The sequence below is a fragment of the Thioalkalivibrio thiocyanoxidans ARh2 genome, assembly GCF_000385215.1.
GTDB lineage: Bacteria > Pseudomonadota > Gammaproteobacteria > Ectothiorhodospirales > Ectothiorhodospiraceae > Thioalkalivibrio > Thioalkalivibrio thiocyanoxidans.
Genome location: NZ_ARQK01000045.1, coordinates 1 through 57,335 on the forward strand (window position 1 = coordinate 1; position 57,335 = coordinate 57,335).

The window sequence follows — 57,335 nt, forward strand, 5'->3', positions numbered from 1 at the left end:
CCTTCGAGCCGTGAACCCGGGTTGGGTCGCTCCCCGCCCTGTGGGATACTGCGGCCCCGTATCCGGCTAAGGGAAACACTGATCAATGTACACGTTCGCGCTCGAGTCGCTTTTGCGTGCGAACAAGGCGCGGTGACTGCCGTGCAGTCATTCTGCACAAGGGAGCCGCAACGCCGTTCCCGCGCAAAAGCGGCCGAGCCCCTTCGGGGTTGGTACCCCAGGTTCCCCGATCCTGCGTTGCGCCGCTTGCGGGTAGAACCACTACCCGCTGCACGACGCGCCTTGTCTCGGAAAACCTGGGGTGCCAACGTGAACGTGTACATTGATCAGTGTTTCCCTGGGTAGGGCAACGGGTCGGAAACCATCGCTGCAAGCATCGGGAGGCATACCGTGGACGAGAATCGCAAGAAGGCCCTGACCGCCGCACTGGGGCAGATCGAACGCCAATTCGGCAAGGGCGCGGTGATGCGCATGGGCGATCAGCAGGCGGTCGACGTGCCGGCCGTGTCCACGGGCTCCCTGGCGCTGGATATCGCGCTGGGCATCGGTGGCGTGCCGCGCGGGCGCGTGGTGGAGATCTACGGTCCGGAATCCTCGGGCAAGACGACCCTGACCCTGCAGGTGGTGGCCGAGGCGCAGAAGCTGGGCGGTACCGCCGCGTTTGTGGATGCCGAGCACGCGCTGGACCCGACCTACGCCGAGAAGCTGGGCGTGAACGTGGACGATTTGCTGGTCTCGCAGCCGGATACCGGCGAACAGGCGCTGGAGATCGCCGACATGCTGGTGCGCTCCGGCGCGGTGGACGTGGTGATTGTCGACTCGGTGGCGGCGCTGACGCCCAAGGCGGAGATCGAGGGCGAGATGGGCGACTCCCACGTCGGCCTGCAGGCGCGGCTGATGTCGCAGGCGCTGCGCAAGCTGACCGCCAACATCAAGCGCTCCAACACGCTCGTCATCTTCATCAACCAGATCCGCATGAAGATCGGCGTGATGTTCGGCAGCCCCGAGACCACCACCGGCGGCAACGCGCTCAAGTTCTACTCCTCCGTGCGCATGGACATCCGCCGTATCGGCGCGATCAAGAAGGGCGACGAGGTGATCGGCAACGAGACCCGCGTGAAGGTCGTGAAGAACAAGATGGCGCCCCCGTTCAAGGAGGCGTACTTCGAGATCCTCTATGGCGAGGGCATCTCGCGGGTCGGCGAGATCATCGAGATGGGCGTGAAGGAAGGCCTGATCGACAAGGCCGGCGCCTGGTACAGCTACAACGGCGAGCGGATTGGTCAGGGCAAGGAGAACGCCCGCCAGTACCTGAAGGACAACCCGCACATCGCCGAAGAAGTCGAAAAGACCCTGCGCGAACGCCTGCTGCCGAAGCGCAACAAGGCCCCGGCGGAGGACGCGCCGGTCGATGCCCCGGTCGAGGAGCAAGGCTGACCCGGCCGATCCCGAGGCCGCGCTGGAGGCGGGCCTGCGGTTGCTGGTCCGGCGCGAACACTCCGCGCTGGAACTGGCCCGCAAGCTGGCCGAGCGCGGCTTCGAGCGGGATGCGGTCGATACCGCGCTCGAGCGTGCGCGCGAGCTCGACTACCTGAGCGACAGCCGCTACGCGGACTTCATCGCCCGCCACCGCACGGAGCAGGGCTACGGCGAGCAGCGCATCCGCGCCGAACTCGCCCACAACGGCATTGGCAGCGACACCGTCAATGCCGCCCTCGACGCGCTGGAGGTCGACTGGACCGACCAGGCCCGCGGCCAGCTCGAACGCCACTTCCGCCACCCCCCCGATACCCGCGAGGACGAGGCCCGCTACTTGCGTCACCTCGCCGGCCGCGGATTCCCCGGCGGCGTCGCCCACCAGGCCCTCGCCGCTTGGAAGGAATCATCATCCATGGACTGATGTGGGAGCGGGCTTGCCCGCGAATGCTCCTGCGTTTTTCGCGGGCAAGCCCGCTCCCACAAACATGGCCCGAAGGCGGGGGCGGCAATACGCGGGTTGGGGGCTTGCGTGATAGGATTCCGGTTTTGACCCCATATCCAACCGGAACCGCATGAAAAGCGCCGACATTCGCCGGAGTTTCCTCGAATTCTTCGAAGGGCATGGTCATACGATCGTGCCCTCCAGCCCGCTGGTACCGGGGAACGACCCCACGTTGCTGTTCACCAATGCGGGGATGGTGCAGTTCAAGGATGTGTTCCTCGGCCGCGAGAAGCGCCCGTACAGCCGCGCGGTGTCCAGCCAGCGCTGCGTGCGCGCCGGCGGCAAGCACAACGACCTCGAGAACGTTGGCTATACCGCACGGCATCACACCTTCTTCGAGATGCTGGGCAACTTCAGCTTCGGCGACTACTTCAAGCGCGATGCGATCCACTACGCCTGGCAGTTCCTGACCGAGACCATCGGCCTGCCGCCGGAAAAGCTGTGGGTCACGGTCTACGAGACCGACGACGACGCCTACAACGTCTGGGCGAACGAGATCCAGGTCCCGGCCGAGCGCATCGTGCGCATTGGCGACAAGCCCGACGGCGGTTCCGACAACTTCTGGCAGATGGGCGACACCGGCCCCTGCGGCCCCTGCACCGAGGTCTTCTACGACCACGGCCCGGAGGTCGAGGGCGGCCCGCCCGGCTCCCCGGACGAGGACGGCGACCGCTACATCGAGATCTGGAATCTGGTGTTCATGCAGTACGACCGCGACGCGGACGGCACGCTGAACCCGCTGCCGCGCCCGTCGGTGGATACCGGCATGGGCCTGGAGCGCCTGGCCGCGGTGCTGCAGGGCGTGCACTCCAACTACGAGATCGACCTGTTCCAGGACCTGATCGCGGCCGCCGCGCGCGTGACCGGGGCGAAGGAGCAGGACTCCGCCTCGCTGCGCGTGATCGCCGACCACATCCGCTCCATCGCCTTCCTGATTACCGATGGCGTGCTGCCGTCGAACGAGGGCCGCGGCTATGTGCTGCGCCGCATCATCCGCCGCGCCGCGCGCCATGGCTTCAAGATGGGCGCGCAGGACGCCTTCCTCTACCAGATGGTCGGCGACCTGGTGCGTGTGATGGGCGAGGCCTTCCCGGAGCTGGCCGAGGCGCAGGCCCAGGTCGAGAAGGTGCTGGAGAAGGAGGAACGCAAGTTCCTGGAGACGCTCGACAAGGGCATGAAGATCCTCGAGGACGACCTGCGCGATCTCGAGGGCAAGGTGATCCCGGGCGAGACCATCTTCCTGCTGTATGACACCTATGGCTTCCCGGTGGACCTGACCGGGGACATCGCCCGCGAGCGCGGCCTGGAGCTGGACATGGCGGGCTTCGAGTCCGCGATGGCCGACCAGCGCGCCCGGGCCCGCGCGGCGAGTCACTTTTCCATGGACGATGGCGGCCTGCCGCAGGTCGATGTCGAAACCACATTCTCCGGCTACGAGACGGTCGACGACGAGGGCCGCGTGGTCGCGCTGTACCAGAACGGCGAGCCGGTCGAACGACTCGAGGTCGGCGCCGAGGGCCTGGTGGTGCTGGACCGCACGCCGTTCTACGGCGAGTCCGGTGGCCAGGTCGGCGATGTCGGTACGCTCAGCGGTTCCGGCGTGCGCTTCCAGGTCGCCGATACCCGCAAGCAGGGTGCGGCGCATATCCATGTCGGCCAGGTGCGCGCCGGCACGCTGGAGCTCGGTCAGACGCTGCAGGCCGCGGTGGAAGGTCCGCGCCGCGAGAACATCCGCCGGCACCACTCGGCCACGCACCTGCTGCACAAGGCCCTGCGCGACCAGCTGGGCGATCACGTACAGCAGAAGGGCTCGCTGGTGGATGCCGAGCGCCTGCGTTTTGACTTTACCCATATGGAGCCGCTGACCGACGAGCAGATCCGCTCCATCGAGGCACAGGTCAACGCCGAGATCCTGGCCAACGAGGCCACCGATACCCGCGTGATGGACATCGAGTCGGCGATGGAGTCCGGCGCGGTCGCGCTGTTTGGCGAGAAGTACGGCGACCAGGTGCGGGTGCTGAAGATCGGCACTTCCGTGGAGCTGTGCGGCGGTACGCACGTGGACCGCACCGGCGATATCGGACTGTTCCGCATCACCTCCGAGGGCGGGGTGGCCGCCGGTATCCGCCGCATCGAGGCGGTGGCCGGCGAGGTCGCCCTGCGCTGGGTGGACGAGCAGCTCGGGTATCTGGACGCGATCGCCGACCGCCTGCGCGCCGGGCGCGGCGAGGCGGCCGACAAGGTGGCCCAGCTGCAGGAGCGCTCGCGCGAACTGGAAAAGCAGATCGACCAGCTCAAGGGCAAGCTGGCCAGCCAGGCCGGCAGTGATCTGGCCTCGCAGGCGCAGGAGGTCGGCGGGGTTCAGGTGCTGGCCGCGAAGGTCGAGGGCGTGGAGCCCAAGGCCCTGCGTGACATGGTCGACCAGCTCAAACAGAAGCTGGGGCAGGCCGTGGTGGTGCTGGGCACCGCCACCGGCGAGGGCAAGGTCAGTCTGGTGGCCGGGGTGACCAAGGCCGAGACCGAGCGCTTCAAGGCGGGCGACCTGGTGGGTCACGTCGCGGCGCAGGTGGACGGCAAGGGCGGCGGCCGCCCGGACATGGCGATGGCCGGCGGTCAGAGCCCGGACAAGCTGGAGGCCGCGCTGGCCTCGGTCGCCGACTGGGTGCGCGAACGCGCCTGAAGCGGATTCGTCATCGCAGGGCGCACAGTTCTGCCGCGTCCGGCTTGAGCGTCCCCGGCCCTGGCTTGGTATTGGGGGTGCGTCCGGGGATTGCCACGGCCCCTGCGGGGCCTCGCAATGACGACCCGAATGATGTTTAATGCGCCGCCTTTCCGGGTGGCGGTGAATGGAATCTGTCAATGGCGTTGCTGGTACTGAAATTCGGGGGCACCTCGGTGGGCACCACCGAGCGCATCCAGGCGGTCGCGGAGCGGGCGCTGAAACTGCGCGAGCAGGGGCACCAACTGGTGATCGTCGTCTCCGCGATGAGCGGCGAGACGGATCGCCTGCTGGGGCTCGCCCATGCGCTGAATCCTCGGGCCGATGGCCGCGAGCTGGACGTGCTGCTGTCCACCGGCGAGCAGGTCACGATCGCCCTGCTGTCGATGGCGCTGGAGGCGCAGGGCTGCCCGTCGCGCTCCTATACCGGGGCCCAGGTCACGATTCGTACCGACAGCGCGCACAACAAGGCACGGATCCGCAGTATCGACGATGCCCGTGTGCGAGCGGACCTGGAGGCGGGTCGGGTGGTCGTCGTGGCCGGGTTCCAGGGTGTGGACGAGCACGGCGCAATCACCACGCTGGGTCGCGGCGGTTCGGATACCACGGCGGTGGCGCTGGCCGCCGCGCTGAAGGCCGACGAGTGCCGGATCTACACGGATGTGGACGGCGTCTATACCACCGATCCGCGCCTGGTGCCGAATGCGCGACGCCTGCACAGTGTCACCTTCGAGGAGATGCTGGAGATGGCGAGCCTCGGTTCCAAGGTGCTGCAGATCCGCGCAGTGGAATTTGCTGGCAAGTACAACGTCCCTCTTAGAGTGCTGTCCTCGTTCGAGGAAGGACCGGGGACTCTGATTACCACGGAGGAGGATGCGCAGGTGGAACAGGCGCTGGTTGCGGGTATCGCGTTCAATCAGAACGAGGCCCAGCTGACGGTTCAGGGCGTCCCCGATCAACCGGGGGTCGCGCATCGCATCCTCGGCCCGATCGCGGAGGCCAATATCGAGGTGGACATGATCGTGCAGAACGTGGGCGCGGATCAGACCACCGATTTCACGTTCACGGTCCACCGCAACGACTATGACAAGGCGCTCGCGATCCTGCAGGATGCCTGCAAGGCCCTGAACGCGCGCAAGGTCTCCGGGGATACCCACATCGTGAAGATCTCGGTGGTCGGGGTCGGGATGCGTTCGCATGCCGGGATTGCCAGCAAGATGTTCCAGGCACTCTCGCGCGAGACGATCAACATCCGGATGATTTCCACCTCCGAGATCAAGATCTCGGTGGTCGTGGATGAGAAGTACCTCGAACTTGCAGTACGCGCTCTGCATGATGCCTTTGAACTTGAGCATGAACCTGTCGGTCAACAGGAGGACGGTTAAGGATGACAGACCGTAAAACGGTTACCGGACGACCGACTGCGTCCGACACAGGCACTGCGGAGAAGAGCATGCTCATTTTGACTCGACGTGTGGGCGAGACCCTCATGATCGGCGAGGACGTTTCCGTCACCGTCCTGGGGGTCAAGGGCAATCAGGTTCGTATCGGGATCAACGCGCCTCAGGACGTCGCCGTCCACCGTGAGGAGATATTCCAGCGTATTCAGCGTGAATCCAACGTGGCGGACGATGATCAGGGCTCGTCTGGCGGTGGGTCCGCACCGGGAGGGAGCGTGGCGGCTTCCTCGCGCGACGACTGACGAGGGTTGCCAGGCCCGGCGGTCCCAGCGACCGCCGGGCCTTTTCTTTATGGGCACAAGTCCGTATGCTGTGCCGCGCATTCCGGAGAGTTGGCCGAGTGGTCGAAGGCGCTCCCCTGCTAAGGGAGTATGGGTCAAAAGCCCATCGAGGGTTCGAATCCCTCACTCTCCGCCACCTATTCAGTAAAATCAGTGGGTTATGGGCGTCCTGTCGGGGCGTCCCCCGCTGTATCCCCTAACGATCGGACTGGCTGCTTTCCCTGTTCCCAACCACAGGAGAAAGACCATGACCGAAGAAACACCCATGACCGATAACGACCTGGTGGACCAGGCCGACGATATGATGCGCCACCTTCAATCCATGCAGTCGATCTGTACCAAGATCATCTGCGAGTGCGAGCAGGACAACGCCGATATTCCGCTCTTTGACCTGTTCGGCGAGGCGTTCAAGGATGCCCGCGCGCTCGTTGAGCAGCTCCAGTCCGCCGTGGGCCGCAAGTAGCAGGCACAAAAAAACCCCGCGGACGGAGGACTGGCAAGGTCTCGTCTGCGGGGTTCACCGGGATTGCGGAGCGCGGCTCCCGGCGGGCCGCGTTGGGGGCCTGGCTACGCGCCCGTTAACATCTCGAGGCCGTCTTCGTTCACCCGAACCTGAATGGCCCGCAGGATCTCCCACATGAACGCTTCGAGGTGCGGCTGCAGGCCGTCGCCCTCGATCTTGATGGCGGCATCGCCGCGTTGCATGGCGTCTGTCCGGGCCTGCAGGTTGCGGATATGCTCGTCGAGCATCTTCATCTGGCGCTGGTGCGCTTCCTCGCGGATCTGATTCTCTCGGTCGATCTGGCTCTTGATGTCCAGTCGATCCCAGGCGGACGAATCGCCCAACTGCCCGAACAGGCTGCCGAGCATTTCAGCGGTGCTGTCCATGGTGTTGTTGATGGAGTCGAAGGCCGCCTCGACCTGTGCGGTCTGCGCCTCGAGTTCGGCCACATTCATCTGTGCCTCGAACTCCATGTAACGGATGCGCTCGTTACTGGCGAGCTCCTCCAGGGCGATCTGGAGCTTGTCCGACTGCTTGGCAGCCTCCTCCGTTGAGGTCTTGGCGCGGTCCATCGACTCGCCAACCGCGGGGCCCACCTGCGTGAAGGTGCGCACCCCGTCTTCCATCGTTTCGACCCACCGCCGGTTGCTTTCCTCGGTGCCGTCGATGATTTCCTTGGTCTCGCCGATCTTTCCGGTGGTCGCGTCCCATTGCAGGCCCTGCGCCTCGAACTGCTCGGTCAGCAGCCGCTTTGACTCCCGGGCCATATCATCGGCCGCGGTCATCTCGTTAACGATGCGGTCGTAGTCGCGCCCGGTGTCCTCCAGGGACTCCTTGCTCTTGTCGAGGTCTTCCGAGGCCTTGAGGCTGGTGCGGCCCATGTTCTCGGTCGCGACCGTCAGATCCTCCATCGGGTGGATCAGGTCGTAGATCAAGCCGCCGAGGTTACCGGAGTCCGTGAAGCGGTCGATCAGGGCGTCGATGCCGTCGCCGATCATGTCGCCGACCATCCAGCCGCCAGCCCCAGCGGCACCCACTGCCCCGAGGCGCGACAGGGCGCCGGCCAGGCCGCTGGCACCCAGTGCCGTGGTCAGTTGGCGGGTGGAGTTGATCAGGCCCACACCCTGAGCCGCGACCATCACGAACAGCAGCTTTTCGAACAGCGGGAGGAGCATGTTCACCTGAGTGACAATGCCCGCCATGTTGCCGATGGTGCGGAACAGGCTGTCGTCGAGGGAGGCCGCCCCAGACCCGACGTCGACCAGCAGGTCGAATAGGAACCGGAACGACTCGATCACGCCCGCGGTGAACTGCGACAGGCCGGCGAAGGCGTCGGCAATGGTGGTCATGGCATCGGCGAGGCCCTCGGCGCTGCTCAGGTCCTGGTTCTGGAACAGGTTCTGTACACCCTCGCGCAGGGCCTCGATGCCCCGCTCGAAACCGGACAGGTCCGCCAGCTCCAGGGCCTCGCCCATGTTCTCGGCAATGGTTCGCAGCGTGGCCTCGGTGTCGGACATGATGCCCTCGACCACGCCCACCAGGCCGCCAAGCTGCCCCTGCTGGACGTTCTGCCCCACCGCGTTGAATACCGCCGCCAGCGCGCCGGTGACGCTGCCGTACTGGTCCAGCAGCGGGCCGCCGATCTCGATCGCCATGCCGCGCATGGCGTTGATCACGCGCTGGTTGTTTTGCTCGACCGTGCCAGCCATGTTCTCGAAGGCCTGGCCGGTGGCTCCGGTGTTGTCCTCCATCGCCCGCAGGGTGTCGCCGAACGCGCCCGCGCCCTCGCCGGTCAGCGTGAGGACCGCGCCCAGCGCCTGGACCGAGCCAAACAGCTGCGACATCTGCTCGGTGTTGCCGCCGGTGGCCTGCGCCACATCGTCGAGCACGCCTTCCAGCCCGCGGGACTCCAGCGCCGCCGCCCCGAACTCGATACCGAGATCGGCGGCCATGGTCCGGGCCTGCTGGGTCGGGTTGATGATGTTCGCGATGGCCTGGCGGACCTGCGTCACGGCCTGGCTGGTCGGGGTGCCCGCCGCCGTCAGCGCCGCAACGGCCGACAGCAGTTCCTCGAAGTCGACGCCGGCCGACGCGGCGAGGCCCGTCACCTGCGCCAGCGACGATCCCAGCTCCGGCAGCGTGGTCTGGCCCTGCCGCACGGTGGTGAACAGCGCATCGCTGAACCGCTCGGCCTCGTCCATCTCCATGCCGTAGGCATTCAGGCTGGACACCAGCACCGTGAGGGTGTCGTTCAGATCCGCCTTGCCGGCCACCGCCAGCTGCTCGGCCTGCGCGACCGCCTCGATGGCATCGGTGTAGTCCACACCCGCCGAGATCGCCGAGTAGATCGCGGTGGTGACCTGCTCGAGCGGCTGCGTGGATTCGTTGGCGTAGTCGAGAATGCCCTGGCGGAACTCGTCCAGGGCCCCGATCGGCTCGTCGATCAGCGTGGTGATCTCGCGAAAGGCGCTGTCGAAGTCGCCCGCCGCCTTGATGCTGAACGCGGTGATGGCCGCGCCCGCCGTCAGCAGCGCTGCCTCTACCTGGACCGCACGCTTGGTGAAGTCGGCAATCGGGGCCGTGGCGGACTGCAGGCTGTTGGTGAAGGACTGCGCGTTGCGGAGCGCGGCCTGCGTGGCCTCTCCGGTTCGATCGATCCCCTGAAAGATGAGCTCTACCGTACTCGAGCGGTCAGCCATTGCATTTCTCCGGTGGGGCCAGGCGTTCAAGCTGGTCGGCCAGGCCGGCCATGGTTTCGTGAATGATCGTCTCGACCCCCTCGGCTTGCTCAGGTGTCACCAGGCCGCGGCGTTCAAGATCGTCGGGCAGACTGGCGAGGCGCTGGCGGATTCGACCAAAGGCGGTGGCGACCGCTTCCTCGACTTCTCCAGCCGGGATCAACCCACCGGCGCGCTGGTCGGCTTCCATCTGACGCAGCCGCGCAAGTGCCGCCTCTTTGTCCGCCCTGGCCTTGTTGAATCGCTCGCTGTGATCGCTCACGTTCGAGCCTTTGGGCCGCCCTGCGCCGGGTCGTTTACCGCCGTGTCCGTTCATACGATTGATTCTCAATCAGGTTTTCGGGAGCGAATTTAGTCGAAACCTGCGGTTTTCTGCGTACCCGCCTGCTGGGCCCTCACAGGGTCCCCCTACGCCGCATCCCTCGGCAGCCGGCCCATCGCCTGCAGTTCTTTGCGCACGCCATGTACACGCCGCTCGCTGAGTCCCACCAGCAGGGACACCGTGCGCACCGGGATCTTGTTGCGCAGGGCAATTTCGATACGGTGCGTGGTCTGGTCCCGCAGGGGGGGGAGGCTCACGTTCCCGCCGCCGAATGCCTCGGCAAGCTTCTCGACCGCCTCGTCATCCATCACGGACCGCAGCCAGTGATGGGGGGGAGGGTTGGCCGGGACAAAGAACGTCATCCCGCCGCGGACAATCGCAAGCTGGTGGGCGGCCTGGAATCCGACCGCATCGGCGATCTGTTGGAGTACGTGCTGTGTGCTCATGCTGCCACCCCCAGGCCCGCTGCCCGAGCTTCCCCTCGGAGCGCGTCGGCTTCTTCCTGGAGCTGCTGAATCTTCGCGTCGATCTCGGCCAGCTCGCCCTCGCGCACGTCGCCATCGGGGGCGTCTCCCAGGGAATCGGCAAACGCTTTCACCCGGTCGAGGAGCATGTCGCCACAGGACCACGCCAGCAGTCCCGTGATGGTCTCCGGGTTGATCTTGTAGTTCTCGCCTGCGCCGCTGTCTGCCCCGAACAGCACCGCGAACAGTTGAGCCGCATGGTTGCGGTTCGCTGATTCCCGCAACTGCATATTGGCGGCCCCCTGCAAGTGGTCGGTGCGCGGTGGGCGCAGCAGCTTGGCCGCAGTACTGCCGTTGAGCTTGCCGAGTCCGTTTTCGCGCTGCCGGCGCTCGAAGTCTTCCGCCTCAGCGCGGATCGATTTCTCCGCGACCTTGAGGATTTCGGCCTTCGTGGCGCGGCTCGAGTTGAGCTCCTGGCGCTTCTGTTGCAGGGCTGCGATCTCGTCGCGCTTGCCCGCCAATGCCTGCTCGATCTGCTGTTGCAGTTGCGCACGGCTGCCCTGTAGATCGGCCAGGGCGGTGGAGAAGTTCTTTTTCGCTGGCATGGGATTACCTCGTCGCTTCGTCGATCAGGTGGAGGCACAGGTCATCGAGGCTGCAAAGCAGCTCGGTGTGGCCCTGGTCGTTTCGCCGCATCTCGAACTTCGGCGGTTCGCCCCGGGAATGCCGGGCGGCCACTTCCTGCGCGGATAGCCCCAGCACAGCCCCGACTTCCTCGAGGTTCAGCCAGGATTGCGCGGCGTCGACATCATCCGGCCGGAGGTTGTTGGGCGAGAGCTTGTTGAGAATCGAGCGCCGGACCACCTTGCGAGCTGACCTTGAAACCTTCACGCGCTCCAGCGTCTCCGCCTTGGGGCGTTCGCTCGGGCGGCCGCGATTCTTGGTCAGGTACTGGGCAGCCGGACCGGTCGGGGTCAGATCCCTCGGGTCCGGCTGCGGTTTGAACTGGCGGGTCTTGATCGGCATCACTGGCCTCCAGAAGTTTGGGTGTAAGCCTCGAGCTCGGACAGCATCTTCTTCTCGGACTCGAGCTCGACTTGCATCTTTTGCGCCTGGAGCCGCTTGACCTGTTCATCGCCGGTGAGCTTTTGGAATGCCGCCTGATAACTCCGATCGGCCTCCTCGGCCTTCGCTTCCAGCTTCGCCAGGTCGAATTCATGCCTGCGCAGCTTCTCGTTGTTTATCAAACACTCCGCATCCAGGAGGGCCTGCCGTCTTTTCAACTCAGCGAGGGGGTGTTCCTGCTTTTCCGCGTTCTGTTCGAGAACATCATTGACCGCCTTGTCGATTCCTTCCCGGAGCGCCTTCACCCCCTCCTCGGACAGCTTGTGTTCGGTCGCCGTGATGGACTCCGCAAGACTGGAAAGATCGGCACGTAAATCGTCGATCTCCGCGGCGACGCTGTTTTCAACATCAATCTTTTCCTCGGCGAGCGCGTGGATCGCTTTGTCGCCCAGGCCGCGCCGCAATCCATCTGCCGTGATTTCATGGGTCTGGCGGATCAGGTCCACGCGGGAGAACAGAAATGGTCGTTTCATCGGGCCGCCTCCTGGTGACGGTTTCGCAGTGCGATCGCATACGCGACGGCGAAGTCGATCTGTGCTTTCAGTTCGGGAATATTCATGCGTTGCACCCCCGTTGCTTGAGCAGCTCCATCGCGACCCCGATCCCGCGCTTCAGATTCGAGACGCGCGGGTCGAGGATCGTCCAACGGCTGTCACCGGCGGCCTGGAGTGCTTTCAGGGAAAGGTTGAGGTTCAGCCCCTCGATCCAGGAGGCCAGGGCCTTGTCTCGGGTCGTGAGGCTGGGGTCGTGCGCGGCTTCGTTCAGCCGCTCGCTGAAGTATTTGACGATCTGGTCGTGCTGGCGGCGGTATTCGCTGAAGGATTTGATCGGTTCGATCTGCGGGGTCCTGCGCAGGTAGTACTTCTTGCCCGCTTCCTCGGAAGCGAACATCTCGGCAGTGTGCCGGTGAAGCATGCGCTCGGTCTGATTGGCGTGGTCCATAGAGCCCCCTCTATTGATAGTCATGGTCTATCAGATTGGCTGGTGTGTCAAGATTCAGACCATTGATTCTGCTGGATTTTTGGTCCGGTTAAGGGTCCGGTTTAGGTCCGGTTAGGGTCCGCTTGTCCGGTTAAGGGAGTCCGGTCCGGTCCGGTTTCCTTTAGGAACCGGACGGACCGGACTTCCGGACCCTCGGATAGGCAAACCCGTGGTCAATGAATACCAGGTCGGAATCGAGGCAGGCCCGGCGAACATCGGACCATCGTTGCTTCGGCATACCAGCGTCCCGGCATTGCTGTTGCCACTCGGATACCTCAACCCGTGCGGTGTCTGGATCGAAGCCCCCGCGCTCAAGGGTCGCCCGCCTGGACTCATACAGACGGGCCAGCTCGTCCAACGCCAGCTGCTTCCATTTGCCCTGGCGGCCTGAAGGTTTGGCGGGCGGCTCATACGTCGTGGATACCAAGGCCGCAGACGTGACCTCGCGCCCGTCGTGGTGCTCGATACCCAGGGGCACGCTGCGCAGCTCGAACGCCAGGGGCTGGGGAAAGGGTGCGTCCTTCATCTTGGAGGCCTCCACGCGAACCGTGCCGGCTTCGTCCTTGTCCGCTCTGTACTCGGCGTCCAGGGCACCCCGCAGGGCGGTAGCCCCTCGGGCACGCCCTTTGTCCGCGTGGCCGCTGTGGTGGACGAGGAGAACCGTGCAGGAGTACCGCGTGCGTATGCGATCGGCCGCCTGGACGAATACGCCCATGTCGCTGGTGCTGTTCTCGTCGCCGGGTCCAAAGTTGCGGGCCACGGTGTCGATCACGACCAGGGCGGGCGGCCCGTCAGTCGGCACCGCGTCGACCGCTGCCACGACCGCCTGCGCGGAATCGGGATCGCACAGGGCTGCGGCCGCGCTGGAGACGTAGAGCGGCGCGTCTGCGGTGCTGTGGCCCGTGTGGGTCTCCCATGCCACGAAACGGCGCTTCAGGCCGTTGTGGCCCTCGCCAGCGACGTAGATCACCGGGCCCTGCGTGGTGGGATTGCCGTGAAAGTCCGCACCGGTGGCGATACAGCAGGCCAGGTCGACCGCGAGAAACGATTTCCCGCAGCCGGGGTCGCCGAATACCAGGGCCAGGGACTCGGCTTCCAGGTAGTCGCGCACCAGGAACCGGGGTGGCCTGAATTCGAGTTCCGACACGTGCAACAGCTTGAACCGCGGCTCCGTCCGCTCGACAGGAATCACCACGGTTTCAGGCATGGCGCACCTCCGGCACGAACAGGGTTCCGGATTCGTCCAGCACGCGCTCGACACCATCCCGCAACAGGGCGGCGATCAGCCCGCGCACCTGCGCGCCTTCGGCTGGTCCCGTGCGAACCACAAGCACTGGATCATGGCCTCGGCACGCGCGCCAATCCAACGCGGCGGGATCTTCCTCGGGTGGGGCGACCAGGACTACGTGGCTCGGTCGCTGACGGGCCCATTTCCACGCATGGGGGCCTGTGGCGACCCAAACGGTGCGCGGCGGACGGCTCAGGGCTTCGGCGTAGCGCTTGGCATACGGAGGCGCTTTCCGGGTCATGGGCGCGCCTCCGTTGCCAGTGCAGCCTTTAGGGCTTGCAGGAATCGCAGGATGGCCCGCTTGCGCTCAGGCCCCTTGGGATGGAAGCCGATGATGTGGGCGCGGACCCAGGCGGTGCGAAAAGCGTCTTCGGTGCTATACTCGAAATCGAGCACTTGACCGTGTTGCTCGCCCCCCGCGCCCCGAGCCGTCCCACCGGCCGGGGCGCTTCCTTTTGCGGCATTCATTCCGTACCCCCTGCGCGGCGCGCTTCCCAGGCCTGCAGGTCTTCGAGTCGCCAGCGCGTACAGCGCGGCCCCAGCCGGACCGGCTCGGGGAAGTCGCTGGACTTCAGCCAGTACCAGGGAGTTTTCGGGTGGACGCCATACCTGCGGGCAATGTCGCGCTCGGACAGGTAGACGGGATCTTGTACGTTGTCGGGCATCTCTGTCTCCGTCGTCTTGGGTGGTGACGGGTACAGATTGGCGAGTGGGGGAGGGGCGCTCTATGCGGTATTAGGGCCCCTATTTCTGCATACGCTTCGCGATCCTGGCGGCCTTTTCTTCCGACTCCGTCAGCCAATCAATCGGCCGGGGCTCGGGGCCTTCTGGTTTGCCCGATGCGATGATCGCGGCCGCGTCGGTCTTGTGCTTGTTGTGTGCCCGTACCCAGGTCGATGGATCGACCTCTACTTGGTTGTTGCGGTATTCATCATCGCTCAATGCTTCGGCGGCCTTGATCTGTGGCAGACCTGTCAGCCGCATTAGGAGCTCAAGGTCGATGGCGCGCTCGAGGTCCGGCGCGTCTTTCTTGCGGCCCCGCGCATGATGGCAACCGAACAGCTTGGCGGTGCTTTCGCGCTGCGTTTCGCGCATCTCGTCGAGCCCCCCGGCAATGAATTCCGCCAGCGGCGGGGGCAGGGCGCGGCCTTCCCGCAGTAGCCGGGCCGCGTGATACAGCAGCGCTTCCCAGCCCTTCCCGGTGGCCTTCACGCGCTCGACTGCCGCTTCCCAATTGTCGGTCGGTCGTGTTCCGGTCATTTGTCTGGCCTCGCTACGTAGGCGGCCCATTCGGCCATCAGCGCGCGGCGCTTCTCGAGCAGGTCGCCTCGGCGGTAGGCGCGTTCGACGGCATTGGGGATGGTGTGTGCCAGCGCCATCTCAGCCACCTCGTGAGGGTAGGCGGTGGTCTCGGAAACCCAGTCCCTGAACGTGCTGCGGAATCCGTGAACGGTCACGTCAGCACCCATGCGCTTGAGAACAGCCGACAGAGAGGCATCGCTGAGTTCGCCGCCGCGAGGGGCTGCGAACACGTAGGGGGACTCAGTGCGGGGCAGGGCGTCCAGGAGCGCCAGGGCATCATCCGGCAGTGGGACTACATGGTCGCGCTGTGCCTTCATGCGGGCCCCTGGAATGTTCCAGGTCCGGGCCTCCAGGTCGATTTCGTTCCAAGTCGCGCCGCGCACCTCACCGGATCGGCAGGCCGTCAGGATCAGGAACTCGAGCGCGCGGCCCGCGATCCCTTCGCGCTGCCGTAGCTGCGCCATAAACTCCGGCAGGTCACGCCAGGGCATGGCCTTGTGATGCGTCACCTTCTTGAGCTTGGACGGGGCCGGCAATATCGCGTCCAGGTTGCCGCGCCAGCGGGCCGGGTTCTCGCCTTGCCGGAAGCCGCTCACGGTGGCGTAGTCGAGCACCTTCTCAATACGCCCACGCACTCGGGAAGCCGTCTCCGTGCGCGTGCGCCAGATCGGCTCAAGAACCTGCAGGATGTGAGCGAGCTCAATGGCCTGGACGGGGAGTTGCCCCATCACCGGAGACGCATAGGTCTCAAGGCTCGAACGCCATTGCTTGGCGTGCTTGGGGTTTCGGAATTCCGACAGCTTGCCGGCCAGGTAGCGGTCGGTTGCATCATCGAAGGTCAGCGCGCTGGCCGTAGCGGCTGCCAGCGCGTTCCGTGCGGCCTCGCGTTCCGCCAGCGGGTCAATGCCGTCCCGGATCTTCATACGGGTATCAGCCGCGGCCTCGCGTGCCTTGGCCAGCGTTACTTCGGGATAGGGACCTATGCCTATCTCCCGGACGCGCCCGCCGATCGTCGCGCGCAGAAGCCAGTACTTGTGCCCGCTGTCGTAGACGCGGATGCGCAGGCCCGCCACGCCCCCAACGGTGTACTCTCCCGGCTGCTCAAGGCGTTTGACCGCCAGCGCCCCCATTTCCTCCGCCTTACGAGGCATTCCCTTTACCTATCCCCAAATAGAGCTTGTAACTATAGCCTACGCTGCGCTACTATCGACTACAAGGGAAAAGCAGAAAGGCCGAACTATTAGGGGCTTACGGCGTAGATATGGGTAGTGTCCGGTCGAGCATCGGCAGACTCACTCTCCGCCAGATCCAGCAAAGGGGCCCGAGTGGCCCCTTTCGCATGTCTGGCCCCCGAGGTATCGGGATTCGCACCCGAGATATGGAAAATGATGGTTCGACGGGTGACGCGCAGCGGCACCCGAACGTCGCCGCAGGTGACGGCCCGAAGGGCGAGGCGCAAAGCGCCGAGTAATCCTCACTCTCCGCCAGATCCAGCAAAGGGGCCCGAGTGGCCCCTTTCGCATGTCTGGCCCCCCGAGGATTCGGGATTCGAACCCGAGATACAGAAAATGATGGTTCGACGGGCGGTGCGCTGCAACGCCTTGGCCGGAGGCCGGCGGACCAGGGGGCGCTTGCGCGTCGGGGCCCGGGCAGCCCAGTCAGCCCCTTGTTGCTGGGGGTGGTACGGCAACACCGGCCGCGCGCAGCCAGTGGCACAGGCGGATCAGCGGCAGGCCCACCAATGCAGTGGGGTCCGAGCCCTCCATGCGCTCGAACAGGCTCACCCCTAGCCCTTCGGACTTGAAACTGCCGGCGCAGTCCACCGGATCGTCCAGTGCGACATAGGCCCGGATCTCCGTGTCCGACAGCTGGCGGAAGGTGACGATGTATTCAACATCCTCCACCCGCGCCTGACCGCTGGCGGCATCCAGCAGACACAAGCCGGTGTGAAAGGTGACGGTGCCGCCGGACAGCGAGGCCAGCTGTTCGCGGGCGCGCTCGGGATTGCCCGGCTTGCCGAGGATGTGGCCCTGATGGCTGGCGCTCTGGTCGGAACCAATGATCAATGCGCCCGGGTGGGTCCCAGCGACTGCTCGGGCCTTGGCCTCGGCGAGGCGCTGCACGAGGGCCGCCGCGTCTTCGTCCGGGAGCCGCGTCTCGTCGACCTGCGGGGCGGCCGTCGCGAACGGCAGATGCAGGCGCTGCAACAGCTGGGCGCGATAGGGCGAGGTCGAGGCGAGGACGATTTCACGCATGGGGCTTACGCATCCGGGCTGTCGATCTCGATCAGGGCATCGTCCGGGTTGGCGGCCGCACCCTTGGCCACGTTTACCGCGCGCACGGTGCCGGCGATGGGCGCGGCGATCTCGGACTCCATCTTCATCGCCTCGAGCACCAGCACCGGCTGGCCGGCCTCCACGGTGTCGCCCTCGGCCACCAGGACGTCGATGATCGTGCCCGGCATGGACGTGGTGACATCCCCCGGGCGGGTGGCGCGGCGGGATTTCTTGCCCGTGCGCGGCGACTCGGCGCCACCGCTACCGCCGCCGGCGGTGTCGATGGTGTCGAGCGTCTCGATCAGGACCTCTTCCGGCATGCCGTCGATGGTGACGTACATCGGCCGCGTGTCCTCGCGGTGGTGCCCGCTGCCGTTGACGCGGATGTGGTACGACTCTCCGTGGAAGGTGACGTTGAACTCCACTGGTGCCGGGCAGCCGGCCTGGGTGTTCTCCGGCAGGTGTAACGGTTCTGGTTCGAGCGTGCCGTCACGTCGTTGTTCGAGGAAGGACCGGCCGACCTCGGGGAACAGCGCGAAGGTCAGTACGTCCTCCGGCCCCTGGGCCAAATCGCCGATGTCGCGGGTCAGATGGTCCATCTCCGGCTTTAGCAGGTCCGCCGGGCGCACGTCGATGGCCTCGGCGTTGCCGATCGCCTTGCGCTGGATCACGCGGTTGATCGGCCCCGGCGCGCGGCCGTAGTGCCCGGTCAGGTACTGCTTCACCTCGTTGGTGATGGTCTTGTAGCGCTCCCCGGCGAGGACGTTCATCACCGCCTGGGTGCCGACGATCTGCGAGGTCGGCGTGACCAGGGGCGGGTAGCCGAGGTCCTCGCGTACGCGCGGGATCTCCTCCAGCACGGCATCAAAGCGATCCAGCGCGTTCTGGTCGCGCAGTTGATTGGCGAGGTTGGAGATCATCCCGCCCGGGACCTGGTTCACCTGCACCCGGGTGTCGACGCCGGTGTATTCGCTCTCGAAGCGCTGGTACTTCTTGCGCACCTCGTGGAAATACAGGCCGATCTTCTGCAGGGCCACGAGGTCCAGGCCGGTGTCGTGCCCGGTGCCGGACAACGCCGCAACCAGGCTCTCCGTGGGGGGGTGGCTCGTCCCCCCGGCGAAGGCGGAGATCGCGGTCTCGATGTGGCGGCAGCCCGCCTCGATCGCCTGCCAGTGGCACAGCTCGGATAGACCCGAGGTCGCATGGGCATGCAGGTGGATCGGGACATCCAGTGCGTCGACCAGCTCGGTTACCAGTTCGCGGGTGGCCGTCGGGGTCAGCAGCCCGGCCATGTCCTTGATCGCGATGCTCTGTGCCCCCATGTCCACCAGCTCGCGGGCGAGGGTGACGAATTGGGTGGCGGAGTGTACCGGTCCGGTGGTGTAGCACAGCGTGCCCTGGGCATGGCCGCCGGCCTGGCGGGTGGCCTCGATCGCGGTGCGCAGGTTCCGAGCATCGTTCATCGCGTCGAAGATGCGGATGATGTCGATGCCACCGGCCACGGACCGCTCGACGAAGGCGCGCACGACGTCATCGGCATAGTGGCGGTAGCCGAGCAGGTTCTGCCCGCGCAGCAGCATCTGCAGCGGGGTGTTGGGCAGCGCGGCCTTGAGCTGGTGCAGACGCTCCCACGGGTCTTCCTTCAGGAAGCGCACGCAGGCGTCGAACGTGGCCCCGCCCCAGGCCTCGAGGGAGTGAAAGCCGATCGCGTCCATCTGCTCGCAGATCGGCAGCATGTCCTCGGTGCGCATGCGCGTGGCGATCAGGCTCTGGTGGCCGTCGCGCAGGGTGACATCCGTAATGTGAACTCGATCCATGGTCAGTCCATTCGTCGGGCGGGGCAGTGTTTCCCTAAAGCCCGTGGTGGGCGGCGATTGCGGCGGCGATCGCGACGGCCAGCTGGCGGTCGGAGCGCTTGGCCGGCAGCTCGGTCAGTTCGGGGTGATCGGCGATGAAGCCGGTATTGAAATCCGCGCGGCGAAAATCCGGGTGGTTCACGATCGCCAGGTGGTAGGGGATGGTGGTCTTGACCCCGAACACGCCCATGTCGCGCAGGGCACGGTTGCTGCGCGTCAGCAGGTCGTCCCATTCCAGCGCCCAGCAGATCAGCTTGGCGCACATCGAGTCGTAATGGGGCGGGATCTCGTAGCCGGTGTAGATCGCGCCGTCGGTGCGCACGCCCGGGCCACCGGGGGCGAAGTAGCGCGTGATGCGACCGAAGCTTGGCAGGAAGTCGTTGGTCGGGTCTTCCGCGTTGATCCGGAACTCCATGGCGAAGCCGCGCCGCGTGATCTGCGACTGGTCGTAACGCAGGCGGTCGCCACTGGCGATGCGCAACTGCTCCTGCACGATATCCACGCCGGTGATCATCTCGGTCACCGGATGCTCGACCTGAAGACGCGTGTTCATCTCCATGAAATAAAACGTGTCATCGCCGTCCATCAGGAACTCGACGGTCCCGGCGTTCTGGTAGCCAACGGCCTGGGCGGCGGTAACGGCCAGTGTGCCCAGACGTTCGCGCTGGGCCTCGCTCAACTGCGGCGAGGGGGCAATCTCGATCAGCTTCTGGTGGCGTCGCTGCACGGAGCAGTCGCGCTCGTACAGGTGCACGGCATTGCCATGGGTGTCCGCGAGGATCTGTACCTCGATATGGCGCGGGTTGACCACGGCCTTTTCCAGAAAGATCTCGGTGCTACCAAAGGCGCGGGTCGCCTCCGAACGCACCCGGTCGAAGTTGCGCCGCAGGGCATCCGGGTCTTCGCACAAGCGAATGCCACGCCCGCCGCCGCCACTGGTCGCCTTGAGCATCACCGGGTAGCCGATGGCCTCGGCGGCCTCCAGTGCGGCCTCCAGCGTCTCCAGGTTGCCCTCCGAACCCGGCGTGACTGGTACCCCGGCCTCGATCATCGCCTGTCGCGCGGCCACCTTGTCGCCCATGCGGCGGATGACGCCGGCGTCCGGGCCGACCCAGATGAACCCGCGTGCGGCGCAGGCCGCCGCGAAATCCGCGTTCTCCGAGAGAAAGCCGTACCCCGGATGCACGGCATCGCACCCGGCGGCGTGCGCCACACTGATCAGACGGTGGATACTCAGGTAGCCGCCCAGGCTGTCCGGACCGATCGCATAGGCCTCGTCGGCCTTTTTCACGTGCAGGGCGTGGCGGTCGGCGTCGGTATGCACGGCGACCGAGGTAATCCCCATCTCCGCGCAGGCCCGAATCAGGCGCACGGCGATCTCGCCCCGGTTGGCTATGAGCAGCTTGCGGATCAAACGGGAGGCCCCGGGCAGGTCAGTGAAAACCCGAGTATCGGCATGCAGTCGAAGGCCTGCAAGTTTCTGTTTCGCTTTGACAGAACAGCCCTCGCGCGCGTATATTCCGCGCCCTTGTATTTGAGTGTTCTATGAGTCGTATTCCCGTATCTCTCGACCCGTGGCAGCCACGGGCCCGGCACCAGGAATTCGAAGGCGATTTGTCTGCGGAGGACCTGCCGCGCCTGCGGGACGAGGCGCTGGCCGAACACCCGCTGCGGGTCCATGTCCGCTTCGGGCTGGAGCGCGGCGCGCTGGACGAGATGCGGCTGACCGGTCTGATTACTGGCGAGCTGTGGCAGACCTGCCAGCGCTGCCTGCAGCCGATGGCCTGGGAATTTCGGCTGGAGACCGATGCGGTGATCCTGCCGGCCGGCGGCTCCGTGGAAGGCCTCGGCGCGGACGAGGATACCCTCGAACTGGAAGACGACGGACGGCTGCACCCGGCGGTCTGGGCCGAGGACGAGGTGCTGCTGGCCTGGCCGCTGGTACCGCGCCACGCGGACTGCGAGCCCGCGGTGGAGCCCGAGTTTGTTCCCGGGCAGCGCGAGGACAATCCGTTTGCAGTGCTTGAGCAGCTCAAGGGCCGCTCGAGCAACGGCGACGACCGATAGATTGGTGGAGCGGGGCGCTGCCCGGCTCGAAACGCTATACTTGCGCCCGTTTTTGATTCGGGCTAACCCCGCAAAGGCGGGATTTGATTAATCTGGAGATTCATCATGGCTGTGCAACAACGCCGCAAGACCCGTTCCAAGCGCGATATGCGCCGTTCCCACGACGGGCTGAAGGGCGCGACCCTGTCCACCGATCCGACCACCGGAGAGGTGCATCGCCGGCATCACGTGACCCCGGACGGGTTCTACCGTGGTCGCCAGGTGATCCAGCAGGACGTCGAAGTCGAAGACGACGAAGACTAAGTCAGGCGTGACGATCCTGCTGGGGCCACGGCTGCGGCTGCACCGTGGCCTTTCCGCGTTTGAATGGACCCGGCATCCGGGCACTGCGCGGGCGCGCTCATGAGTCGCGAATTCAGCATTGCGCTGGACGTGATGGGAGGGGACCACGGGGCCTCCGTGGTGCTTCCGGCTGCCCGCCGTTCGCTGCAGGTCGCAGACGACTTCCGGCTGCTGCTGGTCGGGGACGAAGAGACCATCGAGTCGGGGCTTGCAGCCTGGGCGTCTGCCGAGCGCGAGCGCGTGGAGGTCGTGCATGCCAGCCAGGTGGTCGGCATGGAGGAACTCCCGGCCGTGGCTCTTCGCACCAAGCGCGATTCCTCGATGCGGGTGGCGATCGACCAGGTCAAGAAGGGGGCTGCACAGGCCTGCGTCTCGGCCGGCAATACCGGTGGCCTGATGGCCACCGCGCGCTATGTGCTGAAGACCCTGCCGGGGATCGATCGACCGGCCATCGCGACCGCACTGCCGTCGATGTACGGCCACACGCACATGCTGGACCTGGGTGCCAATGTGGATGTCGAGGCGGCGCACCTGTACCAGTTCGCGGTGATGGGTTCGGTGCTGGCGAATGCGGTCGACGGGCTCGAGGCCCCCAAGGTGGGGCTTCTGAATATCGGGTCGGAGGCGATCAAGGGCAACGACCGGGTGCGCGAGGCCGGCCGCATGCTGGAGGAATCCAGCCTGAACTATGTCGGGTTCGTCGAGGGCAACGACGTCTACTGCAGCGACGTGGACGTGGTCGTCTGCGATGGTTTCGTCGGCAATGTCGCGCTGAAAACCAGCGAGGGCGTGGCCAAGATGATCTCCTCGAACATGAAGGCCGAATTCCGCGCCTCGCTGTATTCGCGTCTGGCCGGCCTGTTCGCGCTGCCCGTGCTGCGCCGATTGCGCCATCGTTTTGACCACCGCCGCTACAACGGTGCGTCGCTGCTGGGACTGCAGGGCGTGGTGATCAAGAGCCACGGCAGTGCCGATGCCCTGGCATTCGAGTACGCGATCCGCATCGCCCGGGTCGAGGCCGAGGCGAATATCTCCAGCCGGATCGACAAGCAGCTGGGGCAGTTACTGGGGCAGGAGCACGCGCAGTGAAGCATGCACGCATCAGCGGAACCGGGAGTTACCTGCCCGAGCGGATCCTGACCAATGCCGATCTCGAGGCGATGGTGGATACCTCGGACGCGTGGATCCAGGAGCGTACCGGGATTCGCGAGCGCCACATCGTGGCCGAAAATCAGGTGACCTCCGACCTGGCGCTGAAGGCCGCCGAACGCGCGCTGGACGCCGCGGGCATCCGCCCCGCCGACCTGGACCTGATCATCGTCGCCACCACGACCCCGGACCAGATCTTCCCCAGTACCGCGTGCATCCTGCAGGCCAAGCTGGGGATCGGCGGCTGCCCGGCCTTCGACGTTCAGGCGGTGTGCTCCGGTTTTGTCTATGCCCTGGCCACGGCCGACCGCTTCATGCAGAGCGACGAGATCCGGCATGTGCTGGTCGTCGGGGCCGAGACGCTCTCGCGCATCACCGACTACACCGACCGCGGCAACTGCATCCTGTGGGGCGATGGCGCGGGCGCGGTGGTGCTGTCGCGCTCGCCGGACCCGGGCATCATCTCCACCCACCTGCACGCGGATGGCCACCACAAGGGCCTGCTTGAGGTCCCCGGCGGGGTCTCGCAGCCCGGCGACAACCCGGACCTCGAATTTATCCGCATGGAGGGCCGCGCGGTCTTCCGTGTCGCGGTCAACACCCTGGACCAGATCGTCGACGAGACGCTGGAATACAACGGGATCGACAAGGCCGAGCTGGACTGGCTGGTCCCGCACCAGGCCAACATCCGCATCATCCAGGCCACGGCCAAGAAGCTGAACATGTCCATGGATAACGTCGTGGTCACGGTCGACCGGCACGGCAACACCTCTGCCGCGTCCATCCCGCTGGCGCTGGATACCGCCGTGCGTGACGGGCGTATCAAGAAGGGCGATCTGATCCTGACCGAGGCCTTTGGCGGCGGCTTTACCTGGGGCTCCGCGCTGATCCGGATGTAGCGCGCGCCGCTTCGCGATTTCATTCCTGTGGGAGGCTGCTTGCAGGCGAAGCCCCTGCCAAAGCCTGATACGAAGCGGTTCGCCGAAAGAAGGGAGTCGAGGACATGGGTCGCGAGATCGAACGCAAGTTTCTGCTGGCCAGCGAGGCCTGGCGCGATAGTGTGGTGCGCTCCCAGCACATGCGTCAGGGCTACCTGTGTGGTAACGACCGCGCCTCGATCCGCGTGCGTGTGGACGAGGAGGGCGCGAACCTGAACATCAAGAGCGCGACCCTCGGTGTCGAACGTGACGAATACCAGTACGCGATCCCTGTCGAGGAGGCCCACAACCTGCTCGACACGCTCGCGGGGCCGCAGGTCGAGAAGACACGCTACTGGGTGGATGTGGAGGGCTGGGAATACGAGATCGACGTGTTCGAGGGTGCCAACGCCGGTCTGATCGTGGCTGAACTGGAACTGCCCGCGAGCGATGCCGAGTTCCCGCGGCCCGAGTGGCTGGGCGAGGAGGTCTCGCACGACCCGCGCTACTACAACACCGAGCTGGCCCGGAACCCCTACCGCGACTGGCCCGATGCAACCTGAGTCCTTCCCCGTCTTTGACCCGGATTGCCGGCGCTGTCCGCGCCTGGCCGGTTTTCTGGAAGACGTGCGGGCGAAGCACCCCGAGTACCACGCCGCACCCGTGCCATCGTTTGGGCCGCTGGACGCACGCCTGCTGATCGTCGGTCTCGCCCCCGGGATGCACGGGGCCAACGCCACGGGGCGCCCCTTTACCGGGGACTACGCCGGAGTGCTGCTCTACGAGACCCTGCACCAGTACGGTTTTGCGACCGGCCCCGAGAGCGTGCGCGCGGATGACGGGCTGCAGCTGCTGGACTGCCGCATCACGAATGCCGTCAAATGCCTGCCGCCGCAGAACAAGCCCACGACGGAGGAAATCCGCACCTGCAACGGTTTCCTGGCCGCGGAGATGGATGCGATGCAGCCGCGGGTGATCCTTGCGCTGGGCAAGATCGCCCATGACGCGGTGCTGCGCGCTCGAGGCCTGCCACTGTCCAGCCGGCGTTTTGCCCACGGCGCCGAGCATGCGCTGGACGGCATGCGGCTGATCGATTCCTACCACTGCTCGCGCTACAACACCCAGACCCGCCGCCTCACCCCGGCCATGTTCGGCGAACTCTTCGCCCGCATCCGCACCCATCTCGATTAGAAAAGCCTGTGGGGGCCGGACGCCCGTGATGGCGTGGAGCCCGATGGAGTCGAGGTGCCAAAGTGCCAAGGGCGTGGACCGGCCACTGCCGCCGCCCACGCTCAATGGTCGTACCGTTTTGACCGGCTCCCTTGGCCGATCCGGTATCCTGAAGCTGTCATGAGTGCCTCCGACACCAGTTTCGATTCCAAGGCCTTCCTGAAGACGCTGACGCAGTCGCCCGGTGTCTATCAGATGCTGGATGCCAGCGGCGGCGTGCTGTATGTCGGCAAGGCACGCAATCTCAGGAGCCGTGTCGCCAGCTACTTTCGCGGTTCGGACGATCGCGGGCCGCGGATCCGGTCGATGGTGCGCCAGATCGCGGATATCCGCGTGGCGGTCACGCATACCGAGGCCGAGGCCTTGCTGCTCGAGGCCAATCTGATCAAGCGCCACCGGCCGCGCTACAACGTGCTGCTGCGCGACGACAAGAGCTACCCCTATATCTTCGTGTCCGGCCAGGAGTACCCGCGCCTGGGCTTCCACCGGGGAGCGAAAAAGAAGGGGGTGCGCTATTTCGGCCCGTATCCGTCCGCCGGGGCGGTGCGCGAGAGCCTCGCGCTGCTGCAGAAGCTGTTTCAGGTCCGCCAGTGCGAGGACAGCGTGTTCGCACATCGGTCGCGGCCGTGCCTGCAGTATCAGATCGGGCGCTGTACCGCGCCCTGTGTGGGCTATATCACGCCCGAGGAGTACGCCCGCGACGTGGAATCCTCCGTGCAGTTTCTGCAGGGCAAAAGCGAGGTGGTGATCGCCGACCTGATGCAGCGCATGGAGGCGGCCTCCGAACGTCTCGATTTCGAGCATGCAGCGCGGCTTCGGGACCAGATCGCGCGGCTGCGCCAGATCTCCGAGCAGCAGTTTGTCTCCGGTGGCGAGGGCGATGCCGACGTGATCGCCCTGGCCCGGGAGGCGGGCACGGTCGCGGTGGAGATCTTCTTCGTGCGCGGGGGGCAGAACCTGGGCAACCGCGAGCTGTTCCCGAACGTGCCGGAGGCCACCGACGACGGCGAGATCATGGCGGCGGTACTGGCGCAGTACTACGCCGAACGCGAACCCCCGGCGCGCGTGCTGCTGTCACACGAGCCGGAAGGCGCGCAAGCACTGGAGGCCTTCCTGTCGGAGCGGCGCGATGGCCGCAAGGTCCAGCTCGCCTGGTCGCTGCGCGGGGACCGCGCGCGCTGGCTGGACATGGCGCGGCGCAATGCCGAACTCGCGCTGAAGACGCGCATCGCCAGTCAGGCCGGGCAGACCGCGCGCCTGGACGCGCTCACCGCCGAGTTGAATCTGGAGAGCCCGCCCAAGCGCATGGAGTGCTTCGACATCTCGCACACCGCGGGCGAGCGCACGGTGGCATCCTGCGTGGTGTTCGGGCCCGAGGGGCCCATCAAGTCCGACTACCGGCGGTTCAACATCGACGGGATCGAACCCGGCGACGATTACGCCGCGATGCACCAGGCCCTGAGCCGTCGCTTTGCCCGCCTGAAGAAGGGGGAAGGGCAGGAACCGGACATCCTGTTCATCGATGGCGGCAAGGGGCAGGTCACCCAGGCACTCAATGTCCTGGCGGATCTGGGACTGGATCACATCCGGGTAATCGGCGTCGCCAAGGGCGAGGAGCGCCGGCCGGGCATGGAAACGCTGATATTGAGCGGGGTGGAGGCCCCCTCTATACTCCCGACGCATTCGGGTGCGTTGCACCTGATCCAGCAGATCCGCGACGAGGCGCATCGGTTCGCCATTACCGGCCATCGCGCTCGCCGGGCCAAGGCGCGCAAGGAATCGACCCTGGAGTCGATCCCGGGGCTCGGGCCCAAGCGCCGCAGCGCGTTGCTGCGCCATTTCGGCGGCCTGCGCGGTGTGGCCCGGGCCGGCGTAGACGAGCTGTCCAAGGTGCCGGGCATCCACCGACGGCTGGCACAGGCGATCTACGACCAGTTTCACTAGGGAAACACCGATTAATGTACACACTCGTGTTGGCACCCCAGGTTTTCCGAGACAAGGCGCGGTGTGCAGCCGGTAGTGGTTCTACCGGCCCGTTATTGACGGATGCGGGCCGCAGCGCAGGATCGGGAAACCTGGGGTGCCAACCCCGAAGGGGCTCGGCCGCTTTTGTGCGCGCACGGCGTTGCGGTTCCCTTGTGCAGAATGACTGCACGGCAGTCACCGCGCCTTGTTCGCACGCAAAAGCGAGTCGAGCACGAGCGTGTACATTAATCAGTGTTTCCCTGGGGCTGACCAGCAGATGATCCGTGAACTCCCCAACTGGCTGACCTGGTCGCGGATCGTGATGATCCCGCTCCTGATTGTCGTCTTTTATGCGTTGCCCATGCCCACAGCGGGCATCGTGGCCGCTATCGTCTTTGCGCTGGCCGCGATCACCGACTGGGCGGACGGCTACCTGGCCCGGCGCTGGCAGGTGACCAGTCGCTTCGGTGCCTTCCTCGATCCGGTGGCGGACAAGCTGATCGTGGCCGCTGCGTTGGTCCTGGTCGTGGATCACAACCCCGGTGTGGGTCTGGCGCTGGCGGCAGTGGTGATCATCGGGCGCGAGATCGCGATCTCGGCCCTGCGCGAATGGATGGCCGAGGTCGGCGCCAGTGCGAAGGTCGCGGTCTCCTGGGTAGGCAAGTTCAAGACGACCGCCCAGATGGTGGCGATCTTCCTGTTGCTGTGGGCGGAGCCGGTCGCGGGACTGCCGATTTTCGCGATCGGTGAATGGCTGCTGTACCTGGCGGCCATCCTGACGCTGGTCTCGATGGTCCAGTACATGCTGGCGGCCGCCCGCGGGCAATGATGTGCGTTGGCAGGGGCGAGCGGGGTATTGACGTCGGCCGCCGGTGCGGTAGAATACGCGCCGATAAGGAAGAGCGGGAATAGCTCAGCTGGTAGAGCACAACCTTGCCAAGGTTGGGGTCGCGAGTTCGAATCTCGTTTCCCGCTCCAACAGATTCCTGAAACCCCGGTTCGGCCGGGGTTTTCTGTTTCGGCCTGCGCATGTCGCGCTGTGCGGGCCGGGACCCACCCGATACAGGCTGGGTGGCAGAGTGGTTATGCAGCGGACTGCAAATCCGTGTACGCCGGTTCGATTCCGACCCCAGCCTCCATCTTCGCATCAGGCCGCCTTCGGGCGGCCTTTTGCGTTGTGGGGGCGAGCGCAACGGGTGATTCGAACCGACAAAGCATGAAATGATTCGTCCTGTTGGCGGACACAGGGTCTAGACTCCTGAGGCGACAACCCCAACCGGACGAGGGCGCGGGATGCTGATCATTGGCCTGATTGTCGTCGTGGCTGCGCTGGTATTCGCCACCGTGAAGCTGCGGGTCCACCCGTTCCTGGCGCTGTTGCTGGCGGCCTTCGTCATGGCACTGATCGGGGGCATCGCGCCCAAGGACGCGGTCAGTGTGATCAACGACGGCTTTGGCTCGACGCTGGGCTATATCGGGATCGTGATCGCGCTGGGCACGATCATCGGGGTGATCCTGGATCGCACCGGGGCGGCGATCGTGATGGCGGAGGCGATCATCCGCGCGTTGTCGGACCGGTTTCCCAACCTCACGGCCACGATCATCGGCTACATCGTGTCGATCCCGGTGTTCTGCGACTCGGGCTACGTAATCCTGAACTCCCTGAAGAATGCGCTGGCGAAGAAGGCCGGTGTGTCCCTGGTCGCAATGAGTGTGGCACTGGCGACAGGCCTGTTCGCCACGCACAACTTCGTGCCCCCGACCCCGGGCCCGATTGCCGCGGCCAGCAACATCGGCATTGCCGATGCGCTAGGCCTGGTGATCCTGTTCGGTCTCCTGGTGGCCGCGGTGGCGGCGGCGGTTGGCTGGCTCTGGGCCATTCGTTACACCCACGCCAACGACGATGAACTCCTGGAGCCGGACCCGATCGAGGAGGCCACCGGCCAGGAGGTGAAGAAGCCGGAGCCCGATCTGGCCCATCCACCTTCAACGCTGGGGGCCTTCCTGCCGATCCTGGCGCCGATCGTGCTGATCTCCGTCGGTTCGATCGCGTCGCTGGCCACCCGCGATGTCGACCCCGGGACGTTCGCGGCGGCGCTGATCTTCCTCGGTCAGCCGGTGGTCGCGCTGGCCATTGGTGTGGTGTTTGCCCTGTTGCTGGTCAAGGGCGGCGACAAGCGCGGCCGTTTCCACCAGATGACCGTCGATGCGGTGCTGCTCGCGGCGCCGATCCTGCTGATCACCGGTGCTGGCGGGGCCTTCGGTTCCGTGTTGCAGGAGACGCCGATCGGGGATCAGCTGGGCGACATGCTGACCGGGCTCGGTCTGGGCCTGCTGGTACCGTTCCTGCTCGCGGCTGCGCTCAAGTCCGCCCAGGGGTCGTCGACGGTGGCACTGGTGGCCGCATCCAGTATGGTGGCGCCGCTGCTGCCCGCGCTGGGGCTGGATTCGGACCTGGGCATGGTGCTGGCGGTGATGGCGGTGGGTGCCGGGGCGATGACCGTCTCGCACGCCAATGACAGCTTCTTCTGGGTGGTCAGCCAGTTCAGTCGAATGAAGGTCTCGACCGCATACAAGGCCTACACGACCGCGACGCTGCTGCAGGGGATCAGTGCAATGATCGTGATCTACCTCCTGGGGATGGTCTTTGTCTGAGCCAAGGCGGGTTGTGCTGTGTCCGGACAGCTTCAAGGGCAGTCTGGACGCGGCCGGTGTGGCCGAGGCGATGGCGCGCGGTGTGCGTGTTGCCAGTCCATCGACCCGCATCCAGGCCCTGCCGATGGCCGATGGCGGGGAAGGCACGGCCGAACTGGTCAGCCACACCCTGGGATGGACCTGGCACCTGTCCGATGTCCGCGACCCTTGCGGTCGGTATGTCTCGGCCGGCTGGGGTTACGACGAGGTGAGCCGGCGGGCGGTGATTGACGTCGCTTCGGCCTGCGGGCTGGATCTGGTCCCCGAGGCCGAGCGTGACCCGTGGAAGCTCGATACCAGAGGGGTTGGCGACCTGATTCTGGCAGTGCTGGATGCGGGGGGTCGGCACGTGCTGATTGGTCTCGGGGGGAGTGGTACTGTGGATGGTGGCGCCGGCATGCTGCATTCGCTGGGCGTGCGTTTCCGGGATCGAGAGGGCCGGGAGCTGGAGCCGGTCCCGGAGCGGCTGGAGCATCTGGCGAGCGCCGACTTTTCGGGTCTTGAACCCCGCCTGGAGGAGCTGCGGATCACCGTCCTGAACGATGTCGACAACCCCCTGACGGGTGCTCGTGGTGCAGCGGCGGTATTCGGCCCGCAAAAGGGCCTGGCCGCGTCCGAGATCCCGCGCATGGATGCCTGCATGGAGCGGCTGGCACGGGCTGTGGACGCGGCGGGGGAGCTTCGCTGTCCGGGCAGCATGCCGGGCGCGGGGGCAGCGGGGGGCCTTGGTTTCGCGCTGGCCTGTGTCCTGCGCGGGCAGTCGCGCATGGGGGCGGGATATCTGGCCGATCTGATCGAGCTCGAGGCGGCGATCGCCGGGAGCGATCTGGTGGTGACGGGCGAGGGGCAGCTCGACGGACAGACCGCGCATGGCAAGGTGGTGGCCGAGGTGATCCGGCGGGCGCGGCGCTGCTCTGTGCCGGTGGCCGTCGTCGCTGGATCCATCGATGCGACGGCGGAGGATCTCGATGCGATGGGCCTTGCCGATGCGCGCGCCCTTTGCGATGGAACGATCACGCTGGAGCAGGCCATGGAGGCCCCCGGACACTGGATCATGGAGCGCACGCGTGCAATCGTGGCGGCGCGAGTGACACGACCGGATTAATCGGGCCGACTACAGGAGGTTCCCGTTGGTGCCGTTAATGGCACTATGCGGGAGCGAACGCACAGGGGTGTGCATTGCCTTACTTGAATACCATCACCAGGTGCATGTGGGCATCATGGCGGGGACGAGCCATGATCGTCCTGCTGGCGGTCACGCTGTGTCTGACGGCAGGGGCGGGCGCGGACACGACCGTGCGCGTAGGGCTCTACGAAAACGTGCCAAAGGTGGGTACGGGCGACGATGGTGCCGCCGGAGGGGTGTTCGTGGATCTGCTGGAGGCGATCGCACGGCGCGAGCACTGGCGGCTCGAGTATGTCGCGTGCGAGTGGTCGGCCTGCCTGGAGGCCCTGGAGGCCGGCGAGATCGATCTGATGCCGGATGTGGCGCTGACGCCGGAGCGGCGCGAGAGCCTTGCGCATCACTCGACTCCGGTGGCCCACGCCTGGAGCCAGGTGCTGGCGCCGGTCGGCGCGGGCCTGGACCGCATCGAAGCGCTGGATGGCCACCGCCTCGCGGTACTCGAGGGCTCGGTTCAGAGTGACTACCTGCAGGAGTACGCAAGGGACGAGGGCCTGGACTGGACCCTCGTGCCGCGTCCCGACATGGAATCCGTGCTCGCCTCCGTCGCGGCGGGCGAGGCCGACGTGGCGATCACCAACAACTTTTACGCGCGCCGTCACGCGCGCCAGCACGGGCTGGTAGAAACGCCCATCACGTTCGATCAGGTCGGGCTTTACTATGCCGCCGCGCCCGGCAGACAGGAGGATCGACTGGCGGTGATCGACGCCTACCTCGAACTCTGGAAGGGCGAGGCCGGGTCGCCCTACGAGCGAGCCATGTCACAGGCCCTGGAACCGCCGTCCGGGGAGGGTCCGATCCCGACGTGGGGCTGGGCGGGACTGGCGGCTGCGGGCGGGGTTGCGCTTGCCCTGGCCCTGATGACCGTATGGTTGCGGCGTACGGTGCGAGTGCGCACGCAGGCCCTGCGGGAGGCAAATCAGCGTCTCGAGCACTTGCTGGACAGCGGGCCGGTCGTCCTCTACCAACTCAATGCGCTGGATTTCACGCCCCTTTGGGTCAGCGGCAACCTCGAGCGGCTGTTCGGCTTTGATGCCGAAACCGCGCTGCGGCCCGGCTGGTGGGAACAGCAAATCCATCCGGAGGACCGGCCCACAGCCCTGCGCGAGAATCGGCGGCTGCTCGAGGAACGGCACATGGTGCGCGAGCTGCGCTTGTTCGACGGCTGGGGCAGGCTGCGTCATATCCGTGACGAGATGCGGGTCGTATCCGGTAACAACCAGGGGCAGCGCGGGCCCGAGGTGGTTGGCAGCTGGACGGATATGACCGCGAGCATGGAGCAGAAAGAAGCGCTGCGGCAGATGGCGCACTATGACGCGCGTACGGGGCTGCCGAACCGGGTGCTGCTGCATGACCGCCTGGGCCACACGCTCGAGCGCGCGCTGGCCGATGGTCAGGCGCGCTGGGTCGTGCTGGTCGACCTGGATCGCTTTCGCAATGTGAACGAGACCCTGGGGACGTCGGCGGGCGACCGGGTGCTGGAAGGTATCGCCGACCGCTTGGGGCGCTTGCTGGGGCCGCAGGATACGGTGTCGCGCGTGGGCGCGGACGAGTTCTGCCTGATTGTTGAAAAGCCGCCGCTGGACAGGGGCGCCGAGGCCTTTGTTGAGCGGTTGCTGGAAGCCTTGCGCGAGCCCTGTGCGGTCGGCGGTCGTGCGCTGGTGACCACGGCGAGCGTCGGGCTCGCGACGTTCCCGGAACACGGCACCACGCGTGACGAATTGCTGGCCGCGGCGGAACTGGCCATGGCCGCCTCGCGTGGCGTCGGCGGAGATACCTGGCATGTCTACGAGCCCGGCATGGGGGCGCAGACGGAACAGCGTTTGTTCCTGGAAAACGACTTGCGCAGCGCGATCGCCAATGACGAACTGCTGCTCTATTTTCAGCCACAACTGGAGATGGAATCGGAGCGGCTGGTCGGCGTGGAGGCCCTGGTACGCTGGCGTCACCCGCAGCGGGGGATGGTGTCTCCTGCGGAGTTCGTGCCGCTGGCGGAGGAGACGGGGATGATCCAGGCCATCGACCGCTGGGTGTTGGACGCGGCCTGTGCCCAGCTGGCGCGCTGGGACCAGGAAGGCCGGGATGTCCCCACGGTGGCGGTGAACCTCTCCGCCCGGGAGCTGCATGACGAGACACTCGTGGCGACGATTGCGGGCATCCTGGAGCACCACGGCCTGGCGCCCGAGCGGCTGGAGCTGGAACTGACCGAGACCATGATGATGGAGCAGCCAGAACGGGCGCTGGCCGTGCTGCATCGCCTGGAGACTCTGGGTGTGACGCTCGCCATGGATGACTTCGGGGCCGGCTATTCCAACCTGGCGCACCTGCGCCGCTTGCCGTTGCGGCGGCTGAAGATCGACCAGTCTCTGGTCCGGGATATCGGGCACTCTCGCAACAACGAATCGATTATCCGCGCCATCATTGCCCTGGCCGACGCATTGGGACTGGATCTGATCGCAGAGGGTGTGGAGGAGCCCGGTCAGCGGGCGTTCCTGCTGAACGAAGGGTGTCGGTTTGGGCAGGGTTATCTGCTGGGCCGTCCGGCGCCAGCGGATAACGCCCTGGAAGATATTGGCGCGTAGCGATGGTGATGGGGCAAGGCGAGCCCCGGTCAGGAACGGGCGACCTGACGTCCGAAAGCCGATTCCTGCTGGAGCAGCTCCGCGAGGGGCGCGGGGTGCCCGAACAGGAAGCCTTGCATCATCGGACAGCCGAGGCGGCGCAGATAGTCCTGCTGAGGCGGCGTCTCGACGCCCTCCGCGACAATGTTCATTTTCAGGCCGCGTGCCATCGAGATAATCGCGTTGACGATGCAGGCCTCGCCCTCGGTACAGAGGGTGTGGGTAAAGCTGCGATCGATTTTCAGGGTGTGGACCGGCAGCTTCTGCAGATAGCTCAATGACGAATAGCCAGTACCGAAATCGTCCACTGCAATCTGTACCCCGGCATCGGACAGTCGATTGAGTTTGGCGACGGTGTCGTGGGCGTCGCTTATCAACAGGCTTTCGGTGATCTCGATCTCCAGTAACTCGGCGGGGAAACCGGTTTCCAGGAGCAGCCCGAGGACACCATCGACAAAGTCATCGCGTTCGATCAGCACCGGTGACAGGTTTACCGCGAGCCGCAGGTCCGGTGAGCATTGATGGGCCGCTCGGATGTCGCTGAGGGCACTGCGCAGGGTCGCGCGATCCAGGTCGACGATCAGGCGCGTGTCCTCGGCGACCGGGATGAATTCGGCTGGGCCAAGCACGCCGCGATCGGGGTGATCCCAGCGAATCAATGCCTCGACCCCCAGGAGCTGTCCCGTTTCCCCGTCGACCTGCGGCTGGTAGAGGACATGAAACTCTTCGCGCTCCAGTGCCCTGCGCAGGTCCTGTTCCAGTTGCAGGCGGTGGGGCGTGTTGCCGTGCATCTCGGGGGCGAAGACCCGGATGCCGTTTTTCCCGGTGTTCTTTTCCCGGTACATCGCGATGTCGGCGTGGCGGATCAGGGCCTCGAGCGTGTCGCCCGCCTCGGGGTAGATGGCGATGCCGATGCTCGCGCCGACGTACAGCTCGTGGTCCCCGCCCAGGTGAAACGGCGTGTTCAGGCTCTCCAGGATCTTTTCGGCTACCTGTACGGCGGCGTGCTGGTCGCTGATGTCCGGCAGGAGCAGGGTGAATTCGTCTCCACCAAAACGCGAGAGCGTGTCTCCCTTGCGGATACAGCCGAGGAGGCGCTGGGCGACGGCCTGCAGCAGGCGGTCGCCGATGGTATGCCCCAGGGAATCATTGATCACCTTGAAGCGGTTGAGGTCGATAAACATCACCGCCAGCGCGTGCCCGTGGCGTTGCGCATGGGCGATGGCGACATCGACCCGGTCGCGGAACAGGGCCCGATTGGGCAGGCGGGTGAGCAGATCGTGGTAGGCCTGAAAGTTGATAAAGGCCTCGGACTCCTTGCGGTCGGTGATGTCGCGCGCGGTCCCGTAGATGAGCGCCTCGCCGCTGTCGTCGCTGGCGGCCGTCGGCCACACCGCAACTTCGAAATAGCGACGGGTTCGGGCCATCTCCCGCGGCTTCAGCGCCAGCTCGACAGAGCGGATATGGGCATGGCTGCGCCCGGCCTGTTCGAAGAAATACTCCGCCTTCTCTTGGTCGTCCGCCTCGACCACGTCGAGGACCCGGGTATCCAAGAGATCCTGGCGGGAGTAGCCGAGCAGTTCGTGCACGCGCGAGTTCACGAAGCGAAAGCGTCCCTTGCGGTCCAGGATGAACACGATGTCCGGCGAGTTGTTGACGATCAGCCGGTGCAGGCGCTCGGAACGCTCCAGACGTGCCCGCATGTTGCGGTTGGCGTCTTCGAGCTCTTTCTTGTGCAGGGCGTTGCGGACGGTCGCGAGCAGCTCGTCGGGCTGGTAGGGCTTTTTCAGGTAGTCGGAGGCCCCGTCGCGCAGGGCCCCGGCGACATCGTCCACCGAGGTGTTGCCGCTGATGACCACGACGGGAACATTCAGCTCGGTGGCCTGCATGAAGCGCAGGACGTCCCGCCCGTCCAGGTCCGGCATGGACAAGTCGAGTAACAGCAGATCGGGGGGCGCACGCCGGAGAATCTCGATGGCGCTCCCGCCCCCCGGCGCGGTTTCTACTGTAAAGGACTGAAGCTCCAGTAGATTGCGCACACTTTCCAGAAGGCGGGGGTCGTCGTCGACGACAAGGATGCGCGGTGTGTCTGCTTGGCCGGACTCAGTCATATGCGGGCTCCCGCCGTTGTCTCGCATCACGGTCTCTGGGCTATCCCTGCCTCGTCCGGATTTTCCCGATTTCGGCCTCGCGATGCGGGAGGCGAATCTCGAACCGCGTTCCGTCGCGGTCGCTGTCGCAATGGATCTGGGCTCCGATCTCGTCCGCCAGGCGGCGGACAATGCTCAGGCCCAGCCCGGCATGACCCTCGCCCTTCTTCGACTCGACCGGACGGTAGTGGGCCGCGCGAATCTCGGCGGGGAGCCCCGGGCCGTCATCCGCGACGACCAGAGTTACCGTTTGTTTCCCATCGACTACTTCGGGGCCCTGCGTCTGCAGGCGAATGCAGCCCCCGGGGGGCAGGGCCTCGGCGGCGTTCTTGAGGAGGTTTGTCAGTATCTGGCGTACATGATCGCCAGGAACGGACAGGGGGGGATCGCCGGGTGCCAGATCGAGCTCCAGCTGGATGCCGCGCGTGCGGCACAGCGAACGATCCACGATATCGGTCACATCCTGGACCAGGCGATTCAGCGTGACCACGGGGCCTGTGATCTCCTGCTCGGGGTCTTGCAGTCGCAGCAGTATGCGTCCGACGCGATCAATCTCTTCCTTGATCAGGGTCAGTTCGTGGTTCGCCTCGTGCTGTTCTCCAAGCTTTGCATTCAGCACGCCCAGATAGTTCTGAATGATACTGAGCGGATTGCCCGCCTCGTGCAGGGTCTCGCGGATTCGTTCCTGTGTCAGGTCGTCGGTGCGTGTTCCTTCGGGTGGCACGCTGTGCGCTGTGTCGGACACCAGCGAGCGCGCAATCTCGCGTGCCAGCGCCTGGATGAACTCCGAGCGGGCTTCCAGGGTCTGCGCCCGCTCCCGGTCCAGCCCGAGGACCAGTACGCCCGCGGGTGGGATTCCGGCTTCCGGCACAAGGGGAAAGGCCCAGATCACTTCGGCGTCGCACAGCCGAAACAATTGCTGATCGATGACCGGCACGGAGGTCTCGCTCGTCAGTTCATGGCGACGAATCTCGCGTTCCAGCAACGTGTCGGTCACCAGGCTCCGGCCAGGCAGCAAGGGCAGTGTGAAGTCGGGGTCGTCTTCCTCGCCGAGCCAGGCGGAGACCGACGTGCCTTCCGCATCCGCAAGGAACATCAGGCTGTGTTCGATCCCCAGCGTCAGAAACAGGGTCCGCTGGGCGGCCCGGCTGCGCTCGCGCGGCCCCTCGGAGCGCTGCAATTCTCCAGTCAGCCGTTCCAGTTCGGTCAGATCGCGCACGCGCATCCCCAGTGCCTCGCGTGCGGCTTGATCGGGATCGGCCTCCGGGTCTTGTGTCGGGGTGGACCCCGTGTCCAGTTCGATGCCCAGGGAGCCTGCGACGCGGGTGACATCGTCTTCGATCCGGGTGCGCAGCTCTCGGGTCAAGCCTTCGTTCAGGCCGAACAGATCATGGGCGGCGGCCAGGGCCTGGTCGCCGATGGTGTCGGGTGCCTCGCGGCCGAGGCGATGGGCGAGGTGAACGATCTTGACCAGATGGTGTGCGTCGCGGACCTGCTCGGTGGGTTCCAGGTGGAAGCGCACGGCGTCGGAAACAAAGCCATTCAGACCCCACTGAGTCAGATGTTCAGTGGCCAGTTCGGCATGGTGCTTGCCATAGGTTGCGCGTTCGCGGGCCACCAGCTCGCGGTCATCGGCACTGCCCGCGAGCAGCGGCCAGTAGCGTGCTTCGTCGGTCGCCAGTCGCATCAGCTTGCCCAGATCGACCAGCAGGCCCGCCAGGTAGGCATCCTCGGGTCGCGCGTAACGCGTTAGCGAGGCGAGGACCTGGCCGAGCATGGCGGTGGTCAGGGCGCGGCGCCAGATGATGCGCAATGCGCCGGCATGCCGGGGTCGGTAGTTGCCAAAAAGCTGCTGGATGGCAGCCGTCAGCGCCAGGCTGCGCACGGTATCCAGCCCGAGGCTGAACAGTGCACGGTCGATGGTGCGACATGGGGAACCGCGGTAATAGAAGGGGGAGTTGGCGGCCGCGAGGAGGCGGCTGGTCATGCCGGTGTCACGCAGGATGGCGCGGCTCAGGGCTTCGAAATCGGCCTCTGCTGAATGGCTGGCGTCGAGAACGGAAACCAGGGCCTGAGGCAGGCTGGGGACTGTTTCCGTCGTCCTTGCCGTATGCGCCGTGGCCATGCTCCTCCCCGGGGACCTGGTCGGTGCCCTTTGCCTTGCCCCGATCCGTGGCTGGTTCGCGGCGTTCGTCCGTTATTCCCGACTATACTGCTGGGGCTTGCCTTGTGCCAGTGATTTCGGTAGACCGGGTGTTAGGCGTCCGTGAAGCCGCCGTCGAGGCAGGGAGCTTTGATGTCCGCGAATCACCCGGGGTCCGGCAGTAACCCCACCCAGACACCCCTACCCCGCGTGCTGGCGGTCACCAGTGGCAAGGGTGGGGTGGGCAAGTCCAGCATTGCGGTCAATCTGGGGATCACGCTGGCCCGGGCGGGGCGCAGGGTCTGTGTCCTGGACGCGGACACAGGGCTGGCGAACGTCAATATCCTGCTGGGGCTGCACCCTGAACAGGGATTGCCCGAGGTGCTGGCCGGTGAATGTCCGATCGAGGATGTGCTGCTCGACGGGCCGTACGGGATGAAGGTCATCCCGGGGGCGTCGGGTATTCGCGATTGCGTGGAGTTGTCGCCGGCGCGCCAGCGGCGCCTGGTGACCGAGCTGGCGCGAATCGAGCCGCAGTTCGATGACCTGATCCTGGATACGGCAGCGGGGATTGGTGATACCACGCTGGATTTCGTCGCCGCTGGGCACCAGGTCCTGCTGGTCATTACGCCGGAACCGACCTCGCTGACCGACGCCTTCTCCTTGTTGAAGGTCGCGCTGCGCCGGCATCCGCTGAATTGCCAGGTGGTCGTAAACATGGTGGCGGATATCAGCGAGGCACGTGCCGTGTTTCAGCGCTTTGGCGGCGCGGTGGAGAAATACCTGGGCATCTCGGTGGGGTTTCTCGGATTCATCCAGCGTGACGAGAGCCTGCGGGCGGCGGTGACCTTGCAGCACCCCGTCGCGATGTTCTCGGAGCATGATCCATCGGTACGCCCGTTTCAGCGCCTTGCGCAGGCCCTGAACGATCTCTCCTGGGATTCCTCGAACAGCCACTCGTTCAGCCGGTTCTGGTTCCGGCAGTTACTGCGGGCCCCCGATCCGCATGAGGAGGCGGACAGTGGTTCGGGGTCGGAGGTGACATTCCCCGAGCGGCCGCCTGCCGAGCAGGGGCCCGCCTCGCCTTCGGTCGCGCCGATGTCCGAGCCCGGCGATGACACGAAAGACCGTTTCGAGACCCTGCGTCAGGCCTTTCGGGCGTTGGCGCACGAGGTTGACGAACCCTGCGCACTGGCCGACTGGATTCAGACACTCGAGGCCGACTATCGCGATCGCTTTGGTATTCCTGCGGTGGACCCCGAGAGCCTGATCGAATGGATGATCGAGCATCCGGGCACCTGCGAAGGGGTGCTCGCGCGTATCCGCGCGCTTCTGGAGCAGCCGCAGGTCGAAGAACAAGCCACGGAACCGGGGGCCGCTTCCGATAATGTGGTCACGCCCGATTTCGGCCGCTATGGCCCCTTGGCCAGTGACCGGAAAACGCCCATGCCGAAACCCGATGCGGTGCACCGGCTGGACGTGGCCCTGTTCGGGTCTCAGCAGGACCTGATGGAGTGGCTGCGCGATTCCCGTGACCAGGGCCAGCTGCTGATCGAGCAGTTGGAACGCCGCGGAAACGGAGAGGATTCCACCGACCCGTCCGGACTACCTGGGTCCGAGGAGCAGCCAGGCGATCAGCCCCGCTACCGGCAGGAACAGCAGGATCAGAATCCACAGTAGCTTGACCACCGGCCCCGCTGGACTCTGGGCGGTGCGGACAATGGCCCAGATCACGATGAACAGCCAGATCAGGCCGAGAATTCCGGTGACTTCGATACCCATGGGGGCTCCTTGTCGGCGCGCGTGCCGTGTCCATTGAGCGTATCACCATGGCAGGTGGCCGGGGGACGGCCAATCGAAAAGCAGTGCACCGTGTCGCGGTTCGCCGAACCGGCTATGCTGCGGCACTTTTCTCAAACGGGCGATCGGTGAGCATGAAGATCTGGGTAGACGCGGACGCCTGTCCCGCGGTGATCAAGGAGATCCTTTTCCGGGCGGCCAACCGTACCCGGGTGCCGCTGACCCTGGTGGCCAATCAACCGCTGCGGACACCGCCCTCGAAATGGATCGACGCCATTCAGGTCGGTGCCGGCTTCGACGTGGCGGACAACGAGATCGTGCGGCGGCTGGAGCCGGGGGACCTGGTAATTACCGCCGATATCCCGCTGGCGGCCGAGGCGATCGCCAAGGGCGCCCAGGCCCTGAATCCGCGCGGCGAACTGTACACCGAGGGGACGATCCGCGAGCGCCTCAGCATGCGCGACTTCATGGACACGCTGCGCTCCAGCGGCGTGGATACGGGCGGCCCTGCCGCCTTCAGCCAGGCTGACCGCCAGGCCTTTGCCAATCAGCTCGACCGCCTGCTGACGCGCCAGGCGAAAACGCGCTAGGTGTGATCTCTCAGCGTTTGCCCAGTGGTGTGGTCAATCCATCGAGACTGACCGCGTTCTTTTCCGCCCAGTAGCGTTCCAGGCCCTCGGGGCCCTTGCGCTCGCTCCACTCGGTCAGGGTCGGGCGTGGCTGGAGTTCGCCCTCGGGTACGCCGAAGCCACAGGAGGTCTGAATGCGGTGGATCTCCACGTCGATCATCTGCCGCGTTCCGGCATGTTCAGGGAAAGCGCTGTACAGGGATTCCCAGTCCCCATCGCCCGGGAGCAGGGTGCGCCCGCGGCCGTACAGTCGGAGAATCTTCGGCCTTCCGGAAAAGGCACAGAACATCAGAGTAATACGGCCGTTCTCGGCCAGATGGGCGGAGGTCTCGTTGCCGGAGCCGGTCAGGTCGAGGTAGGCCACTCGATGGGGGCCGAGAACGCGCAGGGTGTCCAGTCCCTTGGGAGACAGGTTCACGTGACCATCGGCCGCGAGCGGGGCGGATCCCACGAAATAAATCGGCTGTTCGAGGATGAAGGCGGTGAGTCGTTCGTCCAGGGCAGGGAAGGTCTTGGCCATTGCATTACCGGCTCGGATGGGGTGAATCGAGACGTGGAAGGCATGTTTCGGTACCCTCGTGAGCGTACTACAACGTTGCCTCTTTCCGGAGATTTACATGACTCATTTGCTGCGCCCGTTGATCGTGATCCCGTTCCTGGTGTTGGGCCTCGCCGCCTGCGGTGGTGGCGAGCGCGTCTCCGAGGTGACGCTGGCGCAGCTGGCGGGCGCGGCCGCGGACTTTGACGGCGAGATTGTGCAGACCGAGGGGGTCGTCAAGCGCTTCGACGAGGACCCTGACCGACTCCACTACTGGCTGGAGGACGAGGATGTGAATCGCGTGGCGGTCGAGCCGCACGAAGAGGTGTCCGACCAGCTCGGCGAGCACATCCGTGTGGTGGGGCGTTTCAGCTATCACCCGGAAGAAGGGCGCCTGATCGAGATCGATCCCGCCGCAACGGCGGCGCTGAATGCCAACCCCTGATCAGGGCAACACTGGTACGGAATGACAACCCCGATTCGCAAGCCTTCGGAGGAGCGATGAGCGACTGGATCGACGTGGCACCCGCCGACAGCATCGAGGATGGCGACCACCGCCTGGTCGAGACGGCCGGGACCGAGGTCGCGGTCTTCAACCTGGATGGTGAGTTTTTCGCGGTCGAGAACCTCTGCACGCACGAGGAAGTGCCGATCGCCGATGGCGAGCTGGAGGACGACTGCATCACCTGCCCGCTGCACGAGGCGCAGTTCTGCCTGCGCACCGGCGAGGTGATGGAGCCACCGGCGGAGGACCCGCTGACCCGCTTCCCCACGCGCGTGCACGAGGGCATGGTTCAGGTCGGCTCCGAACCGCTCGACGACTGACCATCATCCTGCAGCGATTGCCCGCAGGTGGTGCAGAGCGGAATCTGGTAGCTGTTATACCGCTTCACGACCTGTACACTACCGAGCTAACACTGGGCTAACGGCCGTGCTGCGGCCGGTCGCGAAGGCGGGGCGCATGGCGGGAACGGACTCCAGGGATCAGGGAAACTACCAGGACGACACGGCGATCTGGAGCGGCCTGTCGGGGCTGTCCGAGGCGCAGCGGTCGGAGCTGGCCGCAGGCATAGCCCCGCGTGTGGTCGATCACCTGGATCAGTGCCTTGATTGGGTCGCGACCGAATGGGGTGCCGGGCGCGCCTGGGGCGACCATGCCGGCGATGCGGTCGAATGGGCCAACCAGCTCCACGCCTACCAGTACGTGCTGCGACGCGAATTCGAAGAGGCGCTCGAGCACGATCTCCGCACCACCACCTATCCGCCCCACTATGACTTCTCGGGGACCCAATATGCCGGTGGCGATTCCGGCCTGCAGGTCCTCGACGACTACCAGTCCACCCGACGCTCCCTGCGGCACAAGCTCGAGGGCGTGATCCGCGCGAACAACCGCTACTCCTATTACATGTTCCAGCAGGCGGCCAGCGAGGGGCACCGGTTCGAGCATGCCGGCTGGGCACCCTGGTCCCCGCTGCACTGGTACGAGCGGCTGATCGAGACCGCCGAACGCCAGTTCGGCCGCACGGCGATGACCCTCGACCTGATGCGGGCCTACGTGCAGTGCATGGGTCGTACCGGCGCCCCGATGCTGGCCTTCGTGGTCGAGACGATCGACGAGTGCGGGCTGGTGACTGAACCGCCCCGTAGCCCGGAGGCCCAGGAATCGGAGAGCGTGCCCCAGCAGCGCGCGAGCTGGGCCCACTACACCGGCGCCAGCCCGTCGCGGTCAGCCCCCGAATCGACTGCCGACGGTGATCCGGCGGCGTTGGGGCTGGGTACGGCGGGCTCCGCCGGGGCCCGAGAAATGCCGACGCCGGATGCGGATCCCGCTGCCTGGGCCCAGTGGGCACGTGCCCTGGTGCAGGCGCAGGGCATGCCCCGGAGTGCGCCGCATGCGGCGGGCGCGCCGGACGGGGGTGGCGCGGCAGGTGCCCCCGCTCCGCACACGGATGGCGAGCGCGCCGAGCCGGGATCCCCGGATTTCTCGCGCGAATCGCTGACCCCGTTCATCCTCGACCTGTTGCAGGGGATGTTCGACCACATCTTCCGCCAGGTCGGATTCAACTCGCGCGTGCGGGCGGCCATTGCGGACATGCAGTTCTCGCTGGCGCGGGTGGTGATCCGTGATCTCTCCTTCTTCCGCGATCGCTCGCACCCTCTGCGGTTGTGGATCGGCAGCCTGATCAACACTGGCGTGCGGGTCAGTCCGGACGACCAGGCCGAGGGCAACGACGCCATCGAGGCCTATGTGCGGCATATCCAGGAATCGGTGAATCGCCTCCGCCACGAGGCCGACAGCATGGACCGCGATGCCGCGCAGGCCCTGCTGGACGACTGGCTGTTTGCGATCGAGGAAGAGGACGCGCGCTGGCAGGAGCAGCAGGATCCCCATATCGATCCGCTGCGCCAGGAGGAACGCGCGGCGCGCGCCCGGCGCAGCCTGACGATCTGCGTGCTGGAGACGGGTGCCGAGCTCCCGGAACGCTCGGCCGAGGAGATTGCCGAGGCCTGGGAAGACCTGCTGGCGGCCGATGGTGATGCCGCCAAGCAGCTGGATCAGACGGTCAAGGACGTAGCCAAGGCGATCTGCAAGCGCGCGACCCCGCAGGAGGTCAACCCGATGGTGCAACGCATCGTGGCGACCGCGCGCGAGGGCGGTGTGTCCGAGGAGCGTGTGAAGGCCGTGGTGCAGCACCTGGGGCAGGCCCACCTGCAACGGATCCGGGCCTCCGGAGACGAGCCACGCTTCGACCCGCAGGAGCGCATCCGGGCGCGCCGTTCCGTCCGCTTTGAAGACGACGACCCGGACCTGCTGACGGACCAGGACGACCCCTATGTGTTCGAGGCCTCGCGCATCCAGGTCGGGGACTGGTTCGAATTCATCGACAAGGCGTCCGGCGAGACCCAGCGCATGGCGCTGGTCTGGCGCGGCGAGGCCACGCGCCGCTTCCTGTTCCTGTCACTGGATGGCGTGACCAGCCGCCGCCACAGCCTGCAGGGCGTGGCCCACGAGATGCGCGAGGGCCGCATGCGCGCGCTACCCCGCGACAACCCCCTCGACGCGATGATCCGCTAGCGCCGGCTCCCCCGGAGCGGTTGTGGGAGCGGGCTCGCCCGCGAAGCCCCTGCCCGCGCTCTCATTCAGCGCACTCCTCATCCCGCGGGCAGTAGCGCAACGCCAGCACGGTAATGTCATCCGCCTGCGTGGCGCCATCCGCGAAACGCTCGACGGACTCCAGTACCGCATCGACCTGCCCTCGCGCCGGTCTCGAGGCGATCTCCCCATACAGCTCGAACAGCCGATCCTCGTCGTACAGGCGTTGTTCCCCGTCCGCCGCCTCGGTAACCCCGTCGGTATAGAGCAGCAGGGCATCGCCCGGGCCCAGCTGGACGGTCTGCACCGGATACTCCATGTCTTCCATCGCCCCCAGGACCAGCCCCGGCGGCAGCTTCAGCCAGTCGTATGTGCCATCGGCGCGGCGGATCAGCGGCGGGTTGTGGCCCGCATTGGCAAGACGGACCTCGCCACTGCCCAGATCCAGTACCCCGCACAGGTAGGTCACGAACATCCCGTTGTCGTTGTTCAGGCACAGCTCGTTGTTGACCCGGGCCAGTATTTCGCCGGGGTCGCGCGGGTCCTGCTCGGCGATACCCTTGACCAGGGTCTTGGTCACGGCCATGAACAGCGCGGCCGGCACGCCCTTGTCGGAGACATCGCCGACCGCGAAGAACAGGGCGTTGTGCTCGCGCAGGGGGAAGAAGTCGTAGAGATCGCCGCCGACCTCCTTGGCCGGGATGAGGCGCGCCGCGAGGTCGATACCCACGTCCAGGTCGGCGAGGTCCAGCCGCTTGGGCAGGAAGCTCATCTGGATGTTGCGGGCGATCTTCAGCTCGCTCTCCATGCGCTCCTTGGCGGCGGTGGTCGCGGTCAGGTCGTTGATGTAGTCCTTCAGGGACAGGCGCATCTCGTCCAGCGAGTGGGCGAGCTGCCCCACCTCGTCGCCGGTGCGGATCGGCGGCAGGGGCCGGTCCAGGTTGCCGCGCGCGATTTCGCCGGCGCTGCTCGCCAGGCCCTTCAGCGGGCGGGTGATCCCGCGCGAGATGCCGGTGATGGTGCCCAGCAGAATGAAGAAGCCGAGGGCGGCGATGATCAGCACCCAGTGCATCACGCGCAGGATGTCCCCGAACAGTTCGCGCTCCGGGATGATCACGCCCACTGCCCAGTTCGCCTCGGGCAGGCGTACGTGGTAGAGCCGCGCGGGCTCCTCCAGCAGCACCTCCGGCACGCGCGAGAAGCCCTCGTCGGTGCGCTGAATGTGCCGCCCGAGTTCGCGCAGCTCCGGCTCGTCCAGGGTCTCGGCCAGGCTGAACAGGCTCTCGCGCATGATCCAGTCGCGCTGCGGGTAGGTGATAAAGCGCGTGCGCGGGCTGACCAGAAACGCGAAGCCGCTGTCGAAGATCTCCACTTCGTCGACCCGCTCGGTCAGGGCCGGCAGTTCGATATCCATGGTGACGATCCCGCGTAACGCCTCCGCGTCGTCAGGGTCGAAGAAGGGACGCGAATAGGTGGTGATCAGACGGTCCGGATCGGCGGCGGAGGGGAACGGCTCGGTCCAGAAACCACTGCGCGTGAGCGCCGGGATCTGGTACCAGTCCCGCGTGAAGTAGTCGAAGTCGTCGCCGCCCAGGTTCATGCGTTCGATGCCATCCGGCGTCTCGTAGGAGAACGGGCCGAAGTAGCGCTCGTCGGGGTCGGCGGCATAGGGCTCGTAGGTCACCGCCGTGCCCTGCACCGCATCGGACTGGAGGGTCACGTCGTCCAGCACGGGGAACAGGCCGTCGGGCCGGATCTGTCCCGAATTCAGGGCGCTGGCAAGGCCCTGTGCCGACCCGGCGACCTCGTTCAGCGACGAGCGAATGCGGTTGGCGGTCGCATGGGTCAGCTCGCGCGCCTGGTCCTCGGCGTGCTCCAGCATGATGTCGCGCACCATGAAATACAGCGCGCCGGAGGAAATGAAAAAGATCGAGCCGGTCGTCAGCAGGGTGACCAGCGCCAGGCGGACCGCAAGGCTCTTGCGGCCGTTCATTGCGCGAGGTCCCGGTGAAACTGTTCGTACGGCACCGGCTCCCATTCCAGATGCCCGAGGTTGCGCATCAGACTCACGGCCAGCTGGTAGTCCTGCCGGTCCAGTTCCGGACCACGGAGCTCGTCGTCTTCCAGGTAGAGCGGACGCAGTGCCTCCAGCATCAGGCGCTGGTGGGCGCGGTTGGTCGGCTCGCCGGCACGGATGACGCGATCCATCACCGCGTCCATCGCGGCGTCCGGATGGGCGAATGCGTATTCCCAGCCCCGAAGCGAGACCTCGACGAACGCGCGAATATCGTCGGGGCGTTCGCGCAGCGTCGATTCCAGGACATAGATGCCGTCCTCGGCCAGGCCCACGCCATGATCCTCCAGCGGCATCACCTCGATCTCGTCCGGATCCAGGCCGCCGAGATACAGCTCGACCAGCTCGTTGTAGCGAGTGGCGGTGGCGGCGGCGACCGCGCCGGTGCGCAATGCGGCCATCGTCGCCCCCTGGTCGACCGTCTCGGGCTGCACCCCGTAGGTGCGGAACAGGGCCTCCGGCTGCAGGCTGAAACTGGCCCAGCGCGAGACGCGCTCGCCGTACAGATCCTCCGGTACCAGGATCCCGGACTCCGCCAGAGATACCAGCACCAGCGAAGAGTCCTGGATCAGTTGTGCCACGTTGACCACGTCCACGCCCTGTTCGCGCAGTTCCAGCGCCTGCGTGAGATAGAGCAGAGCCACGTCGGCGTCTTCGTTGGCCAGCGTGGCGGGGGCGGGGTGTTCCGCGCCGTGCGGGAGGATTTCGAGCTCCAGCCCGGCGTCCTGATACCACCCCCTGTCCTTGGCAAGGTAAAAGCCGGCGAACTGCGCCTGGGGTACCCAGTGCGGCTGAAAGCGCAGGGTCTGGGGCTCGGCCGCTACGCTACCCGCGCTCAGCAGCAGAGCAGCCAGCACGGCAAGGGAGAGCCACACAGCGCCATCGGGGCGGCTCGTGGCCAGGCTCAGGGGTTGGGCGTATGCGGCATCCATGCGGTCGGGGCTCGCCATGGCCTGTTGCGACCGCGCCAGCATAACGAGGCTCGGCGAAGGGCGCACCCGGACTGGGTGCGCGTGCCGCTTGCTGCAGTGCGTTGCGTCCGAGGTCGGACGGTGCGGGTCAATCGCGATCATCTCGCGCAGGCGGCGCCCGCAGCCCCGTCACAAGGGGGCCGTCAACTGGCGGGTGCGCAGATGTGTGGCGCCAATGACTGCGGCCGGTACCAGCAACAGATTCACCAGCGGGACCATGGCCAGCAACGTCGTGCCGGCCCCAAAAGAAAGGGTTTGTAGTCGGCGCCCCCGTAGCCGCTGACGTACCGCCGCGAATTCAAGGCCGTCGTTGGCCAGCGGGACCTCCATGAACTCCACTGCCAGGACCCAGCTGCCGTACAGGAACCAGGCTGCGGGTGCGAGCAGGTTGAGCCCCGGAACGAAGGTGATGATCAGCACCGGGATCAGCAGCAGGGCGTAATACCCGAGCTTGCGCGCAGCGGTGGCCAGCGCGTGCAGGAACTCCGCGGTCAGCGAGCGGGGCGCGGCCAGGGGTGGGTGGCCCAGCCCTTCGGCCGTGCGGTAGGCCAGCGGCCCGGAGAAGGGGCTGGCCACGATCGCGGCCAGGGCCACGGCGGAAATCCCGATTACCAGCAGCAGGAACAGCGCGAACAGCGGCCACAGCAGCCATGCCAGCCAGTCCCAGGCCTGCGGCAGCCAGGCGGCCAGAAAGGCGTCAAAACCCACGGCCGCCGCGGCGACGAGGGCCACCACCAGCAGGATATTGATGATCAGCGGAACGATCACGAGCCCGCGCAGCGCGGGCTCGTGCACGCGTGTCAGGCCCCGGAACGGGGCGAGAAACGCGTAAAGCGGCGAGAGGGGCGCTGCCCGCTCGCTCAGCGGCGGGCCCCGAACACCGTCAGGACCAGCCCGACAACGGCCATGATCCCGCCGCCAATGAAGTACATGCGGGTCTCGTCGGTGTAGCGGCCGGTGAGGGTCTCGTGCAGCTCCTCGCCCAGGCCTTCGGTGGCGTTATAGCCCATCACCAGCAGGATGACGCCACCCACCAGCAGGGCGATTCCCAGAATTCGGCTCCAGTGCATGTGTGCGTCCTTTTGTTGCTGTGGTCCTGTGCCTGAATGTAGCACCGATCTCCGGCACCGGCGGTGACGCAACCAGAGAAACGCGCATATCCCTGGTTGCGCAGGAGGCCAGCCCTCTGGCCGATGGGGCTTGTCCGGCATCGCATCGCGCAGGGGGTGTCTTGCGTAGGAGGCCAGCCCTCTGGCCGATGGGGCCTGTCCAGCATCGTATCGCGCAGGGGGCTGCGCTCCTACAGGGGGTGTCTTGCGTAGGAGGCCAGCCCTCTGGCCGATTGCCGTTGGCCCTCAGCGAGAAGGCGAGAAAGCCTCCAGGCCCATGCCGATGCGCGCCAGGCGCGCGGCGCCGTGTGCCGCATCGTCGTTGTCCGCGGTCATAACCGGGATCCCCAGGATGCGCTTGCGGATGCGCGTCCAGGTGGGGTTCGCGGCACCACCACCCAGGGTGATCACGCGCTCCACGCGCGGGGCCCCGAGCTCGGTCAGGCGCTGGTAGCCGTCACGCTCGATGCGGGCGATGCCCTCGAATAGCCCCTGAAGAAAGCGTGCGTCATCGTCAGGGCGCGGGGTCAGCCGCGGCTCCAGTTCCGGATCACTGACCGGAAAGCGCTCGCCCCGTCGAGGCAGGGGCAGGTAGTCAAGGCCGGTATCCGTGTCCGGGTCCAACTGAGTGCTCAGGTGTTCCAGCGTGGCGTCGTCAAAGTACTGGCGCAGTACCGCCCCACCGCTGTTGGAGGCACCGCCGACCAGCCACTGGCCGAACAGGTGATGGCTGTAGATGCCCAGCTCGGGGGCATAGACGGGCTCCGGCGAGAGCTGCTTGATCACCATGGTCGAGCCCAGACTGGTCACGCCGGTCCGGTCGTCCTCCACACCGGAGGCGAGAAAGCCGGCGATGCTGTCGGTGGTCCCGGCGATCACCCGCGAGGCGGGGTTCAGGCCCAGGTGCTGTGCCATCTCCGGAGAGATCGGCCCCAGGTTCGTACCCGGCGATACAACTTCCGGCAGCAGGTTGGCATCCGTTGTCAGGATGTCCTCCAGCCAGTCCGGCCAGCCCTGCCAGAGGGCGTCGTAGCCAAGCTTCAGCGCGTTGTTCTCGTCCATCAGGTCAAAGCGCCCGCGCAGGCGCCCGGCGATCCAGTCGGCCTGGTGCAGCACGCGACGCACCCCGGAGAGGCTCTCGTGGCGGCGCACCCACAGCAGCTTTGCTGCAGAGGAGCTGGGGCTGTGCACCGCCGACCCGCTGGGCGCGACCCCGGCGAGGATCGCGGTCATGTCGGTGGCGCGGGCGTCGTTGTACATCATGGCCGGCCGTACCGGCCGGCCATCGGCATCCAGGAACAACAGCGTGGCGGAGGTGCCGTCCACCGCGATCGCGACGGGTTCGCCCTTCAGGTGCTCGGCGGCCTCACGCAGCAGTTCGCGTACCAGGGTCCACCACTGGGCGGGATCCTGTTCCGCGATGCCGTCTCCGTCCGTCTCCGACTCCGGCAGATCCCGCGCGGCCGAGTACACCCGCTCGCCGTCCGGATCCACCAGTGCCAGGCGGATGCCGGAGGTGCCCAGGTCAAGGCCGATCGCGTGCATTGGAGTCGGCTACAGGCCCGAATGCAGCGGGCTGCGCCCCGGCGGCGGGAGCGTGACCCGCTCCGGTGGTGTCCAGCCGGGCTGGCGGTGTTCGGCCACCACCGAGGTGTAGATGCCGCCACGCACGTTGAAGTACGAGGTCAGGCGCATGAAACGCGGCTCCGTCGCCGCGACCAGATCCGCCAGGATCTGGTTGGTCACCGCCTCGTGAAAGGCCCCCTCGTCGCGAAACGACCACATGTAGTTCTTCAGCGACTTCAGCTCCACGCATTTCTGGTCGGCCACGTACTCCAGGTGCAGCTCGGCGAAGTCGGGCTGGCCGGTGGCCGGGCACAGGCAGGTGAACTCCGGGATGCGGATATAGATCGCGAAGTCGTTCTCCGGCGCCGGGTTGTCGAAGGTCTCCAGGGTCTTGCTCGGCTGGCTGGGCATGTCGGTTTCTCGTTGCGGGTCCATTCATGTGGGAGCGTGCTTGCACGCGAACGTTACCGGCACAAGCGTGTACCATTCTACCCCCGAGTGTCCTGACCGCGGATTACGCCGAACGTGCGACTCGCCCGAATCAAGCTGGCCGGCTTCAAGTCCTTCGTCGACCCGACGACGCTGGTGCTGCCCGGAAACCGGGTGGGCATCGTCGGGCCGAACGGCTGTGGCAAGTCGAACACCATCGACGCCGTGCGCTGGGTGATGGGCGAGTCCTCGGCCAAGCACCTGCGTGGCGACTCCAGCGAGGACGTGATCTTCAACGGCTCCTCCAGCCGCAAGCCGGTCGGGCAGGCGTCGATCGAGCTGATCTTCGACAACTCCGACGGGCGCCTGGGCGGCGAGTACAGCGCCTATGGCGAGATCGCCGTGCGCCGTGCGCTGACGCGCGATGGCCAGTCCAAGTACTTCCTCAATGGCCAGCGCGCGCGCAAACGCGACGTGGTGGACCTGTTCCTGGGCACCGGACTCGGCCCGCGCAGCTACGCGATCATCGAGCAGGGCATGATCGCGCGCCTGATCGACGCCCGCCCCGAGGAACTGCGCGTCTATCTCGAGGAGGCCGCCGGCATCTCCAAGTACAAGGAGCGCCGGCGCGAAACCGAGAACCGCGTGCGCCACACCCGCGAGAACCTGGAGCGCCTGGACGACGTGCGCGACGAGGTCGCCAAGCAGGCCGAGCGCCTCAATCGCCAGGCGGCGACTGCCGAGAAGTACCAGACCCTCGCCGCCGAGCGCCGGCAGAAACGCGCCGAGGCGATCCTGCTGCGCCTGCGCGCGCAGGAACAGGAACTGGAGGCGAGCCGGCGTCGACTGCAGGCGGCCGAGACCGAGTTGGCCGGCACCCAGGCCGAGGCGCAAAAGATACGCACCGAGACCGAACATCAGCGTCAGACGCGCGTGGACCTGGAGGCGGCCACCACCGAGGCGCAGTCCGCCTACTACGATCGCGCCGCCGAGGTCTCGCGCCTGGAGCAGTCGATCCGCCATGCGGAGGACGAACTCGCCCGCGAGCGCGCCGAACTGCAGCAGCTGGAGCAGCGCCTTCAGACGGCCGGAGAGGCCTTCGCCGCGCTGGAGCAGCGCCTTACCCAGGCCGAACGCGAGCGCGACCAGCGCCAGCAGGAGGCGAACGCCGCGGAGGCCGAGCGCGAACGCCTGGAGGCCGCGGCAGAACAGGCGGAAACCGAGTTTCAGGCGGCGCGCGAGGCGCAGTCCGAGTGGGAACGCGCCCTGGCCGAGCCGCGCCAGAATGCGCAGCTCGCGCGTTCGCGCATGGATCACGCCGAGCACCAGCTCGCGCGCCTGGAGCAGCGCCGCGAACGACTCGACGCCGAGCGCGCGGCCCTGCCGCAGACCCACCCGGGCGAGGAGGCCGAACGGCTGCAGGGCGAACGCGATGCCCTGGCCGAGCGCCTGGAGCAGCTGCGCCAGCAGCGCGAGCAGCAGCAGGAACAACTGAACCAGCTCACCGAGGCCCGCCGCGAGGCCCGCGACGCCCTGCACCAGGCCGAGCGCGAGGCGCGCGAGGTCGCGGGGCGTCTGGCGGGGCTGGAGCACTTCGCCGGCGAGGACGACCCGGCGCAGACGCGCGAGCGCCGCGAGGCCTGGGCACGCGAACAGGGGCTGGACCTCTCGCGGCCCCTGGTGCAGCAGCTGCAGGTCGATGACGGCTGGGACACGGCCGTGGAGCTGGTGCTGGGGGCCTGGCTGGAGGCCGCCGTGCTGGACGCGCCCGAGGCCACGCAGGACTGGCCGGATGCCGCGCTGCGCCTGGTGAGTACGCAGCCGGATGCCGACGCGGCGACTTCGGACGACTCGCTCGCCGCCCGCGTGCGCGGCTCCGCGGCCGTGACGCAGTGGCTGTCACACATTCACTGCGCGCAGGATCTGGACGAGGCCCGGCGCCGCCTCGCGAGCCTCGCAGCAGACCAGAGCGTGATTACGCCCGACGGCACCTGGATGGGGCCGGGGTGGGTCGCGCATCGCACGCTGGAAGGCGGTGCCTCCGGCGCGGTCGCGCGGGTGCGGCTCGCGCGCGAGCTGCGCGAGCAGGAACAGCAGCTGCAGGCGCAGATCGACCAGCACCAGGCGACCCTGGCGGAACGGGGCGAGGCCATCGATGCCGCGCAGGCCGAGCGCGACGGGCTGGATGCCCAGCTGCGCGAACAGCAGGGCGAGATCGACGAACGCGACCGGCGCATCCAGCGCCTGCGCGATCAGGCCCGGCAGCTGGAGCAGCAGCAGGCGCGGATCGACCGCGAGGCGGGCGAGCTGGAAGAAGAAACGGCTCGCGCCCGGGAGCAGTTCGAGACCGCGCAGCAGGAACGCAACCAGGCCCTCGCCACGCTGGAAACACTGGAGGCCGACCGCGGCACACTGGAGAGTCGCCTGGAGGCCGCGCGTGACGCCCACAGTCAAGCCCGCGATGCGGTCCGCGAGGCGCGCGATGTTGCCGGGCGTTCACGCATGGCGGAGCAGGAGGCGCGCCACCGGCTGGAGCGCGAGCAAAGCGAACGCGAGCGCCTGGAACGCCAGCGCGCGGAGGATCGCGAGCGCCTGGAAAAGCTGCAGCAGGGCCTGGCCGGGCGCGAGGGGCCGCTGGAACAGTGGCGCGGAGACCTGCAGGCTGCCGCGGAGCAGCGCCAGCAGGCAGAAGGCCGGCTGACCCGCGCACGCGCGGATCTCGAGGCCTGCGATGCGCGGCTGCGCGAGCTCGCCACGCAGACCAGCGAGCTGGACAGTCGCGTCGAGGTGCAGCGTTCCACCTGCGAGGAGCTGCGCCTGGATCAGCGCGAACGCTCGGTGCAGATCGAACAGCTGAAGAGCCAGTTCCAGGAGTCGGGCTTCGAGGCCGGGCCGCTGGCCGAGGGGCTCGCGGAGGATGCGACCGTCCCGGCCTGGGAGCAGGCGATTGCGGAGCTCGACCGCAAGATCGAGCGGCTGGGTCCGATCAACCTGGCGGCGATCGACGAGGCGCGCAGCCTGGAGGAGCGTTCACGCTATCTCGAGGAGCAGCATGCCGATCTGATCGAGGCGCTGGAGACGCTGGAGGCGGCGATGCACCGCATCGACCGCGAGACGCGCCAGCTGTTCAAGCAGACCTTCGATCAGGTGAACGCCGGGCTGGGGCAGAAGTTCCAGCGCCTGTTCGGCGGCGGCGAGGCGCGCCTGGAGATGACCGGCGACGACCTGCTGGATACCGGCGTGACGATCATGGCGCGCCCGCCGGGCAAACGGCTCTCCACCATCCATCTAATGTCTGGAGGCGAGAAGGCGCTCACAGCATCGGCGCTAGTGTTCGCTATCTTTGAATTGAATCCGGCACCCTTCTGCATGCTGGACGAGGTGGATGCGCCGCTCGACGAGGCCAACGTCGGGCGTTTCTGCGAGCTGCTGGAGGACATGTCCGAGCAGATCCAGTTTATTTTTATCACCCATAACAAGGCCACGATGGCGATGGCGGAACAGCTGATCGGCGTTACCATGCACGAACCGGGCGTCTCGCGCCTGGTAAGCGTGGACATCGACGAGGCCGTCGAACTGGCCGAGGCCTGATCCCTGCGATCCCACGGGTTGGGGCGCGGTCGTACAACCGGAAAGACGAGGTATTGAGTGGATTGGATGCGCATCAGTCTGGTGATCCTGGGGATTGTGCTGGTCGCCGGTATCTGGATGGCCCACCGCCTGCGTACGCGCGAGCGTGGGCCGGATCTGGACGACGACACCACCGACTGGAGTGACGACGCGGTTCACATCCGTGCGCAGGACGAACCCGTACCACGCGGGCCACGCGGACACGAGGGGGAATCCGACGATCTGGGGGCCGAGGCGGGCTGGGCCGATCCACTGGAGACCTCCCGCGAGTACACGCGGGATACCGATACGGCCGGTCCCGATGAGGATTTCGACGATGTTCGCATTCCCCAGCGCGAGCGCGCGGAGCCGCATCTGGGCGTGACCTCGGGGGAGGACGACGAAGCCCTGACTCGAGGCGAGCGTCATGCCGACCGTGCACAGGATATCTACGGCGTCCTGGACAACGACGAAGAGCCGGTTCCGCCGCCGCCCCATGGCGCGTTCGAGCCGGATCCGGAGGATGCACCGCGTCGCCGGACCAGGTCCCGTGCGGCGGAAACCGCGAAGGGCGTGATGGACCAGTTGAGTGACCGCATGCGCTCCGGGATCGCCGCGCTGCGTGGCGCTCGTCTGCGTCGCCCGCGCGCCAAGGAGACCCTGGGCGAGGAACTGCACCCGGATCACGAGGTCGACCCCGAGCTGATCGAGGAACCGGCGCCCGACATGGAGACCCTGGGCGAGTATGTGTCCGAACCGCGCGTGGTCGGGCGCAACCCGCTGCGTGGTGGCGCCGGGACCGACGAGAAGATCCTGCTGTTGCATGTGGTCGCCCCGCGCAACCGGCCGTTTACCGGCGTGGCCCTGGCGGCCGCCCTGCAGCGCGGGGGCCTCAAGCCGGGCGCGATGGACATCTACCACTACCACGATGCCGAGATCGACAGCCGCCAGGCGCTGTTCTCCGCCGCGAACATGGTGCCGCCGGGTACGCTGCGCGAGCAGGATCTGGCGGACACGATGACCCCCGGCATCACGTTGTTCGTGCAGGTGCACAACAGCGCCGATCCGCAACGCGCGTTCGAGGCACTGCTGGAGAATGCGCACGGGCTGGCGCGGGATTTGGGCGGCTCCATCCTTGATGCCCAGCAGTCCACCGCCACCAACCAGACGCTCGCCTACATGCGTGAGGATCTGAACGAGTGGCTGATGCGCCACCGCCCGGATCTGCTGCGGCGGCGGAGGGCGCGGTGAGTTCGCTCTCCGCGTCCCGCGAGGGCGCGGCGGGGGAAGCGGGCGCACGGATCGAGCAGCTGCGGCGCCAGATCGAGCACCACAACTACCGCTACTACGTCCTCGACGACCCGGAGGTCTCCGACGCCGAGTTCGACACGCTGATGCGCGAACTCGAACAGCTCGAGGCCGAACACCCTGAACTCGTCTCCCCGGATTCGCCCACCCAGCGTGTCGGCGGTGCCCCCGCCGCCGGTTTCGACACGGTGCGGCATCGGCTGCCGATGCTGTCCCTGGCCAACGGCTTCGAACCCGACGAGATCCGCGACTTCGACCGCCGCGTGCGTGAGCGCCTGGCCAAACAGACTGGAGAGCCGGCCCGCGTCGAGCAGGCGGTCGCTTACATGGCCGAGCCCAAGCTGGACGGGCTGGCGATCAGCCTGACCTACGAGAACGGCCGCCTGGTGCAGGCCGCCACGCGCGGCGACGGCGAGACCGGTGAGGACGTGACCGGCAATGTCCGCACCGTGCGCCCGATCCCGCTGCACCTGGGCGATCGCTACACCGACGATGCGCCCGGCGTGCTGGAGGTGCGCGGCGAGGTGTTCATGCGCCGCTCGGACTTCGAGCGTCTGAACCAGGGCCTGGAGGCCGATGGCCAGCGCGGCTTCATGAACCCGCGCAACGCCGCCGCCGGCAGTCTGCGCCAGCTGGACCCGAAGGTGACGGCGCGGCGCCCCTTGAGCTTTTTCGCCTACTCCGTCGGCCATGTCGAGGGTGGTACGCTGCCGGACACCCAGTCCGGAACGCTGGACTGGCTGCACCAGCTGGGCTTTCCGGTCTGCCTCGAGCGGGCGGTGCTGGAAGGGGTGGAGGGTTGTCTCGCCTACTACGAGCGCCTGGCCGAGCGTCGTCGCGAGCTGGACTACGAGATCGACGGCATCGTCTACAAGGTCGACTCGCTGGAGGACCAGCAGCACCTGGGCTTCGTCTCGCGCGCGCCGCGCTGGGCCATCGCCCACAAGTTCCCGGCCGAGGAGCAGACGACGACCCTGCGCGCCGTCGACTTCCGCGTTGGCCGCACCGGGGCGCTGACCCCGGTCGCGCGGTTGGAGCCGGTACTGGTCGGCGGGGTCACGGTCAGCAACGCCACGCTGCACAACATGGACGAGATCGCGCGCAAGGACATCCGCATCGGCGATCGCGTGATCGTGCGCCGGGCGGGCGACGTAATCCCCGAGGTGGTCGGCCGCGCCGGCGGCGAGCGCCCGCAGGACACCCGCGCGATCGAGATGCCGTCCCGCTGCCCGGAGTGCGACTCGCACATCGAACGCCCGGAGGGCGAGGCCGTCGCGCGCTGCACCGGTGGGCTTGTCTGCCCCGCGCAGCGCCGCGAGGCGCTGAAGCACTTCGTCTCGCGCCGGGCGATGGACATCGAGGGCTTCGGCGAGAAGCTGATCGAACAGCTCGCCGATGGTGGCATCGTACAAAGCCCGGCCGATCTGTTCGCGCTCGACGCCGAGCGCCTGGAGGCCCTGGAGCGGGTCGGCCCCAAGCTCGCCGAGAATCTCGTCAACGCCCTGGAACAGGCGCGCGAGACTACGCTGGCGCGGTTCATCTTCGCCCTCGGCATCCGCGAGGTGGGCGAGGTCACCGCCCGCAACCTGGCCACGTACTACGGCGACCTGGACGCGCTGATGCAGGCCGACGCCGAGGCGCTGCAGGAGGTCCCGGACGTCGGGCCCATTGTCGCCGAACACATCGCCAACTTCTTTGCCGAGCCCCACAACCGCGACGTGATCCAGGCCCTGCGCGACGCCGGCGTCCACTGGCCCGATCCGCCCCGACCACAAGCATCAGAGTCGAGCGACGCGGCCCCGTTGGCCGGCAACACCTACGTCCTCACCGGCAGCTTCGACACCATGACCCGCGAAGAAGCCAAGGCCGCCCTCGAGGCCCGCGGCGCCAAGGTCACCGGCTCCGTCTCCAAAAAGACCACCGCCGTCATCGCCGGCGCCGACCCCGGCTCCAAGGTCACCAAAGCCGAATCCCTTGACATCCCCATCCTCGACCCCGACGACCTTGCCCAGCTCCTCTCCTGATCAGCCCTCCTGTGGGATTGGGTTGGAGGAAGTGGTCTGATGGGGCTGGGTTTGTAGGGTTGGTTTTTGTGGGAGGTGGGTCTGTGGGAGCGGGTTTGCCCGCGAAGCCCCTGCCAGAATCCGCCCGGGGCAGGCGCTTCGCGGGCAAGCCCGCTCCCACAGATTAGATCCCACAGAGCTGCTCTGACAAAACTGCCCCCACAAGGCTCATCCCGGTAGCGCCGAGGATAAGCGACCGCGCGTTTGCTACTCTGACGAAACGACTTGGCCCATCCGGATCGTGATTCGCATGCTTCAGCCGGAACAGATCAGCCGCATCAATGAACTCGCCGCCCGACACCGCTGGCGACTGGTGATCCTGTTCGGGTCCGTAGCCCGGGAAGGGCACGGGCGGGATGTGGATCTGGCCGTCGAACCGCAGGCGATGC

At 66.5% G+C, this 57,335-nt stretch carries 49 protein-coding genes, 3 tRNA genes and 1 pseudogene (1 of these 53 running past the window's edge); 29 read left to right on the top strand and 24 right to left on the bottom strand.

The features are described 5' to 3' along the window. Positions 1–390 precede the first annotated feature (390 nt). The 7 genes from recA (at position 391) to G372_RS0105180 (ending at position 6,904) form a co-directional block, all read left to right on the top strand. Positions 391–1,437 (top strand): recombinase RecA, encoded by a 1,047-nt coding sequence (gene recA / locus G372_RS0105150; RefSeq protein ID WP_019624483.1) that lies wholly within the window; start codon positions 391–393, stop codon positions 1,435–1,437. After that, positions 1,412–1,900, top strand: a complete 489-nt coding sequence (locus G372_RS0105155) for a regulatory protein RecX (RefSeq protein ID WP_019624482.1) — start codon at positions 1,412–1,414, stop codon at positions 1,898–1,900. Before recA ends, G372_RS0105155 begins: the two co-directional genes overlap by 26 nt. Positions 1,901–2,051: 151 nt before the next feature. Beyond that, entirely contained in the window at positions 2,052–4,661 is a 2,610-nt protein-coding gene (alaS, locus tag G372_RS0105160; RefSeq protein ID WP_019624481.1) for an alanine--tRNA ligase, read from the top strand. A gap of 179 nt (positions 4,662–4,840) precedes the next feature. After that, entirely contained in the window at positions 4,841–6,085 is a 1,245-nt protein-coding gene (locus tag G372_RS0105165) for an aspartate kinase (RefSeq protein ID WP_018865274.1), read from the top strand. Between the two features lie 68 nt (positions 6,086–6,153). Then, positions 6,154–6,402, top strand: a complete 249-nt coding sequence (csrA, locus tag G372_RS0105170) for a carbon storage regulator CsrA (RefSeq protein ID WP_018865275.1) — start codon at positions 6,154–6,156, stop codon at positions 6,400–6,402. 84 nt (positions 6,403–6,486) lie between these two features. After that, positions 6,487–6,577 (top strand) — tRNA-Ser (locus tag G372_RS0105175). 111 nt (positions 6,578–6,688) lie between these two features. Then, entirely contained in the window at positions 6,689–6,904 is a 216-nt protein-coding gene (locus G372_RS0105180) for a hypothetical protein (RefSeq protein ID WP_019624480.1), read from the top strand. A gap of 104 nt (positions 6,905–7,008) precedes the next feature. Here the strand turns inward: G372_RS0105180 and G372_RS0105185 are convergent, their stop codons facing one another. The 14 genes from G372_RS0105185 to G372_RS0105265 all read right to left on the bottom strand — a co-directional run bounded on the left by G372_RS0105185 (position 7,009) and on the right by G372_RS0105265 (position 20,709). Then, positions 7,009–9,642: a phage tail tape measure protein gene (locus tag G372_RS0105185; protein WP_019624479.1), complete on the bottom strand. Its 2,634-nt coding sequence runs from the start codon at positions 9,640–9,642 to the stop codon at positions 7,009–7,011. After that, positions 9,635–9,997, bottom strand: coding sequence for a DUF1441 family protein (locus tag G372_RS0105190; protein WP_244263186.1), 363 nt, complete (start codon positions 9,995–9,997; stop codon positions 9,635–9,637). The genes G372_RS0105185 and G372_RS0105190 overlap by 8 nt, the downstream gene beginning before the upstream one ends. Positions 9,998–10,089: 92 nt before the next feature. Then, a complete protein-coding gene (locus G372_RS0105195; protein ID WP_019624477.1) occupies positions 10,090–10,449 on the bottom strand; it encodes a hypothetical protein in 360 nt (119 codons plus the stop codon). Beyond that, positions 10,446–11,072, bottom strand: coding sequence for a hypothetical protein (locus tag G372_RS0105200; RefSeq protein WP_019624476.1), 627 nt, complete (start codon positions 11,070–11,072; stop codon positions 10,446–10,448). The genes G372_RS0105195 and G372_RS0105200 overlap by 4 nt, the downstream gene beginning before the upstream one ends. A gap of 4 nt (positions 11,073–11,076) precedes the next feature. Beyond that, positions 11,077–11,493: a hypothetical protein gene (locus G372_RS0105205; RefSeq protein WP_019624475.1), complete on the bottom strand. Its 417-nt coding sequence runs from the start codon at positions 11,491–11,493 to the stop codon at positions 11,077–11,079. Beyond that, complete coding sequence (locus G372_RS0105210) at positions 11,493–12,065, bottom strand: hypothetical protein (RefSeq protein WP_019624474.1); 573 nt, start codon at positions 12,063–12,065, stop codon at positions 11,493–11,495. The genes G372_RS0105205 and G372_RS0105210 overlap by 1 nt, the downstream gene beginning before the upstream one ends. Positions 12,066–12,147: 82 nt before the next feature. Next, entirely contained in the window at positions 12,148–12,534 is a 387-nt protein-coding gene (locus G372_RS0105220; protein ID WP_019624472.1) for a hypothetical protein, read from the bottom strand. Positions 12,535–12,694: 160 nt separating this feature from the next. After that, positions 12,695–13,780, bottom strand: coding sequence for an AAA family ATPase (locus G372_RS0105225; protein WP_019624471.1), 1,086 nt, complete (start codon positions 13,778–13,780; stop codon positions 12,695–12,697). A 545-nt stretch (positions 13,781–14,325) separates the two neighbouring features. Then, positions 14,326–14,526 carry a helix-turn-helix transcriptional regulator gene (locus G372_RS0105240; protein WP_019624468.1) on the bottom strand — a complete coding sequence of 67 codons (201 nt, stop codon included), beginning with the start codon at positions 14,524–14,526 and terminating at the stop codon, positions 14,326–14,328. A 79-nt stretch (positions 14,527–14,605) separates the two neighbouring features. Beyond that, entirely contained in the window at positions 14,606–15,121 is a 516-nt protein-coding gene (locus G372_RS0105245) for a hypothetical protein (RefSeq protein ID WP_019624467.1), read from the bottom strand. Beyond that, on the bottom strand, positions 15,118–16,314 hold the full coding sequence (locus tag G372_RS0105250; protein WP_026340409.1) for a tyrosine-type recombinase/integrase: 1,197 nt from the start codon (positions 16,312–16,314) through the stop codon (positions 15,118–15,120). Before G372_RS0105250 ends, G372_RS0105245 begins: the two co-directional genes overlap by 4 nt. A gap of 507 nt (positions 16,315–16,821) precedes the next feature. After that, entirely contained in the window at positions 16,822–17,418 is a 597-nt protein-coding gene (locus G372_RS0105255) for a Maf family protein (RefSeq protein WP_019624465.1), read from the bottom strand. A 5-nt stretch (positions 17,419–17,423) separates the two neighbouring features. Next, a complete protein-coding gene (gene oadA / locus G372_RS0105260; RefSeq protein WP_019624464.1) occupies positions 17,424–19,256 on the bottom strand; it encodes a sodium-extruding oxaloacetate decarboxylase subunit alpha in 1,833 nt (610 codons plus the stop codon). A gap of 34 nt (positions 19,257–19,290) precedes the next feature. Continuing rightward, on the bottom strand, positions 19,291–20,709 hold the full coding sequence (locus tag G372_RS0105265) for an acetyl-CoA carboxylase biotin carboxylase subunit (protein WP_019624463.1): 1,419 nt from the start codon (positions 20,707–20,709) through the stop codon (positions 19,291–19,293). A gap of 131 nt (positions 20,710–20,840) precedes the next feature. Between G372_RS0105265 and G372_RS0105270 the strand changes: the two genes are divergently transcribed. The 13 genes from G372_RS0105270 (at position 20,841) to G372_RS0105330 (ending at position 33,424) form a co-directional block, all read left to right on the top strand. Beyond that, a complete protein-coding gene (locus G372_RS0105270) occupies positions 20,841–21,362 on the top strand; it encodes a YceD family protein (RefSeq protein ID WP_026279085.1) in 522 nt (173 codons plus the stop codon). 105 nt (positions 21,363–21,467) lie between these two features. Beyond that, complete coding sequence (rpmF, locus tag G372_RS0105275; protein WP_012982981.1) at positions 21,468–21,665, top strand: 50S ribosomal protein L32; 198 nt, start codon at positions 21,468–21,470, stop codon at positions 21,663–21,665. A gap of 99 nt (positions 21,666–21,764) precedes the next feature. Next, entirely contained in the window at positions 21,765–22,793 is a 1,029-nt protein-coding gene (gene plsX, locus G372_RS0105280) for a phosphate acyltransferase PlsX (RefSeq protein WP_019624462.1), read from the top strand. Beyond that, positions 22,790–23,752, top strand: coding sequence for a beta-ketoacyl-ACP synthase III (locus tag G372_RS0105285; RefSeq protein WP_018865075.1), 963 nt, complete (start codon positions 22,790–22,792; stop codon positions 23,750–23,752). The genes plsX and G372_RS0105285 overlap by 4 nt, the downstream gene beginning before the upstream one ends. 104 nt (positions 23,753–23,856) lie before the next feature. Then, positions 23,857–24,333 carry a CYTH domain-containing protein gene (locus G372_RS0105290; RefSeq protein ID WP_019624461.1) on the top strand — a complete coding sequence of 159 codons (477 nt, stop codon included), beginning with the start codon at positions 23,857–23,859 and terminating at the stop codon, positions 24,331–24,333. Beyond that, on the top strand, positions 24,323–24,961 hold the full coding sequence (locus G372_RS0105295) for a uracil-DNA glycosylase (protein WP_018865077.1): 639 nt from the start codon (positions 24,323–24,325) through the stop codon (positions 24,959–24,961). Before G372_RS0105290 ends, G372_RS0105295 begins: the two co-directional genes overlap by 11 nt. 159 nt (positions 24,962–25,120) lie before the next feature. After that, the gene (uvrC, locus tag G372_RS0105300; protein WP_019624460.1) at positions 25,121–26,944 is read left to right on the top strand and encodes an excinuclease ABC subunit UvrC; all 1,824 of its coding nucleotides are present in this window, start codon (positions 25,121–25,123) and stop codon (positions 26,942–26,944) included. Positions 26,945–27,242: 298 nt separating this feature from the next. Further along, positions 27,243–27,794 carry a CDP-diacylglycerol--glycerol-3-phosphate 3-phosphatidyltransferase gene (gene pgsA / locus G372_RS0105305; protein ID WP_019624459.1) on the top strand — a complete coding sequence of 184 codons (552 nt, stop codon included), beginning with the start codon at positions 27,243–27,245 and terminating at the stop codon, positions 27,792–27,794. 73 nt (positions 27,795–27,867) lie between these two features. Next, positions 27,868–27,943: transfer RNA gene (locus tag G372_RS0105310), tRNA-Gly, on the top strand. Positions 27,944–28,030: 87 nt separating this feature from the next. Beyond that, positions 28,031–28,104, top strand: a tRNA-Cys gene (locus G372_RS0105315). Positions 28,105–28,258: 154 nt separating this feature from the next. After that, complete coding sequence (locus tag G372_RS0105320) at positions 28,259–29,620, top strand: GntP family permease (RefSeq protein ID WP_019624458.1); 1,362 nt, start codon at positions 28,259–28,261, stop codon at positions 29,618–29,620. 13 nt (positions 29,621–29,633) lie between these two features. After that, positions 29,634–30,764: a glycerate kinase gene (locus G372_RS0105325; protein ID WP_019624457.1), complete on the top strand. Its 1,131-nt coding sequence runs from the start codon at positions 29,634–29,636 to the stop codon at positions 30,762–30,764. A 131-nt stretch (positions 30,765–30,895) separates the two neighbouring features. Further along, the gene (locus G372_RS0105330; RefSeq protein ID WP_019624456.1) at positions 30,896–33,424 is read left to right on the top strand and encodes an EAL domain-containing protein; all 2,529 of its coding nucleotides are present in this window, start codon (positions 30,896–30,898) and stop codon (positions 33,422–33,424) included. A 29-nt stretch (positions 33,425–33,453) separates the two neighbouring features. On the opposite strand, the gene G372_RS0105335 is transcribed toward G372_RS0105330, so the two are convergent. Next, the gene (locus G372_RS0105335; protein WP_019624455.1) at positions 33,454–35,574 is read right to left on the bottom strand and encodes a putative bifunctional diguanylate cyclase/phosphodiesterase; all 2,121 of its coding nucleotides are present in this window, start codon (positions 35,572–35,574) and stop codon (positions 33,454–33,456) included. 40 nt (positions 35,575–35,614) lie between these two features. Further along, a complete protein-coding gene (locus G372_RS0105340; RefSeq protein ID WP_019624454.1) occupies positions 35,615–37,738 on the bottom strand; it encodes an HDOD domain-containing protein in 2,124 nt (707 codons plus the stop codon). Between the two features lie 171 nt (positions 37,739–37,909). Between G372_RS0105340 and G372_RS0105345 the strand changes: the two genes are divergently transcribed. Further along, positions 37,910–39,436: a MinD/ParA family protein gene (locus G372_RS0105345; RefSeq protein ID WP_026340408.1), complete on the top strand. Its 1,527-nt coding sequence runs from the start codon at positions 37,910–37,912 to the stop codon at positions 39,434–39,436. On the opposite strand, the gene G372_RS13850 is transcribed toward G372_RS0105345, so the two are convergent. Then, on the bottom strand, positions 39,362–39,538 hold the full coding sequence (locus G372_RS13850) for a PLDc N-terminal domain-containing protein (protein ID WP_081621284.1): 177 nt from the start codon (positions 39,536–39,538) through the stop codon (positions 39,362–39,364). The two genes, G372_RS0105345 and G372_RS13850, sit on opposite strands and share 75 nt — an antisense overlap. Before the next feature lie 152 nt (positions 39,539–39,690). On the opposite strand from G372_RS13850, the gene G372_RS0105350 reads away from it, so the two are divergent. Further along, positions 39,691–40,146, top strand: coding sequence for a YaiI/YqxD family protein (locus G372_RS0105350; RefSeq protein WP_018865155.1), 456 nt, complete (start codon positions 39,691–39,693; stop codon positions 40,144–40,146). A 10-nt stretch (positions 40,147–40,156) separates the two neighbouring features. On the opposite strand, the gene G372_RS0105355 is transcribed toward G372_RS0105350, so the two are convergent. After that, positions 40,157–40,705, bottom strand: coding sequence for a pyridoxamine 5'-phosphate oxidase family protein (locus G372_RS0105355; RefSeq protein WP_019624452.1), 549 nt, complete (start codon positions 40,703–40,705; stop codon positions 40,157–40,159). Between the two features lie 97 nt (positions 40,706–40,802). Here G372_RS0105355 and G372_RS0105360 point away from each other — a divergent pair, with 97 nt between their 5' ends. From G372_RS0105360 to G372_RS0105370, 3 genes are all read left to right on the top strand, one after another. Further along, positions 40,803–41,168 carry a hypothetical protein gene (locus tag G372_RS0105360; RefSeq protein ID WP_018865157.1) on the top strand — a complete coding sequence of 122 codons (366 nt, stop codon included), beginning with the start codon at positions 40,803–40,805 and terminating at the stop codon, positions 41,166–41,168. Between the two features lie 56 nt (positions 41,169–41,224). Next, on the top strand, positions 41,225–41,548 hold the full coding sequence (locus G372_RS0105365; RefSeq protein WP_018865158.1) for a non-heme iron oxygenase ferredoxin subunit: 324 nt from the start codon (positions 41,225–41,227) through the stop codon (positions 41,546–41,548). Between the two features lie 136 nt (positions 41,549–41,684). Continuing rightward, complete coding sequence (locus tag G372_RS0105370; protein WP_020008839.1) at positions 41,685–43,799, top strand: DUF1631 family protein; 2,115 nt, start codon at positions 41,685–41,687, stop codon at positions 43,797–43,799. Between the two features lie 61 nt (positions 43,800–43,860). Here the strand turns inward: G372_RS0105370 and G372_RS0105375 are convergent, their stop codons facing one another. The 6 genes from G372_RS0105375 to queF all read right to left on the bottom strand — a co-directional run bounded on the left by G372_RS0105375 (position 43,861) and on the right by queF (position 49,948). Beyond that, positions 43,861–45,810 carry a SpoIIE family protein phosphatase gene (locus G372_RS0105375; protein WP_019624450.1) on the bottom strand — a complete coding sequence of 650 codons (1,950 nt, stop codon included), beginning with the start codon at positions 45,808–45,810 and terminating at the stop codon, positions 43,861–43,863. Next, the gene (locus G372_RS0105380; protein WP_019624449.1) at positions 45,807–46,865 is read right to left on the bottom strand and encodes an ABC transporter substrate-binding protein; all 1,059 of its coding nucleotides are present in this window, start codon (positions 46,863–46,865) and stop codon (positions 45,807–45,809) included. Before G372_RS0105380 ends, G372_RS0105375 begins: the two co-directional genes overlap by 4 nt. Before the next feature lie 126 nt (positions 46,866–46,991). Beyond that, entirely contained in the window at positions 46,992–47,666 is a 675-nt protein-coding gene (cysZ, locus tag G372_RS0105385) for a sulfate transporter CysZ (protein ID WP_081621283.1), read from the bottom strand. 56 nt (positions 47,667–47,722) lie between these two features. Beyond that, positions 47,723–47,932: a DUF3185 family protein gene (locus G372_RS0105390; RefSeq protein ID WP_018865163.1), complete on the bottom strand. Its 210-nt coding sequence runs from the start codon at positions 47,930–47,932 to the stop codon at positions 47,723–47,725. A gap of 285 nt (positions 47,933–48,217) precedes the next feature. Continuing rightward, positions 48,218–49,516 (bottom strand): FGGY-family carbohydrate kinase, encoded by a 1,299-nt coding sequence (locus G372_RS0105395; protein ID WP_019624447.1) that lies wholly within the window; start codon positions 49,514–49,516, stop codon positions 48,218–48,220. Positions 49,517–49,525: 9 nt separating this feature from the next. After that, positions 49,526–49,948 carry a preQ(1) synthase gene (queF, locus tag G372_RS0105400; RefSeq protein ID WP_019624446.1) on the bottom strand — a complete coding sequence of 141 codons (423 nt, stop codon included), beginning with the start codon at positions 49,946–49,948 and terminating at the stop codon, positions 49,526–49,528. Between the two features lie 114 nt (positions 49,949–50,062). Between queF and smc the strand changes: the two genes are divergently transcribed. From smc to G372_RS0105420, 4 genes and pseudogenes are all read left to right on the top strand, one after another. Beyond that, a complete protein-coding gene (gene smc / locus G372_RS0105405; RefSeq protein ID WP_019624445.1) occupies positions 50,063–53,557 on the top strand; it encodes a chromosome segregation protein SMC in 3,495 nt (1,164 codons plus the stop codon). A gap of 66 nt (positions 53,558–53,623) precedes the next feature. Beyond that, positions 53,624–54,826 carry a cell division protein ZipA gene (locus G372_RS0105410; protein ID WP_019624444.1) on the top strand — a complete coding sequence of 401 codons (1,203 nt, stop codon included), beginning with the start codon at positions 53,624–53,626 and terminating at the stop codon, positions 54,824–54,826. Next, a complete protein-coding gene (gene ligA, locus G372_RS0105415) occupies positions 54,823–56,907 on the top strand; it encodes an NAD-dependent DNA ligase LigA (protein WP_019624443.1) in 2,085 nt (694 codons plus the stop codon). Before G372_RS0105410 ends, ligA begins: the two co-directional genes overlap by 4 nt. Positions 56,908–57,196: 289 nt before the next feature. After that, positions 57,197–57,335: pseudogene (locus G372_RS0105420) on the top strand (nucleotidyltransferase family protein); it runs 250 nt beyond the window's last position.

Excerpts from the sequence above, each read along its gene's own strand:
- G372_RS0105335 (WP_019624455.1), bottom strand. The coding sequence starts at position 35,574 with ATGACTGAGTCCGGCCAAGCAGACACACCGCGCATCCTTGTCGTCGAC.
- G372_RS0105340 (WP_019624454.1), bottom strand. The coding sequence starts at position 37,738 with ATGGCCACGGCGCATACGGCAAGGACGACGGAAACAGTCCCCAGCCTG.
- G372_RS0105355 (WP_019624452.1), bottom strand. The coding sequence starts at position 40,705 with ATGGCCAAGACCTTCCCTGCCCTGGACGAACGACTCACCGCCTTCATC.
- G372_RS0105250 (WP_026340409.1), bottom strand. The coding sequence starts at position 16,314 with ATGCCTCGTAAGGCGGAGGAAATGGGGGCGCTGGCGGTCAAACGCCTT.
- G372_RS0105345 (WP_026340408.1), top strand. The coding sequence starts at position 37,910 with ATGTCCGCGAATCACCCGGGGTCCGGCAGTAACCCCACCCAGACACCC.
- alaS (WP_019624481.1), top strand. The coding sequence starts at position 2,052 with ATGAAAAGCGCCGACATTCGCCGGAGTTTCCTCGAATTCTTCGAAGGG.
- G372_RS0105190 (WP_244263186.1), bottom strand. The coding sequence starts at position 9,997 with ATGAACGGACACGGCGGTAAACGACCCGGCGCAGGGCGGCCCAAAGGC.
- oadA (WP_019624464.1), bottom strand. The coding sequence starts at position 19,256 with ATGGATCGAGTTCACATTACGGATGTCACCCTGCGCGACGGCCACCAG.
- G372_RS0105375 (WP_019624450.1), bottom strand. The coding sequence starts at position 45,810 with ATGAACGGCCGCAAGAGCCTTGCGGTCCGCCTGGCGCTGGTCACCCTG.
- G372_RS0105410 (WP_019624444.1), top strand. The coding sequence starts at position 53,624 with ATGCGCATCAGTCTGGTGATCCTGGGGATTGTGCTGGTCGCCGGTATC.
- G372_RS0105205 (WP_019624475.1), bottom strand. The coding sequence starts at position 11,493 with ATGCCGATCAAGACCCGCCAGTTCAAACCGCAGCCGGACCCGAGGGAT.
- G372_RS13850 (WP_081621284.1), bottom strand. The coding sequence starts at position 39,538 with ATGGGTATCGAAGTCACCGGAATTCTCGGCCTGATCTGGCTGTTCATC.
- plsX (WP_019624462.1), top strand. The coding sequence starts at position 21,765 with ATGAGTCGCGAATTCAGCATTGCGCTGGACGTGATGGGAGGGGACCAC.
- G372_RS0105370 (WP_020008839.1), top strand. The coding sequence starts at position 41,685 with ATGGCGGGAACGGACTCCAGGGATCAGGGAAACTACCAGGACGACACG.
- G372_RS0105330 (WP_019624456.1), top strand. The coding sequence starts at position 30,896 with ATGATCGTCCTGCTGGCGGTCACGCTGTGTCTGACGGCAGGGGCGGGC.
- G372_RS0105360 (WP_018865157.1), top strand. The coding sequence starts at position 40,803 with ATGACTCATTTGCTGCGCCCGTTGATCGTGATCCCGTTCCTGGTGTTG.
- G372_RS0105195 (WP_019624477.1), bottom strand. The coding sequence starts at position 10,449 with ATGAGCACACAGCACGTACTCCAACAGATCGCCGATGCGGTCGGATTC.
- G372_RS0105380 (WP_019624449.1), bottom strand. The coding sequence starts at position 46,865 with ATGCTGGCGCGGTCGCAACAGGCCATGGCGAGCCCCGACCGCATGGAT.
- G372_RS0105270 (WP_026279085.1), top strand. The coding sequence starts at position 20,841 with ATGAGTCGTATTCCCGTATCTCTCGACCCGTGGCAGCCACGGGCCCGG.
- G372_RS0105255 (WP_019624465.1), bottom strand. The coding sequence starts at position 17,418 with ATGCGTGAAATCGTCCTCGCCTCGACCTCGCCCTATCGCGCCCAGCTG.
- uvrC (WP_019624460.1), top strand. The coding sequence starts at position 25,121 with ATGAGTGCCTCCGACACCAGTTTCGATTCCAAGGCCTTCCTGAAGACG.
- G372_RS0105185 (WP_019624479.1), bottom strand. The coding sequence starts at position 9,642 with ATGGCTGACCGCTCGAGTACGGTAGAGCTCATCTTTCAGGGGATCGAT.
- G372_RS0105245 (WP_019624467.1), bottom strand. The coding sequence starts at position 15,121 with ATGACCGGAACACGACCGACCGACAATTGGGAAGCGGCAGTCGAGCGC.
- csrA (WP_018865275.1), top strand. The coding sequence starts at position 6,154 with ATGCTCATTTTGACTCGACGTGTGGGCGAGACCCTCATGATCGGCGAG.
- G372_RS0105220 (WP_019624472.1), bottom strand. The coding sequence starts at position 12,534 with ATGGACCACGCCAATCAGACCGAGCGCATGCTTCACCGGCACACTGCC.
- G372_RS0105350 (WP_018865155.1), top strand. The coding sequence starts at position 39,691 with ATGAAGATCTGGGTAGACGCGGACGCCTGTCCCGCGGTGATCAAGGAG.
- G372_RS0105225 (WP_019624471.1), bottom strand. The coding sequence starts at position 13,780 with ATGCCTGAAACCGTGGTGATTCCTGTCGAGCGGACGGAGCCGCGGTTC.
- G372_RS0105395 (WP_019624447.1), bottom strand. The coding sequence starts at position 49,516 with ATGCACGCGATCGGCCTTGACCTGGGCACCTCCGGCATCCGCCTGGCA.
- G372_RS0105365 (WP_018865158.1), top strand. The coding sequence starts at position 41,225 with ATGAGCGACTGGATCGACGTGGCACCCGCCGACAGCATCGAGGATGGC.
- pgsA (WP_019624459.1), top strand. The coding sequence starts at position 27,243 with ATGATCCGTGAACTCCCCAACTGGCTGACCTGGTCGCGGATCGTGATG.
- G372_RS0105210 (WP_019624474.1), bottom strand. The coding sequence starts at position 12,065 with ATGAAACGACCATTTCTGTTCTCCCGCGTGGACCTGATCCGCCAGACC.
- G372_RS0105290 (WP_019624461.1), top strand. The coding sequence starts at position 23,857 with ATGGGTCGCGAGATCGAACGCAAGTTTCTGCTGGCCAGCGAGGCCTGG.
- rpmF (WP_012982981.1), top strand. The coding sequence starts at position 21,468 with ATGGCTGTGCAACAACGCCGCAAGACCCGTTCCAAGCGCGATATGCGC.
- G372_RS0105155 (WP_019624482.1), top strand. The coding sequence starts at position 1,412 with ATGCCCCGGTCGAGGAGCAAGGCTGACCCGGCCGATCCCGAGGCCGCG.
- G372_RS0105200 (WP_019624476.1), bottom strand. The coding sequence starts at position 11,072 with ATGCCAGCGAAAAAGAACTTCTCCACCGCCCTGGCCGATCTACAGGGC.
- queF (WP_019624446.1), bottom strand. The coding sequence starts at position 49,948 with ATGCCCAGCCAGCCGAGCAAGACCCTGGAGACCTTCGACAACCCGGCG.
- G372_RS0105240 (WP_019624468.1), bottom strand. The coding sequence starts at position 14,526 with ATGCCCGACAACGTACAAGATCCCGTCTACCTGTCCGAGCGCGACATT.
- G372_RS0105390 (WP_018865163.1), bottom strand. The coding sequence starts at position 47,932 with ATGCACTGGAGCCGAATTCTGGGAATCGCCCTGCTGGTGGGTGGCGTC.
- G372_RS0105295 (WP_018865077.1), top strand. The coding sequence starts at position 24,323 with ATGCAACCTGAGTCCTTCCCCGTCTTTGACCCGGATTGCCGGCGCTGT.
- G372_RS0105320 (WP_019624458.1), top strand. The coding sequence starts at position 28,259 with ATGCTGATCATTGGCCTGATTGTCGTCGTGGCTGCGCTGGTATTCGCC.
- G372_RS0105165 (WP_018865274.1), top strand. The coding sequence starts at position 4,841 with ATGGCGTTGCTGGTACTGAAATTCGGGGGCACCTCGGTGGGCACCACC.
- G372_RS0105180 (WP_019624480.1), top strand. The coding sequence starts at position 6,689 with ATGACCGAAGAAACACCCATGACCGATAACGACCTGGTGGACCAGGCC.